The sequence below is a fragment of the Lacrimispora amygdalina genome (genome assembly GCF_900205965.1).
GTDB lineage: Bacteria > Bacillota > Clostridia > Lachnospirales > Lachnospiraceae > Lacrimispora > Lacrimispora amygdalina_A.
On record NZ_OAOF01000002.1, the window covers coordinates 1 to 57,671 of the forward strand.

Below are 57,671 nucleotides of genomic sequence, written 5' to 3' on the forward strand. Positions count from 1 at the left end.
GAAGCTGAATACTTTTGACATATAAACTAAGTCGTATTCTTCGATCAGGCCGTCAAACGGCTCATACCACTGAACCCGATCATCTTTCGACTTATGCCATGCACTTATTTTCATAAGTGATAGATTGGGGTAATTATGTCCATCTACATCAATAAGCCCTACTTTCAATTCACACCGCCTTTCTCATCAAAATACTAATTTTTTTGTATATTGTTTACTTCCTCTATCATAGGTGCTCTGGTTTTCTTTGTTATAGCTTCTTGCATTACCATTCTATTTAAATCTTCAGGAGTCAGTTCCATTATGTCTATCTCTTTACGAGGTGCATCAGATGGAAATAGCCATGTTTTTTTCTCCTCCCACACCACGCTCAGCTAATGCTTGTAGCCTTTTAATTCGCTGTAGTATCTTCTCATCCATTTAAACAGCCTCCTGTGAATTTCAGCTTATCGCGTCAAGCTTTATAATCTTCAAACCGTTTAACTGCCGCAAACGCAAAACGGGAATTAACCCATCTTTGCAACCTTTTTAATTCGCTGCCCTTTCGCAGCTTGTGTTTATCGTAAATCATCACATAGGGATTGTATCCCAGGTCACGTAGAGTATAAATCCTTTCAAGATCCTGCTTCAATGTGGTATCAAATCCGGTTAGCACATACACACTCATCTTCCGGTAATCCCACCCTGTAGTCTCCTTAAACCATTTAAACCGCTCCACAATCATTTTCCGATCTTTGTACTGGTCCCACGCAAAATGTACCTGCTTAACCTTTACACGTCGGATCATATCAGCCTTTTCTTGCGTCATTACTCGAATATCCAAACCCTGTGTAAAATCCACCCACGAACCAGAATCAATAAGTTGTTGCAGTAATTCTTTCCAGTCCTTAGTTGCTAAGAGGTTCGGATCAAGAAGTTTTATTTCCTTCTGGCCATTCCAAAACTCTTTCAGGTCCGCGACCTTCATGCTGCATTTCCCTTCTTTTTCTCCAACCACACAGAAGGTGCAACCACGGGGGCAGCCTCTTGTTAAGAACCCATAAGCCGTGTCTTTACACATGTCAGGGTAAAGGCTGTAATCTGGATAGATATGTTCTATCTCTTCCGGCAGTACTGCCCCACCGCCTGAATAATAATACCCTGTGCCGCCTCTTATAATCTCGTCTGCATTTATGATGTCCAGGCAATCCGGTGTGAAGGTAAAAACTTTACTCACATATACCCGGTCCATATGTCCTGAAAACATTTGGCTGTACCATTCCACGCTATCCCTTTGCTTCTTATGCCATGCTGAAAGTTTCATGAGAGGAAGGTTTGGGAAATTGTGACCATCAACATCGATTAATCCTATTTTCATTACTTTGTAAGAAAGCGATCGCTTTTGTCCGGCCGGAACTGTCCTCCCTTCTTACTCACTCAAATTCTAATTTTATAAAATAATAAGCCTACTAACTAAACATCAGCTAGTAGGCTTATTTCTCCAATTCTTAAATTTTCCGCTTTTTACTCGATTGTCCTGATGTGGCTCATCTTCATCGATAAACCAATCTCTTCCCATTTTTTCGGCAGTTTTATATGATCTTCTTCCCGCTCGTTGCCTTGCGGTTGCTGGATCAATATAATGTCTTTTTGCATATTCAGATAATGGAATTTTCATTATGCTTCAATCTCCAATGCCTCATAATCCCAATCTTCAAATCCCTGCTCTTGTGCCCACTCGTTCATGTTTACATATTCAAGCATATATTCAATGCTCATGGAGTAACTTGAGGATTTTCATAATATTTTTACTAGCTGATATTTAATTTTCAATGTACAATTAGTTAGCTAAATCTCAGTTTAAATCGTTAATAAGTAAGCTCCAACTCTATTAACTATGCTAGATTTCTCCTTAAGCCTCTTCTACAATTGCCTGAAACGTCTCTTTTTGGCTCTTTGCAAACATAGATATTAACTATCATATATTGGAATTAATTAGGGTTACCAGCTGTTTCAGTTCCTTTATATTGCCAAATGATATCATTACTGTCTCAATATCCTTTGTATCAGCCAAAACCTTATAGTTCTCCAGCGTTGTCAATGTTTTGCTGCATAGATTTTTTAAAAATGAGAGATTCATATCCAGTTCTGCACGGACACGATATAATTCTTCCATTTGCTCTGTACTTGTATCCTGACTCTCTAATTCCTGAATCCGCTTATTCGCTTCCAATAGTGCTCCTTGAGCTTTATCCAGACGGTTATTTGTATCTTTAATCATCCGGCTGGCACTTTCTTTTTCATCAGCAAGTTCTTGTTGTAAACTAATAATACGCTTCTCATTCTTGTCTTTCTCAGCTTTTGCTATTTCTTCACGGATTTGAAGTTCTCTCTCTTTTGATTCCTCTATGATTTTTTCAATATCATCATCCCGGTTCGCACGAAGTATTTCTAAATCTGATTCAATTTTATCTTTTTCCTCTCTTAGCTGCAGCTTCTCCTTTTCAGCCCTATCAGCACGTTCCATATATAATTTCACTTGTGCTGGATCAGCATTTTTCTCTCTTTGAAGAAAATCCAGAAACACCAATTGTTCCTCCTCAGACATTTTAGCAATTGTTGGAACTTTATTGATACTTAAATTTCCGTTTTCAAATTCCGCTTTTAAAGCTGGTATAAGATCCTCAACCTGCTCGTACTTCCGGATCTGTCTTTCCGTGATTCCTGTTGCCTCAGCAATCTGGATCTGTGTCACTTTAGGAGCATTGCTTCCATACAATAGCCGATTCTTTTCCTCCATTAGAGTACGTACTTTCTTAGTGTACTCGGCTCGTTGTTGAGGAGTAAAAGTACGAACATCAATATTTGCTGTATACTTTCTTAAATTGCTATCAATCTCATCTACTCTAGACATCTCCAGCTCGTCTTGATATTTAGCTTTTTTTACATTAACTGGAAAACCATTGATATAAAACTCCTTAATATGTTCAACATATAAAAGATATTCTTTATCATCTAAATCTTCATAATCTTTAAATCGTTCATGCGCTAGGTCAAATGCACGAAGTCGCCGCTCTCCCGATTCTAAGATGTATTTATCTGTCTCCTCGTCATAAAATGCAACAAGGTTATGCAGCAAACCATTTTCTAGAAGCTTATCTGATAAACTTTCAACTTCTTCCATATCAAAATCATTATTTTTATTAAATATGATTTTTTCTCGTGGAATAAATTTAAAATTGAAAGCTTTAATTGTTTGGTCTGGAGTATCTACAGCTTTTGCCAATTTAGACAGTGTAGTTATACTATCTTGACTAAATCTATCCACCCTTTCTTCACTCACCTCTGGCTTTTCACTGGTTACATCCTTCTGTGTATATTGAGGTTGTGGTGACCCACCAGACAAATTTAAATTTAAAAATTTACTACCCATAGTATCATTCCTCTCAGCTCTAAATATAAATTACGTTATTAATCAGCTCACACTTCTCATTAAAAGCTCCTGAGCCGACTCTGGTAAAATATCCATTTCCAGCAGTAGATTACAGTAATCAACTAATGCATTACTTTCTGTACTAAGTTCAAGCATTGGAATGTGTTTACTCTCCATCTGCTCGATCTTGGTGTCACGCCGTATGCATGTTGAAAAAAGTTTGTCACCAATTTCTGACTCATAGTCCTTTATCCTCTCCTTAAATGCATTGGTCCGTGATTCTGCCTGAGTAATAAATACCCCAAGAAAGTTGACCTGCTCTAAATCGTACTCATCCTTAATCTGATTAAGTTTATCTAATATTTGCTTTACCCCCTTTTTCGAATAGTCCTCTACCCGTACAGGAGTAATTATATAATTGCTTGCCACAATACTATTTAATGTAAAAAAATTCATCGCCGGAGAATTGTCGATAACAATAAAATCATAATCGTTACAGACTGCCTTAATCGCTCTGGAAAGAATAAATGGACTTCTATAACAATCCTCTAAATTCTTTTCAATATTCTCAAAGCGATTATTTGACGGAATAATTTCAATACCTTGTATATTTGTTGCTTTGACAACCTTCGATATATCCGCTGGCGTTTTTAATCTATCTACAAAAACCTCAAAGATATTTTCCTGTAGAGGTGCAGTTCTTCCCGTCACACCACTGATGGGTTCTTCCACATAAGCATGTAAGGTAACAGAGGCATTACTTTGTCCATCAAGATCAATTACCAGTACCCGGAATCCCAGATAAGCCAATAATTCAGATATTATAAGAGTTGTAGTCGTTTTACCTACCCCGCCTTTGTTATTTATAACGCTTAACACTTTACACATTTTAAAATTTCTCCTCTTCCTTTGACCAAATAATTTCGTTACCACAGCTACCACAGCAAGTTTTATTAAATCGTTCCATCAACTCATTTTTACAAAAGGGACAAACTCCCTGTCGCTCATCTCCCTCTAACATGACTCCAGTAACATGCCGTTCATCGGAGCCGCCCCTACTTAGAATTACCTCAGTCCCATTTACACGTATTCTACATGGAGTACCACTATCCATTTTCAGTCTGCGTCTAATTTCAATCGGGATTACAATTCTTCCTAAATTATCAATACTTCTTACCATTTATGCTCCTTTCATAACAGTTCAGCCAATAAATCAACCAAGGTCAGAAGCCAGATTTTCTTTGTCTTGAACCGTCGCTTCATTTGTGTTCTGTACTTCTTTTATAACCTCGTTATAAGGTTTACGTAGGATTTCATGTACTTTCGTAGTGTCGTAATCATATTTTTTCAGTAAGATTTCAACATAATCAGTTGGGTAAGGATAACCCACTGCAAACTTTTCAATCTGTTTATTTGTCATATCATTCACCTCATTAAATTCTAATTCGTTGTCTAACCACTCTGGATTCTCATATGTATTTCCTATTACTTTTGCATAATACTCTAATGGTCCGACCGGCATTTGAGGATAACCGACAGCCTCCACATAAAATCCAACGCCATCCATAAAGAATTGATCTACCGGGCAATAGGCTTGATATGTTCCAAATTTCACTAACATTAATACGTCCAAAATTTGTGTACCCTGGTGGCTCTCTATAAAATCTCCTGCGTACACTTCCTGCATACTTATATCACAGCGTCCCGTACTTCCCCCTACGCTTGCCGAATCTATATCATACCATTCTGCCAGTCCCTCAAATGTCTTACCTTCTTCCATTACCACATACACCCACTTATTTAAAGTTTTGTTGAATCCTCTGATTTTCATATAGGCACCTTCTTTCCAATGCAAGTTTCATTAAACCGAATAATCGACCTCTCGAAGAATAAGTCCTATTCCCTGGTCAGCTGCTCCGTTTATTAATAAATCCCTTGTAAAACTTACTATATTGTCCTTCATCTGCTCTTCATCTAACCCGGATTCTGCGACATCAATATCAACCGTTATTACCAATCTCATTACTTTCTTTCCCCCTATAAGATTTTAATTTACTTAATCCGATACTCGATTGTATGGAATTCCTACCCTATCATTTATAGTTTTTATATAAAAATCTCCTGTTTGGTTTTCTCTTATAAGAATAGTCCATACAACATTTAATACTGCCCCTTGTATATTTTCTGCTAATTGCGATTCAGTAATTCTGCTCGATGAAGATGAACCATATCCATTATACATGTAGAAAAATGTTTCACTTTTATCAACAGCTTCTACTTGAAATGGAATTGTATATGGCTCTGACTTTTGTATACTTATTCCACCTGTAGGCAAGGAAAAATATTCAACATTGATACTGTCTTGCCTAATGCCATTATATTTTGCATATTTAGACAGCAATGATATATCGCTATACACCTGAGATGTCATAACATCAATACCTTCTGGAACATAATCTATATAAAGAGACAATTTTATAGATGAAGATTGTGTAAACAACCAGTTTTTAGCCCTTGAAGTTTCAATTGAATATGTAGGTTTTAATTTCAAACTGATATCTTTAAATTCAATTGTATGGTTTGTTTCAAGATCAGTCATTTCTTCTTCCCGACTTTCAATCGTCATATCTTTTCCAATTGTTCCGATTGTTTCATTTTCCAACGTCACACCACTTTCTTCCAACGTACACCCTGTAATGGATAAAATGATTATCAAATTTAGTATTATTGTAATTGTTCTTTTCATTTTTAAATTTTCCTTTCAATTGAATCCTAACTCTCTGACTTATCCAAATAGGCCGCCTTAATTATCTTGTACCGATCAGAGATCTTCATTTTTTCCAATCATGCGTTCCATTTCATCATACCAAATTATAACCTTCTCTATTTCTTCTTCTAATGTGCCTAATTTTACATCTACAAATTTTAAGTAATCATTCCAATACTCATTAATTTGATCCTGGCAATCATTGATAATATCCTGCTCTTGCTCAATGTATTCTGATTCCTGTTTTTCCCATTGCTCCCGACTGGAATATGCCGGTTTGTTATCGCCGGTCATTAAATCCTCCCATGTATAAGTACCGTTCCTATCCTCCATAATGCCAGTGTCTATTGCTTTTTTTGTAATTGTAATATGTTCCTCACTATTTTTTATATCATCACATAGTTCCACAAAATCCTCAATATATCCTCTGTCTATCAGGAAGCACAACAAAGTCTTATCAGGAAACATACCAAAACCGCATCTGTCAAACCATTGATTAACTAAGTCACGTTCGTCCGATCCATTACTATATGTTCCGTCTACTAAATCACCTACGAAGTTTTTAAATAACTCAGAAACAGATAAACCTACACTACCTGCTTTTTCCCATATTCTCTGAACATCTGCGTCTGACAATTTAAGTATGATGTTCCTTTCCTTAATTGTATCAATTTCCTTTTGCTTGTCTTTTCCGTAACTCATAAAAATACCTCTCTTTCTATTCACATAATGTACATTGATTCTTTAAACTGCGTTCTCAGGCTAGGATTAGAGGCCTGTCCAATATTGGTTTACCGACTAAATATCTCTCATAGCAGAAATTTTTTCGTATAGCTTTACTTCTGGTTTCTCCATCTGTTCTTTAGTAGGATTAATTATAAAAACTTTGTAATAAGCCTCCATATAATTCATTAACTGTACTAGCTTCCTCGTTTTAAGTGGTTCTTTTAATTTAGCGATCTTATTTAATTCCTTTTCTATTTCTATTAAATTTTTCATGATCACCCCTTCCCTCGATTCACCGAATACCCCTCCTTATCGCATACCCTCATGTAAACAAGTAACAATATCTTCTATATTTTTTTGTGACTCTACCACATGTAAATGAGCATCTTCTAAATGATTTGTCTCCAATTCCTCATATAGTTCTCCCTGAAACAGCTTTTGCTTATCTTCCAGATCCTCCAACTCTTTCAGTAATCGAATTCTTTTCTTTTGATAAAGCTTGTTCATAATACTTCCCCTTCTTATGGAATAAATGAAATACCATATACATTTATGTATTCTTGCATTTTAGATAAAAACATGATATACTCTCAGCAATAGGGCGAATTACGTAATGTGACTATTGCCACAGCGATTAAATCATTGTAATTTTGTCCTCTAGGGAAGTCTCTTGGCGGGGGCTTCTTTTTTTGCTATTTTGAGTTTATCCATTTAATCACCTTTCCTGTTTTCAAATTTTGAAAACAAAAAAAGGACACTTCTTGTTAAAGAAATGTCCAAATAATAAAAGCACTTTTGCTATATTATATTGTGTAAACCAAATACTGATATTTCATACACAGACGTATAGATCTTTATCCCGGCTTATATCAAATTAACTATTTGATGTAAATTTGATGTAAATCTCCTATAATTCAAGTAAAAAACCTGCGTAGACCATTGATTTTATTAGGTTTTTACTTGTCAAGGGACTTCATCGTCGGGAACAACAAAACATCCCTAATCGCATAACTATCCGTAAGTAGCATTACAAACCGGTCAATACCAATTCCAATCCCGCCCGTAGGAGGCATACCGATCATCAGCGCATTGACGAAATCCTCATCCATCGAGTTAGCTTCATCATCCCCCGCTGCCAGAAGTGCTTCCTGAGCCTTAAATCTCTCAATCTGATCCAGCGGATCATTTAACTCGGAATAAGCATTTGCCATTTCACGCTTTGTAATAAACAGCTCGAAACGCTCTGTATATTCCGGATCACTCGGCTTTTTCTTTGTAAGAGGAGATATCTCAACCGGATGGTCAATAATAAACGTAGGCTGAATCAAATGCTCCTCTACAAACTCCTCAAACAGAAGGCTTAAGATATCGCCCTTTTTATGTCTTGCCTCGTAAGCCACATGATACTGATCTGCAAGCGCTTTCGCTTCTTCATCTGTATGAATGGTAGTAAAATCAATATCCTTATATTTCTTCAGAGCGTCAACCATGGAAATACGCTCGAATGGTTTAGACAAATCAATTTCCACTCCATCATAGGTCACAACTGCTGTACCCAGCACCTTCAGTGCAACCTCACGGAATAAATTCTCCACCAGATCCATCATACCGTGGTAATCGGTATATGCCTGATAGAGCTCCATCAATGTAAACTCAGGGTTATGTCTGGTATCCACGCCTTCGTTACGGAAAACACGTCCGATTTCGTAAACCCTCTCTAAACCGCCTACAATCAGTCTCTTTAAATAAAGCTCCAGAGAGATGCGCAGCTTCACGTCCTCATCAAGGGCGTTATAGTGGGTATCAAAAGGTCTTGCTGCTGCTCCGCCTGCATTGGCCACCAGCATAGGAGTTTCAACCTCCATAAAGCCCTGTGCATCCAGATGATTGCGGATCTCTTTTATAATCTGGGAACGCTTTACAAACGTATCGCGTACTTCCGGATTCATGATTAAATCAACATATCTCTGTCTGTATCGAAGGTCTGTATTTGTAAGACCATGGAACTTCTCCGGCAGAATCTGCAGACTCTTTGAAAGCAGCTCCACACTTTCCGCATGGATGGAAACCTCACCAGTCTTTGTGGTAAATGCGGTTCCCTTGATTCCAACGATATCACCGATATCAAGCTTTTTAAATTCTTTATAGGATTCTTCGCCAATGCTGTCTCTTGCTACATAGGACTGAATATTCCCCTTTAAATCCTGGACATTACAAAAAGAGGCCTTACCCATAACCCGCTTGGACATCAGACGTCCTGCGATGGAGACTTCCTTTCCTTCCCAGACTTCATAATTCTCTTTGATCTCACTGCTGTGTACGGTAACATCGTACTTCGTAACTTTAAACGGATCCTTTCCTGCTTCCTGAAGTTCAGCCAGCTTCTCCCGGCGAACCTTCAGTAAATGGTTTAAATCCTCTTCTCCAACCTGATTCTGGTTTTGGTTTTGATTTTGCTGTTCTGCCACTTATTTCCACTCCTTTGTGAACTATATTTAAGGAAGTTATCCTAAGACACTCTCTGAATCTCCAATACCTTATACTGGATTACTCCTGACTGGGTCTCTACTTCAACAACGTCTCCGACTTTTTTCCCAATCAGCGCCTGACCTACCGGAGATTCATTGGAAATCTTATTCTGAAGGCTGTTTGCTTCGGTGGAACCAACGATCTTGAATTCCATCTCTTCGTCTTCATCCACATCGTAGACCTTTACTTTACAACCAATATTAATCTTATCTAAGTCTATCTCATCTTCTACGACTACTTCTGCATTCTTAAGCAGCTTTTCCAGCTCTTCGATCCGCAGCTCGATGTCTCTTTGCTCGTCCTTGGCAGCATCGTATTCCGCATTCTCGGATAAATCGCCCTGTTCTCTTGCTTCCTTGATTTTCTGGGCAACTTCTTTTCTTTTCACTACTTTTAAGTTCTGAAGCTCATCTTCGTATCTCTTAAGACCTTCATAGGTTAAAATATTCTTCTTGTCTACCATGGTTTTTTACTTCCTCCTGGTTTCTTACTCGCTCATTCGCATTCCAGATATTATAGCCTAAACAACTGAAATTGTCAAGATTCGAGTCCCTTTTTCTGATTATAATAATCCAATTCTTTCAATCACAAATTTCTTTAATTCTTCCATCGTTTCTACCTTATTGATATCGTTTCTCAATTTGGCTGAATGAGGAAGTCCGGCAGTATACCAAGCCATATGTTTTCTCATCTCACGCATGGCTACCACCTCGCCTTTATGCTCCGCCTGCATGGTTCCATGACGGAGAATCATCTGGCTGATCTCTTTTGGAGACGGCGGCTCTGATAATTTCCCAGTCTCCAGATAACGCAGGGTCCTTGAGAATATCCAGGGATTCCCCTTTGCTCCGCGGGCGATCATGATGCCGTCACAGCCCGTCTGGTCTAAGAGCGCTTTGGCATCTTCCGGCTCAAAGACATCACCATTGCCGATGACCGGAATGGAAACCGCTTTCTTTACCTGCCTGATGATCTCCCAGTCAGCAGTTCCGGAATAGTACTGCTCCCTGGTTCTGCCGTGGACAGCCACTGCAGCTACGCCGCAGCTTTCCGCCATACGGGCGAATTCCACTGCATTGCAGGTTTCTTCTGTAAAACCTTTTCTGAACTTGACGGTGACCGGTTTCTTCACCGCCTTTACCATGGCAGTGAGAATCTTCTCTGCCAGCTTTATATCCTTCATCAGCGCGGAGCCTTCGCCGTTATTCACAATCTTCGGCACCGGACAGCCCATGTTCACATCAATCAGGGCAAATGGCCGGGATTCAATGGCTTTCGCCATATCTGCCATAATCTCCGGGTCGGAACCAAAGAGCTGGACGCTCACCGGTCCTTCCTGGTCTGATACGCTTAACAGCTCATTGGTATTCTTATTTTTATATAAAATAGCTTTGGCACTGACCATTTCAGTGACAGCCAGCCCGCAGCCCTGCTCCCTGCAAAGAATACGAAATGGCAGGTCTGTAACCCCTGCCATCGGCGCCAGTATCAGATTATTGTCAAAAGTTATGTTTCCTATTCTAAGTTTCAACTGTCTTTATCTCCGTCTTCTAATTCTTCTCCCAGATAAAAAACACGATAGTACATCTCAAGGGATTCCAAAAGCTCCCGTTTCTCCCGCTGGTACTGCTTAATCTTCAGCACACTTCCAATCTCATCAAAGAGATAATCCTCTTCAGGTGCAGTTACTTTAAATTCCAAAGTTCCGTCCTCGTCAAATTCCAGAACCAGAACTCCTCCTACATCTTCAGTGTAGAGGACACACATGATCTGAAGTTCCTGCCTGATGCTTTCCGGAAGACTTTTAAATTGTTCATTAAAATAGTATTTCTGTTCATAAGAATTGGCACCGCACAGCACTACCTTATCTTCCGTCTGCTCCATCTCTGTCACCGTTCTTTCTATTGCACCACGCATTCAAGCATGTTCCGTCCCATTGGGAAGAAGCATGCTTTCTGGTGTCTTTATATTTACCGGATTCTAATTGTACCATACAGCAGACAAAATGACAATAGCCTAAAAATCGGTTGTACAGCGTTTTACCAGCCTGCATGGAACCTTGCAGTCCCGGCTGATTTCAGAGTCCTTTTCATGAAGAATCTTCATCATATTGCTGATGGTAATATTACACAGTTCTTCCACCCTGTTATCCACCGAAGACAGCTCCGGATCACTGCAGATTGACAGGGCTGAATTATTAAAGCCTGTAATGCATAAATCTTCCGGTATTTTTAAAAGTTTGGAATTGGCATATTTAATCGCACCTACGGCCAGACCATCATCTGTGGCGATCACGCTGTCAAACCGTAAATCCCTGCGTTCCAGCAGTATATCACGTACGGTGTGAATCCGGTTTTTCACATACAGCTTTAAGTCCCCAAGCACCGGCAGTCCATGGCTTTTTAATGCCGATTCGTAACCAGCCAGCTTTCTTGTGGCGCTGTAGGAATGAGAATTGCATAAAAAAAGAATTCTGCTGCGGCCTGATTCAATCATCTGGCTGGTCACATCAAACGTTGCCTGAAAATCATCGCCATATGCACAGTATATATTCTCACCATCTAAATAACCATTAATCAGAAACACCGGAACCTGTCTGGCCGCATTCAGTACATACTGCACATGGCTTCTGTCTCCCTCTTCCCCTGCATAGGTAGAACCCACCATAATCAGCGCATCAATGCGTTTGGCCAGAAGAAGGCTTACATACTTCTCCTTTATCGTCTGCTCAAAACCGCTGCAGCACAGGATACAGTCATAACCGTGTTCATGCATGAGACTCTCTAAATGGGCAACTGCAGTTGCCATATATGCATCAGATACATCCGGGCAGAGAATTCCTATGGTCTTCATGGAATCAAGACCTAAGCCCCTGGCAAATACATTGGGAGTATAACCGTTCTGCTCCATAATTGCCCTGACTCTTTGTTTCGTTTTTTCACTTACGCGCGGACTGTCGTTCACCACCCTGGAAACGGTAGCTATGGAAACTCCTGCAAGCTCTGCTATATCATATATGTTCATCCTGGTGTCCCTCTTACGTCTTCATTTCCCATCATCTGACTGCAAAACCAGACCGATGGTTCCCTTTTTATTGTGTCTGCGTTACCTCCGCGTAATCGTAGCTTTCCCATGCCTTTTCTACATCCCGCGTAAGCGCTTACACTTATCTCGCTTCATTATACATAATATTTTACTATTGCGCAACTATTATTACCAGTGAATCTTGAAAAACGATGCATGCTTTTTCTTTATTGTCCCCATAATTAAAAGAAATACCTTTCTTTTATCTTTCCCTATTGACTAAGAGAAAAAAATGGTGTATGTTTTATGTAAGTACTTACATTGCAGCAAAATAAAGAAACCGGTACTAAGAAAGGAAAGGAAGCTTATGCAGGACTTTATCAAAATCAATTCCGAAGATAACGTGGCAGTCGCATTAAAGCCGCTTGCTTCCGGCAGTGCCTTAGAGGTAGACGGCACAGCGGTTACTCTTCTGGAAGATATCCCACAGGGTCATAAATTTGCCCTGACAGATATACCTGCCGGCTCATCCGTCATCAAATACGGCTGTGCCATCGGCATAGCAAAGGAGAATATTGGGACAGGGGCCTGGATTCACACACACAATTTAAAAACAGGTTTAGGGGATTTACTGACTTACAAGTATAACAAACAGGAAATCGAAGTTACTCCATCAGAAGAACGGTTTTTCAACGGATACCGCAGACCTGACGGACGTGTGGGCGTGCGCAACGAGATCTGGATCATTCCAACCGTTGGCTGCGTGAATAAAATCGCCACTGCCATTGAACGTGCAGCGTTAAAACATGTAAAAGGAAGCATCGATGCGGTTGCTGCTTTCCCTCACCCTTACGGATGTTCCCAGATGGGGGATGACCAGGAATATACCAGAACCATTCTGGCAGATTTAATCAATCATCCAAACGCAGGCGGCGTACTGGTGCTTGGACTGGGCTGTGAGAACAGCAATGTCACCGAATTAAAACGCTATATTGGAGACTACGATGAGCGCAGGGTTAAATTCTTAGTGGCTCAGGAATCAGAAGATGAAATATCCGATTCTCTTGAATTAATCGATCAGCTTGCAGAATATGCAGGATCATTTCACAGAGAGCCGATCAGCTGCAGCGAACTGGTGATCGGAATGAAATGCGGCGGTTCTGACGGATTATCCGGAATTACAGCCAACCCCACTGTTGGTGAATTTTCAGATATGCTGGTTTCAAAGGGCGGAACTACCATCTTAACTGAAGTTCCTGAGATGTTCGGTGCGGAAACACTTCTTATGAACCGGTGCCAGAACGAAGAAACCTTTGAAAAAACGGTTGATTTAATCAATGACTTTAAAAATTATTTTACCAGCCACAATCAGACCATTTACGAGAATCCTTCTCCAGGCAATAAAAAAGGCGGCATTTCCACTCTTGAGGACAAGTCCTTAGGATGCGTCCAGAAATCCGGCAGAATGCCTGTAGTCGATGTATTAAAATACGGAGAACCGGTACGCAATAAAGGACTGAACCTTTTAAGTGCTCCCGGTAACGATCTGGTAGCTTCCACAGCCCTTGCTGCATCAGGCGCCCATATCGTCTTATTTACAACAGGGCGGGGAACTCCTTTTGCATGTCCCGTACCCACCATGAAGATTTCCACCAATTCCGCTCTCAGCCAGAAGAAGAATAACTGGATTGATTTTAACTGCGGAGTTTTAGTGGAAGGAACCGATATGGAGACTCTTAAGAATCAGTTCTTTGACTTTGTAATTGAAGTTGCCTCCGGCAAGATGGTGAAATCAGAAGAAGCAGGATTCCACGATATGGCCATCTTCAAGCAGGGCGTGACATTATAAAATATTACCGACAACATATAAGGAGACAAACGGAATGGAAAAGTTAAGCTATCAAACACTGGAAAAGCTGGGTTATGACGGATATTTATTAAAAGAAGCACCGGAACGTGTTCTGCAGTTCGGCGAAGGGAACTTTTTAAGAGCTTTTGTTGATTATTTTATCGATGTTCTCAACGAAAAGACCGGATTTAATTCCAAGGTTGTTTTATGTCAGCCGATCGCTCCTGGTCTGGCAGATATGATTAATGAACAGGAAGGTCTTTATACACTCTTCCTCCGCGGATTTGAAAACGGACGTAAAGTAAATGACAAGCGCGTCATCTCCTGTGTAAGCAGATGTTTAAATCCATATAAGGATTATGAAACAGTTCTTGCCTGTGCAGAAAACCCGGATCTTCGTTATATTGCCTGCAATACCACTGAAGCAGGAATTACCTATGATCCTTCCTGTCAGTTTACAGACGTACCGGCTGACAGCTATCCCGGAAAGCTGACACAGTTCTTATACAGACGTTTTGAAAAGTTCGGCAGGGAGGCTTCGAAAGGTTTTGTCATTCTTTCCTGTGAGCTTATTGACAACAACGGAAAAGAGCTGGAAAAATGCGTATTAAGCTATGCCAGGCAGTGGAACTTAGGGGATGAATTTATTAACTGGATTAAGGCAGAGAATATCTTCTGCTCCACACTGGTTGACCGTATCGTAACAGGTTATCCGAGAAATGAAGCTGCTGCCATCTGCGAGGAATTAGGCTATCAGGATAACATCATCGATACCGGTGAAGTGTTCGGCTTCTGGGTTATTGAAGGTCCGGACAGCTTAAAGAAAGAGCTTCCATTTGAAGAAGCAGGTCTTCCTGTTATTATCTGCGGGGATCACAAACCATACAAACAGAGAAAAGTGCGTATCTTAAATGGTGCTCATACCTCTTTTGTATTAGGCGCTTATCTGGCCGGCCAGGACATTGTCCGCAACTGTATGGATGACGAAGTAATCTGCGGTTTCATGAACAAGACGATTTACGACGAGATCATTCCTACCTTAACTCTTCCGGAGGAAGAATTAAAGAGCTTTGCAGCTTCCGTAACAGAGCGTTTCAAAAACCCATTTATTGACCATGCGCTGTTAGCTATTTCCTTAAACTCCACCTCCAAGTGGAAAGCCCGTGTTATGCCGTCTTTAAAGGGATACGTAGAGAAGAATCATGCGCTTCCAAGCTGCATTACCGCTTCCTTTGCATTCTACATTGCATTCTATCACGGAACAACACTGACAGAGGACGGTCTGACCGCTGCACGCCCTGCAGGTGATACGTATACAGTGAAAGATGACAAGCAGATTCTCCAGTTCTTCTATGAACACAAAGATGAGGATGCTGCTGCTCTTACCCACTCTGTCTGCACAAATACAGAGTTCTGGGGTGAAGATTTAAGCGCAATTCCAGGCTTTGAAGAAGCTGTCTCCGGCTATTTGAAAGATATCGAAGAAAAAGGCGCTTACGCAGTCATGAAGGAATGTTTATAATCGGATTTTCCTGATTATAAAGACACAGACAAATAAAGGAAAGAGCTTTGATATGGTTTTACATAAAAAACCAGTCAAAGCTCTTTTTATAACAGGAATTTCTATTTATTTACAGCTGTAATTTTCAAGAAACTTTCTTGACCACTCTGCATTATCCGGAGTGCTGTCCTCAATTGTCATCTGGATATAAGGCTTTTCTTTTTTCGCAAAATTCAAAATAGTATCATATTTCATAACTCCGGTTCCAGGTGCTCCGGAAACCACCTTATCGCCTTCAATCACAAAATCCTTCATATGAAGAACATCAGTATACTCTCCCAGATCCCCAATGGCTTCTTTTATCACCTTATCATACTCGCTGCTGTTCTCCACAGACAGTAGATTAACCGGATCCAGAATGATTCTTAAATTGGGGGAGTTAATTGCTTTTAACACCTTAAGAGCCTGTTTGGAATCGTATACGATATGGCTCCATACCGGTTCGATGGCCATGATTACTCCGAACTTCTCTGCACACTCCACTACAGGACGGAAATTTGTAATAAATGTCTGAAGTGCTTCTTCTGTATGGGATGCAGGTTCATAACGGTATTCCGGATTAGGGTTGCCTGTCTCCGTTCCCACTACGCTGCAGCCTAAGATGGATGCAAAACGAAGATGAGCGAAATAACGTTCCTGGATCTTCTTAATCTCTTCCGGATCCGGATGTGCCAGATTTAAATAACAGCCTAATACAGCAATGTCCATATGATACTCCGCAAATTTGTTGCGCAGATAAGAAGCAAATCCCGGTGTTAAGGCGGAATTGTCCACCGAATGCTCCTGAATAGTCTTTGTCAGCGCCAGGTGTACACAGGAAAATCCCTGTTCACTGGCTATTTTTAAACGTTCCTCTATGGTACCTGGTGCCACATCGTGTAATCGAATTCCAATCTGCATAATACTCTTCTCCTTTAGATCGTTTCGTAATGATTGATATTGGTTAATTCAAATGCTTCTCCTTCCTGTCCGGAAATATGCACATTTTCACAGATCAGGGTGTCCACATTGCTGATACAAAAGCCTTTTTTACTGCACTCTCCCACTCCGTTTAACATGGCAGGAGCCCCTGTCTTCGCCTCTTTTGCAAAAGAGAGGTCTACATTCTTAAATTCAATGCGTTCAATCTTCTTTTCCGGAAGACCATAGAGAAAGGATGCTGCCACATGACAATTGACTGCCTTAATATTGGTAAAGCTGAATCTGCCGATCTCAGGTGTCCTGTCGTCAACCGGAAGGGGTTGACGGCACTGAACGTAGTCCGATTTTCCGTCCGGATCACAGAAGTAGAATCCATTGACTACAAATGGAGTCATAACATCATCCATATCAATGTGATCAAAGGAAATATCAGTAAGAACAGAGTCCTTTCCTCTTCCTCTTCTGGTTTTGATCCGCAGTCCTCTGTCTGTGTGACGGAACAGACAGCGCTCTACCCGGATGTTTTTCACACCTGCGCCCACTTCGCTTCCTATGGTAACAGCCCCATGACCGTTCTCCATCAGGCACTGACGAATGGTGATGTTCTCAGAAGGTGTCTTATATCTGCGTCCCATGTAAATCTTCCCTGATTTGATGGCAATACAGTCATCTCCAAGAGAAAAATGAAGTCCCAGTATCTCCACATCCTTGCAGGATTCCGGATCCAGCCCGTCTGTGTTGGGGGAATCTGCCGGATTGCTGATGCTTAAATTTAAAAACTTTAAGTCCTGGCTGAAATAAGGGTGAAGAACCCAGGTGGGACTGTTCTTTAACGAGAAGCCCTGAAGGGTAATCTGTCTGCATCTTTCTAAGAATACCATGCGGGGTCGGAAAGCTCCCTTCATCACTCTTACGTTATCCCACCAGTTATCAAAGGAGGCCTGACCGTTTAAGGTTCCTCTTCCGTAGATTACAACATCTTCCACATCAATGCCGGTAAGGATTCCTGCAAACATGGGCAGGGGGTTGCCCTCCCAGGTTCCCAGATTATAATCCTCATTCTCATCATAACTCTCGATCATGCCGGGAAACTTCGGATACTGATACCGGTCTGTCTCTGCAAGAAGCTCCGCACCCTCAGAAAGCTCAATCTTTATATGACTCTTTAAAAAGAGACTTGTGATCCTGTATGTTCCTGCAGGTATTAACACTCTCCCGTCTTTTGGACAAGCCATGATGGCAGCCTGAATGAATGCGGTATCATTGTAAATTCCATCTCCACGGGCTCCAACCTCTCTGACATTAATCGTGACAAATTCATAATCCGTATGAAAGCTGGTTTTAGCTCTCTCTCCATTTCTTTCCAGAGAAATATTATAATCCATATCCGGTTTTAAGTCAAACAAAGTAAATACCACCTGGTTTGTCTCTCCCCAGCTTTCTCCATTTACCAGAATCTTACCTGGAGTTTCAAATTCATAGATTGTTTCTGTGATTGTCTCAATGGTTACAGAACGCGCTGTCTGAAATACAACTCTTAATTCCATACTGTTAAACCTCACCTGTTTTTTCTATTGAAAAAGAGCGCAGCAATTGCATACCACGCCCTCTTTTTTTATTAACCTTTTACTCCGCCTGCAGCAATACCATCAATAAATGCATCCTGCGCACAGAAGAATACAATCAGAGAAGGAATAATAGAGATGAGTGACATCGCCAGAATTCTGTTCCACTGAAATCCAACATCACCGTCCATTGACATACGTAAGTATATGGAGTTTGTATATTTCGGCATGTCGGAAACATAAATAAGGGGTCCCATAAAGTCATTGGAGGTCCACATAAACTGGAACAGCGCAACGGACACCAGTGACGGCTTTAACATAGGGACAATTACATACCATAATGTTTTAAGAGAATTACAGCCATCAATCTTGGCTGCCTCTTCCAGCTCCTTTGGCACACCTCTTAAAAACTGAATCAGCATAAACAAGAAGTATGTGTCACCTGCAAATAAGGCAGGAATTACAAGAGGAAGATAGGAGTTGGTCCACCCCCAGTTATTAAACATGATGTACTGAGGTGCATTTAAAACTACCTGAGGAAGGAACAGAGTTGAAATCATGAGAGAAAAAAGGAGCCCTTTTCCCTTGAATTCAAACCGTCCGAAGCCGTAAGCGGTAATGGTAGCTGAAAATACGGTGAAGATAACTTTGGGAACTACGATCTTATAAGTATTTAAAATAGATTTAATCAGGTTGATCTTACCGCCGTAATCCACAAAGGCATTGGCATAACCGTCTGTTACCGGATTCTTCGGCCAGAACCATGCACTTGTAAATATTTCCGAGTTGGTTTTAAACGTTGCACCTACCATCCAGATCAGGGGATATACCATAATAAACCCAACAAAGACAAGAAGTGCGTAACGGATAAAAGTGTTGATTTTAGTTTTAGTCTCTTTCGTCATGTCATTTACCTCCCGTCTTCATCTGAATAATATACCCATTTCTTCTGGCTTACAAATGCCACTGCAGTAAATGTCATGACAATTAAAAACAGAATCCATGCCTGGGCACTTGCCATACCCATCTTATGACGAAGGAATGCATTATTGTAAATAAGAATGGAAATCAGTGTCGTAGCACCGTTTGGTCCTCCCTTTGTTACAAGGAATGGTCCGTTGAATTCCTGGAATGCCTGACATAACTGGGTGATCAGGTTATAGAAAATAACCGGTGTAATTAAAGGAACAGTAATCTTAAAGAACTGGGTCCATTTTCCTGCTCCGTCAATAGATGCAGCTTCATACAGATCTTCTGATACACCCTTTAAGGCTGCAAGGAAAATAACCATGGCTGAACCAAACTGCCAAACACGCAGCAGTATGATAACTGCCAAAGCTCCGTTCGCAGATGCCATCCAGTTGATTTGTTCTCCGCCGAACGCTCCGATTACAGCATTGATCAGACCCTCCGTATTAAATACGGCTCTCCACAAAATAGCGATGGCAATGGAACCTCCCAAAATAGAGGGAATGTAATAAGCGGTTCTGAAAAAGTTAACTCCCTTTAATTTGAAGTTCAGAATATAAGCGATAAACAATGCGAAGGTGAGCTTAATAGGAACGTCAAAAATCGCATATTTAAAAGTAACCAGAAACGCTCTGATAATATCAGAATCCGTGAAAATCTTATTATAGTTCAACATACCTGTCTTCGTAACACCATTGAACAAATCATAATTTGTAAAGCTATAGTACAATGAAGAAGCGAATGGATAAACCTTAAAAAGTATAAATCCAATCAGCCATGGCAGAACAAAAAAGAATCCCGCATTCTCAGCCAGGAACTTATGCATACCCTTTGACTTCATACTGCTCATACCTCCTGTTTATTAAAAATTATATGCTGCGCACAGATCATATCATTTAAACCTGTACCTGTTTTATTATCAATCCCCGCAATCGTTTTCCATACAAGTTCCCCGAAATTACCGTATTTCTCTTTCTGAAGCACTCCAATATTGCATGCTTTCAGAATGGAATAACCAATTTCAATCATTTCAGAAGAATGGGGGAGGTCTTTCATCTTCTCCTTGACTATAACCTTAAATAAATCCCTTAATTCCCTATAATATTCATAGATCTCTTCTGACATCTGAGCTATCGTATCAATCAGTAATACCATATCTTTACCAGTAAACTTCCCTTTTTTCCGAAACGTTACCACAATATCATTATAATGCTCTTTCCTTTTGTATCTCGTATCATACGCTGTTATAAACGGCATAAGCTCCAAAGTCCACTCCGGGGTTTTCATGACATCTTCAATCTTATGTCTGTATTCCTCATGACCTGTCTGATCCAAAGCGAAAAAATAAGCGGGATAATCCTGTTCCGGCAGACTTCCTGTCATCCCTTCTGCGGTCTTAAGTCTGCTTAGATGAGCCATTACATATTCTTTATACTCATCTTCTCCAGTTGCACCATACATTTGTACTGCTCCCATAAGCTGATATGGTTTTAATGTCTCATTTTTGCAATCCATGACGTTTTATCTGCCCTTTTCTTTATGGGAGCCGCCATAGGTCTATGGCGGCTCGTATGAAAATATCCTATCTTATTTGAAAGAAAATTAGTACTCAAGTGTATCAGTAACACCCTTGATCAGTTCTTTTGCTGCTGCTGCTGAATCCAGATCTTTTGAGCTTAATTTACCAAATACTTTGTAGTAAACACCATCTGGGTTAGCCTTTAAGTCATTGTGCTCAAATTTGCTGTCCAGAGTGAACTTGCTGTAGTTCATAACCTTTGTATTTGCTTCAATGGTAAGAGGATCGCCAAGCTTGTTATCCTGAAGGATCTTAAGCCCCGCTGCGGAACAAGGAATACCTCTTTCAGTAGAACCGATCTTAACGCCTTCTTCATCATTTAACAGGAAGTTGATCAGCATTGCTGCTTCCTTCGGATGCTGTGAGTTAGAAGCAACTGCATATGCCATGGAGATCTTTGTAAATCCACCGTTGTTGTCGCCCATCTTAATGAATTCGCCGACTACGAATTCCTGACCAGGTTTGTTAACGCTGCCTTCCAGAGCTTTTTTAAACTTGGATGCAGAAGAATCCCACTCAAAGATACCAGCATATTTGCCGTCAATCCATTTTGCATTCTTGTCAAGAGAGTCAGCCATATCACCGCTGATAGTAGCCAGAGTCGGAATTACATGTTTCTCTTCCAGTCCTGTAATAAAATCCATTCCGTCTTTTACTTCATCTTCGGAATAGTTAATTGCGCCGTTATCTACCCAGTTCTTGCCATACTTGGATTCCAGGTAGTAAACCATAAGGATCATACGGTCATATTCGCCCAGTGCCAGCGGATACATATCAGGATCTTTTGCCTTAAATGCTTCTCCTGCCTTGTATAAGGAATCAAGATCAGTAGGAAGTGCAACACCAACCTCATCAAAAGCGGTCTTGTTCCAGTAGAACAGACGGCCGGTTAAAGAAATCGGAACTGCCATTAATTTGTTATCTACCTTGCAAAGATCCAGGCTTTCTGGTGTAAACTGTGTTAAATCAAGAACGCTTGAGTAATCTTCCAGGTTTGCGAAAGCTTTTCCACCCTGGCTGTAGGACTCAATCCAGTTCCAGTTAACCTGCATAACATCAGCAGCGTTGCCGCCTAAAATATTTAAGGACTGTTTCTCCTCCCATCCGGTCCATGCACCGTATTCAGGAGTTACAGTAATATTTGGATATTTAGCCATGAAAGCTTTGATCGCTTCTTCTGTTGCCGCGTGTCTGGAATCGCCGCCCCACCAGGAAAATTTCAGTTCTACCGGTTCTCCGGAAGTCGTGTCACTTCCTGCTGCTGTTGTTTCTCCTGCTGCAGCGGTAGTTGTTTCTGCAGGTGCAGCAGTGGTTGACTCAGCAGTGTTCTTGCTTGACCCGCAGGCAGATAAAGACATTGCCATAACAGTCGCTAACCCCATTGCTGTCCACTGTTTGATTTTTTTCATCTTTTTCTCTCCTTTTTTTCTCCCTCATAAATGAGTTCTTTAAAGCTCCATGTAAATGTTTCCGCATTTTTATATAATATTATATGTTTTTGCGTAAGCGCTTACACTCCACTTTTTTATTATTATAACATCTATTTCTGTATAATTCATTTCAAATTAAGCACAAAACATTGCATATTTTGACATCCTGTGCTATTATTTTAGTACTAATAGCCAAGGAGAATGCAAATAATGAAAGTACTTACTTCATATTCGGACGGAATTGACCGCTGTTTTGACAGTCATTATTTTTCCATCGCCCATCTGCATAAGGAAAGCACAGTTTTAAGCATGCACAGCCATCACTGCTGCGAATTTTACTTTTCCATCAGCGGCGGACGGACTTTCCTGATTGAAGATAACAATTACCGCATAGAACCTGGCGATTTGTTCATGATTAACCCCCGGGAAAAGCACCAGATCCTTCAGATGGAGTCTTCCATCCCTCATGAACGGTATGCTGTTTTTATTGATTTGGATTACTTAAAATCAATTTCCACCGACCATACGGATTTAACCTACTGTTTTACTCACCGGCCGGATGATTTTTCCCACCGGATCCATTTAAGCCAGGGACAGCAGCGGCGGTTCACCTATTATTTTAACAAGCTGGCAGCAGAGGACGGCTTCGGTCATGATGTGGAAGAACGCTCAGCTTTTGCAGAATTTATGGTATTTTTAACGAAATGTGCGACAGAGGCGGCACTGGGCGAAAGATCTGAAGATCAGAGACAGTATTTTAACAGCAAGGTAGCAGATATCATCACTTATATCCATCACAACATTGATTCCTCCTTAAGTATCGGAGATATAGCCGCCCATTTTTATTTAAGCACCTCTTATCTTTGCAGGCTTTTTAAAAAGGGGACAGGAACTACCATTAATTCCTACATCACAACCAGGAGAATCGAGCTGGCACAGACGCTGCTGGCAGGCGGATACAGTGTAAACGAAGTCTACAGCATGTGCGGCTTTAATGATTACAGCAACTTTTTTAAAGCCTTTACTAAGAAGACGGGAATTTCACCTAAGAAATTTGCACAGAACAGTTTAAGTTAAAAAGGGAATGAGGCAAGCTAACCTCATTCCCTTTTTCTTACAGCTGGTACTGCCAGCCGCACCGCTTCATCTCTGTATAAGCAAGAAGGAACGGACCAACGCCCTTCGCATCGTCTTTTACCACAGGCTCAGACATATAATACTCAAAGGTTCCGTTTCTTCTGTCTTTTCCACCCAGTCCGGCTACCAGGCAGATTCCGCCTAAGCTCATATTGCCTTCTTCTATATGAAGATAAGTACGGCAGATTCCCTCAAACGCTTTTTTCCCGTATTCTGCGTAAGATTTTGGCAGGTAACCCAAACGGACTCCTTTTAAGATTGCATAGGAAAAGATTGCGCTTCCGCTGGTTTCCAGATAATTTTTATCCATGCCGCCTAAGTTGACCACCTGATACCACATACCGGTTGGATCCTGGTACTTTAACATGGAATCAATCAGTGACCGGAACGCGTCTTTCATCTGATGTAAGGAATCCGGTTCCTTATGATCATCTTTATCCATGGTATCTAAAAGCGCCATGGAATACCAGCCCAGTGCCCTCAGCCAGAAATTCTGGGAAAGTCCGGTCACTTTATCGCACCAGAACATCTCTCTGGAGGAATCATAGGCATGATAATAAAGTCCGGTTTCAGAATCCTTCATATCCTTTGCTACATTGGCAAACTGGCTGTAAATGTCTTTACAGTTTTTTCTGTCATTAAACCGTACCTCATATTCCATGTAGAATGGCTGGCACATATAAAGACCGTCAAGCCATACCTGATTGGGGTAAATGTTTTTGTGCCAGAAATTTCCTTCTTTTGTTCTGGGCATTTTCTCAATCTGGCTGTAAACCAGGTCAATCGCCTTTCGGTACTTCTCCTTACCGGTCAGGTCATACAGTTCAAACAGGGTTTTTCCTGCATTAACATTATCAATATTCAGCTCCTCAACGTCGTATCCGTCAATGGACCCGTCTTCCTTTACACGGTAATCAATAAACGTATCTGCAAATTCCAGATATCCGTGATCCTTCGTAATGGAATACATCTCTAAGACCGCCTTGATCATACATCCGTCGATGTAATTCCAGCCGGACTTCTCACCCTGGAGAATCTTCTCGATGTTCCAGACCGGACGGTCCGGTGTGCTTTTTTCCATCAGTTCTTTGATATACCTTTCAATTACATCCATGTTCGTTACCTCTCTTTATACATGTATCTTCTGTTTCCCAGATTCAATCTTTATACATCTGTGGAACTTGCTTCTTATCATAGCATGGTTTTTCTTTGTTGTCACCAATCAGATCATACCGGACGCGGTGTCCTGCTGTGCTGCATAATTAAAGTATTGAATATAAATGGCATCGGTGTTAAGATGGCAGAATAAGCCAATGAAGGGTAAAAACTCTGTTTAACAGGATTACATTGGTTCTTAATAACCAGATGCCAAAAAGGAGTGCAGATCTATGAATCATTTTACGGAACAAATCAACATTACAGAAAAACAGACAGGAAAAAAGAAGTTAACCCCCAATGCATGTTTAGACGCGTACCTCTTAGACCCAATATCCGTCTCTCCCAGCCGCAGACGTCCGGCAGTTATCATCTGTCCGGGCGGCGGCTACGGACACTTATCTGACAGGGAAGCAGAACCGGTTGCGACGCAGTTTTTAGCCATGGGCTGCCATGCATTCGTTCTTCACTACAGCATTGCTCCAGATGTATTTCCTTATCCCCAGATGGAGCTGGCTTATGCTGTTTCTCTGGTCCGTTCCCATGCAGAGGAATGGCTTGTTGATCCGGAAAAGATCATTGTCTGCGGTTTTTCAGCAGGAGGTCATCTTGCCTGCAGTTTAGGAGCATTCTGGAATCAGGAATTTTTATATAAACCGTTGGAACTCACTCCAGATGAAATCAAACCGGGCGGCATGATTCTGGCATATCCGGTGATTTCCTCCGGTCCCTGCTGCCACGAGGGTTCTTTCCTTAATTTATTGGGAGCAGCTGCAGAAGATGAATCCCTGCGCCGCCTGGTTTCACTGGAACATCAGGTGGGAGCCCACACACCGCCGGTATTTTTATGGCACACCTCTACCGATGATGCGGTGCCGGTAAAAAACAGCTATTTACTGGCAGATGCTCTGACGGAGCACGGTGTCAGTGTGGAGATGCACATCTATCCTGCCGGCTGCCACGGACTGTCTTTAGCAAACAGTGAAGTATCCGGCGATGATGGCCGGTGTATCGTGCCCCGGTGCCAGAACTGGATCTTACTGGCCAAAACCTGGCTGGAATATCTATAAACAACAAAACAGGCGGGACAGCCGGAGTCTGACTCCTTCGGCTGTCCCGCCCTTTTCCTGCATCTTTGTCTTTATTATCGAACCAGCATCTTGCTGATCTGAAACTGATCTTCCGGAATATCCTTGGTCATAGCCAATGCTTCCTGAATGTCGAAATCAACAAATTCACCGTGCTTATAACCAACGACACGGTTACTCTTGCCATCACACAGCAGTTCCACTGCTCTGGCTCCCATAATAGAAGCATAAACACGATCCTTACAGGTAGGTGCTCCGCCTCTCTGCATGTGGCCCAGAATGGTAGCTCTCGTCTCAATACCGGTAGCTGCTTCAATTCTCTTTGCCATGGAAGAGGAATGACCGATCCCCTCTGCATTGATGATGATATGATGCTTCTTTCCCCGCTTTCTGTTCTCGATGATGCGGTTAATTAATGCCTGCTCGTCTCCGTCATACCGCTCCGGCAGTAGGATATCCTCTGCTCCATTGGCAAAGCCGCACCACAGGGCAATATATCCGGCATTTCTTCCCATTACCTCAATAATGCTGCAGCGTTCGTGGGAGGTAGAAGTATCACGGACCTTATCAATGGCTTCCATGGCAGTGTTCACTGCTGTATCAAAACCAATGGTATAATCCGTACATGCAATATCCAAATCAATGGTTCCAGGAAGTCCGATGGTGTTGATTCCAAGTGCAGAAAGCTTACCGGCGCCGCGGAATGATCCGTCTCCGCCGATGACTACGATACCGTCAATGTTATGTTTTTTACAGATCTCAGCACCTTTTTGCTGACCCGCTGCTGTAGTAAATTCCTGACATCTTGCTGTATAAAGAATGGTTCCGCCCCGATGGATGATCTCCGATACACTGGTACTGTTCATATCGACAATCTCTTCCTGCAGAAGGCCCGCGTATCCCCTCATAATCCCCTTTACTACCAATCCCTTATGGATCGCAGTTCTGACAACAGCACGGATCGCAGCATTCATACCTGGTGCGTCGCCGCCGCTGGTTAATACGCCGATGGTTTTCACTTGTTTTGCCATAGTAACTTCCTCCTGATTCACGGATCTCTGTTTTGTAAGTTTTACATTTCGTACATGTTGTATTCTAATTCATTTTCCCAATCTTTTCAAGTTTTTTTTCCACAAGTCTGACATTTTTTTCACCAAGTTTTTTGGTTAATATATCCACAAGGCCGTCTGAGGCATCCACATTCCAGTTGGATGGGAGCACCTTTTTCGCACGCTCACTCTCCAGATAGATGATTACGGAATCATTGCCTTCTGATTCCCGCAGCTGTTCAAGAATCTCCCGCTCCCCGGCAGCATACGTCTCTTTATCAGGGAATTTCAGCCACAGCTCTTTGGGGATTGCAGAAAACGGGATCACCCGCTCACAGATCAGCTTGCCCACGGGATCATCACCGATGGAGGCTCTTCCCTGAATAAACACTTTGGAGTCTTCTGTAAACAGCTCTCGCTTACTCTCATAGTCCTTTGGAAATACAATCACTTCTACGGAACCAACAAGATCTTCCAGCGTGATAAACGCCATCATCTTGTTGTTTCTGGTAGTTTTTACGGTTTTGGCAGTAATCATACCACCAACTGTTACATGAGCTCCATCCTGCACATTGGTTTTCTGGGTTTCCTCATCTACAATGAAATCAACGGTAACAGCCGTAATGTGGTTTTTCCATGTTGCCTCATACGCCTCCAGCGGATGGCCGCTTACATAGATTCCAAGCGTCTCTTTTTCAAAGGCAAGCAAGTCCTCCTTCTGAAACTCTCCAACATCAGGAAAAGTGATCTGATAGTTGCTTTTTTCTTCCTCACCGGCAAGATCAAACAGGGTGATCTGCCCTTCCATCGTATTCTTGCGTTCCTTACTCCTCTGGTCAAGAAGCTCCGGTGCTATGAAAAGTTTCTGCTTTCTTGTACCAGGAAGCGTATCCAGCGCTCCTGACTTAATGAAGTTCTCCAGTGTCCGCTTGTTCACCTCTTTATTGCTCATGCGGTCAATAAAGTCTTCCATATCATGATAGAGTCCATTGCGTTCCCGCTCTGCCACAATCATCTCTACAACGGATTTGCCAACGCTTTTAATTGCGGACAGTCCGTACCGTATGGACTTGCCTGAAACTGAGAATCCGCTTTCTCCCTCATTAATATCCGGAGGAAGTATGGGAATTCCCATCTGCCTGCAGCTTAAAATATATTCCGAAACCTTAGACACATTGTCCATAACAGAAGTAAGTAACGCAGCCATATATTCCTGAGGGTAATAGTATTTTAAAAATGCGGTCTGATAGGATACCACCGCATAAGCAGCAGCATGGGATTTATTAAAGGCATATTTGGCGAAATCAATCATCTCATCGTAGATCTGATTGGCAGTCTTTTCGTCAATTCCATTTGAGATACACCCGGTTACGCCTTCTTCCGGATTCCCGTATACAAAATTCTGGCGTTCCTTCTCCATAACGTAGGTTTTCTTCTTTGACATGGCACGGCGCACCAGGTCGCTTCGTCCCATGGTGTACCCGGCCAGATCGCGGACGATCTGCATAACCTGTTCCTGATATACGATGCATCCGTGAGTAGGACCCAATATGTGCTCCAGCTGAGGACAGTCATAGGTGATGGAATTCCGGTCATTCTTGCCTTTTAAGTATTTGGGAATAAAGTCCATGGGACCTGGTCGGTAGAGAGAAATACCGGCTATAATATCCTCCAGATTCTCCGGTTTTAATTCCTTCATGAAACTCTTCATACCGGAACTCTCCAGCTGGAATACCCCGTCATCCTTTCCGGTTCCGATGGAATCCAGCACTGCCTTATCATTGTAATCAATGTGGTCCATATCAAGAATGATATCCCGGTTCTTCTCCACTGCCAGAACCGCGTTCTGGATCACGGTGAGGGTCCTAAGACCCAGGAAATCCATCTTTAAAAGCCCCAGTTCCTCTAATGTAGTCATGGTGAACTGCGTAGTGATGGTTCCGTCTGCTGCTCTTGACAGGGGAACGTATTCATCCACAGAATTCCGGCTGATTACAACTCCGGCCGCATGCATGGAAGTATGCCTCGGCAGCCCCTCCAGACGCATGGACATATCAATTAAGTATTTTACCTCGGGATCCTCGTTATAGGCATTGCGCAGGTCCGGGCTTTGTTTTAACGCCTTTTCCAGTGTCATGCCAAGATCACCCGGAATCATCTTTGCAATGGCATCGCAGCGGGCGTAAGGCATGTCCAGTACTCTTCCTACGTCCCGAACCACACCCTTCGCAGCCAGGGTACCAAAGGTAACAATCTGAACCACCTGATCCTTCCCGTACTTTTCCACCACATAGTCAATGACTTCCTGGCGCCGTTCAAAGCAGAAGTCCACGTCTATATCGGGCATGGAAACTCGTTCCGGATTCAGGAAACGTTCAAAGAGAAGGTTATACCGTATGGGATCAATGTCCGTAATCCCAAGACAGTAGGAAACAATACTTCCGGCCGCAGAGCCTCTGCCCGGCCCTACCATGATATCTTTGGATCTGGCATAATGAATGAAATCCCACACAATCAGGAAGTAATCCACATACCCCATAGTATGAATGACTTCAAGCTCATAAGAAAGACGCTCCTGTAAAGTTCCGTCATCCTCCGGATAGTGGTGTTCAAAGCCCTCTCTACATAATTTATTCAGATAGCTCCACGAATCATAGCCTTCCGGAACATCGTACTTAGGCAGTTTGGTGACTCCGAACTCAATCTCCACATTACACCGCTCTGCGATCTTATGGGTATTCTCTACCGCCTGGACTGCATAGGAGAAAAGCGTCTTCATCTCCTCTTCTGACTTGCAGTAATACTGACCGCCCTCATAGCGCATACGGTTCTCATCTGCCACTTTCTTACCGGTCTGTATACACAAAAGAATGTCGTGGGGCGTGGCATCTTCTGCATAGGTATAGTGGATATCATTGGTCGCCACCAGCTCAATTCCCGTCTCCGCGCTCATCCGGACCAGGCCCTGATTCACAGTTTTCTGCATGGGGATACCATGGTCCTGAAGCTCAAGGAAGAAATTACCCTCTCCGAATATCTCCTGATACTTAAGAGCGGTTTCCTTCCCCTGTTCATACTGGCCCCTGCCGATATAGCGCTGCACTTCTCCTGCCAGACAGGCGCTCAGAGCGATCACACCCTCATGATATTCCCGTAACACCTCATAATCCACTCTGGGTTTATAATAAAATCCATCGACAAAACCTTTGGAAACAATCTTCATCAAATTCTGATAGCCCTGATTATTCTCAGCCAGAAGAACCAGATGGTAATACCGGTCTTCGCCGCCTGCAAGCTCTCTGTCAAATCTGGAACCGGATGTCACGTACACCTCACAGCCAATTATGGGTTTGATGCCAGCTTCCTTCGCGGCTCTGTAAAAATCAATCACACCATACATGACGCCATGGTCTGTAATTGCCATACTATCCATCCCAAGTTCCTTCGCTCTGGCTGTCAGCTCCTTAATCTTGCAGGACCCATCAAGCAGGCTGTACTCTGTATGGACATGCAAATGTGTAAATGCCATCTGTCTTATCTCCTTCTATCCTCATTTCTCTTATTATAACATAAAAAGGCAGCCTCTGAAAATATTTTATTCTCCTGCTTACCTCTGCACAGTATTTATCTCCTCTATTTCCTCTTATACTTGGTATCTGGGGCATAGATTACTTCTTTTTCCTCCCTCTACCCCGTATCTCCTTTATTCCGACCTTCTCTATCACTATTTGGTATATATCGGCAGTCTGCTCTTTATTTATGCCCCGCCGTTCTTAGCTTGCGGGGCATAGGTTAAATCTTTTTCCTGCATATGCCCTATCTCTTCAATTTCTTAAACCCTTTTATGCCATCTGGGGCATAGAAATAGATAATCCTCTGTCTATGCCTCCAGATAAGGTTTATAATGTACCCAATAAAGCGGACACGAAAAAATTGTTTTTATGTCCAACTTTTTGAGCAGACCCATTCCGTAGACACGATTTTTTTATGTCTCATACCCAAAATTTCTGGTTGGTCCCATGCCAGCACAGACAGTTTGCCCAAAGTCGTTTTAGGATCACTTAAATTCACTATTTCAAGTCAGTAATTAAAAATGGAGATATAAGAGGCGGAGCTTCCATTGTCAGACAATGGCAGTCTCCGCCTCAAAACACGTGATTATCCAAGATATTATTCCTGATTGCTTAAGTATTTCTCAATCTCGCCGACTGCAACTTCTTCATCGGCTCCGTCTGCAGTAATTGTGATCTGCTCTCCAGCTGCAAGACCGAGAGTCATCATTCCCATAATACTTTTGGCATTCACCCTTTTTGATTCAATTTCAACATAAATGTTGCTTTCATACTGGCTGGCAACCTGAACCAGCATAGCAACTGGTCTCGCTTCCAAGCCTGATGCAAGTTCCACGGTGACTGTTTTTCTTACCATAATTATCCTCCTCATTCCTCTGAACGGATCTGTTCCGTTCCGCTGCCCACGCCTGTCCCGCGCAGCCGCCCTGCTAAATCACAAAGCTTTCTAAGTCGGTGGTTCACTCCTGATTTACCAACAGGAGGGTCCAGAGCTTCTCCAAGCTCTTTTAATGTTGCGTCCGGTCTTTCCAGTCTCTCTCTGGCAATCTCCCTTAAGTTGTCCGGAAGATCCTTAAGTCCGATTGTATCTCTGATATATTTTATATCTTCTATCTGCTTTACGGCAGCTGATACCGTTTTATTAATATTAGCAGTTTCACAGTTAACCTGCCTGTTTACGCTGTTGCGCATGTCCTTTAATATCCTGATATTTTCAAGCTCCATTAAAGTAACCGGAGCCTCCATAACATTTAAGATATCGACAATCTGGCTTCCCTCCTTGATATAGACTACGAAATACCGCTTTCTCTTTACGATCTTTGCGTCAAGATCAAAGGTTGCAATAATAGACTTTAACTGCTCTGCTTTTTCTTCTGTGGCACATACGATTTCATAATGGTAGAACTTCTCCGGATCACTGATGGATCCTGATGAAAGGAATGCCCCGCGTATAAACGCTCTCCTGCAGCAGGACTGCTGGATCACCACGTTCTTCACTATATTTAGATTTTCTCCTACTTCCCCATTCTCGTCAAGGAGTTTTGTTGCATGAAGCACCCGAATGGCATCCTCGTGTTCCCGGATGGTCACTGTGAACGTACGGCTTCTGTTCAAGTAGGCATTTCTTCTAATAGAGACATCAGTACTAATATTAAATGTTTTTTTCAATAATGTAAAGTACTTTCTTGCAACTGCCACATTTTCTGTATGAATTTTAATTCTATAGCGGTCTTCTTCCGATATGATTATCTTACCGCAAAGGCTGATGATCGCAGCCATTTCCGCGATCTGACAATGCCTTGCCGGGCTGATCTGCCTGGAAAGCTCTTCTTTTAGTTTAGAAGAAAACGACATACCTAGACCACCCTTTTTCCTGTATTATCCTTATCAATATCCCGATGTTCGATTTTAATACCAAATTCTGCTCTTGATTTAAATTTTTCATAAACCGCTTTTGCAACGGTTACGGAACGATGCTTACCACCTGTGCACCCAATGGCAATCACCAGCTGGTTCTTTCCCTCCAGAACGTAGTTGGGAAGAAGAAATTCCAGCATATCATAAAGCTTGTTCAAAAACAGATCAGCGGTTCCATGCTGCATCACATAGTCCCGCACTATTTTTTCTTCCCCTGTCCGGTTTCTCAGCTCCTCCACATAGTAGGGATTAGGCAGAAATCTCACATCAAACACCAGATCAGCATCGGATGGAATTCCATATTTAAAGCCGAAAGAAAGAATGGTAATGAATAGATTCCGGTAAGATTTGTGCTTCATAAATATCTTTTCCAGTTCCTGCCTCAGTTCTTTCGTGAGAAGCTTGCTGGTATCGATGATATAATCCGCCTCTTCCTTTAAGAAAGCAAGCTTCCCACGTTCTTTTATTATTCCGCTGTCAATTCTTCCGCCTGCTGCGAGGGGATGGGCTCTTCTGGTTTCCTTATACCGCTTTATCAGTATTTCATCTCCGGCATCCAGGAAAAGAATCTCAAAAGGCACACGGTTTCTGGACCATTCATCAAAGATCCGGTCTAAAACCGATAAATCTTCCCCGCTTCTGATATCAATCCCCAGGGCGGCGTTCTTAATTCCCTGCGGATTTTTAAGGGTCAGCTCTGCAAATGTCTCGATAAGCGGTATAGGAAGATTATCCACACAATAAAATCCCATATCCTCCAACATCTTGAGCGCCTGTGTTTTCCCCGCACCTGACATGCCTGTCACAATTACAAGCCTCACTGTATACTCCTTTGCTAGTTAAAACTTCCCCAGTGTCTTCACTTCCATCTCAAGCATCACTCCGGAATTTTTGTATACCCTGTTTTTTACCTCTTCGCACAAGGCTATAATATCCGCAGCTGTCGCCTGATCTTTATTGATCACAAATCCGCAGTGCTTTTCTGAAACCTGGGCACCTCCTACGGAAAATCCCCGAAGCCCGGCATCTTCAATCAGCTTCCCGGCATAATGTCCTTCCGGGCGCTTAAAGGTACTTCCTGCACTGGGAAATTCCAGAGGCTGCTTTTCTTTTCTTCTGCGTGCCAGTTCATCCATACGGTTTTTAATAGAAACCGGATCGCCTTCTTTTAAGCGTATGACTGCTTCTGTCACCACATACTGGTTTGGTATAATGCAGCTGGTCCGGTACCCCAGAGAAAGCTCGCAGGCAGGGACTTCTTTGATCTGTCCATCCCCGGTCACAACTCTTACACTGCGCAGAACCTCTTTCATCTCCGAACCATATGCACCGGCATTCATGACTACGGCTCCCCCCAGTGTTCCCGGAATTCCGGCAGCAAACTCAAAGCCTGTCAGTGATGCCTTATATGCTTCCTGTGCAATTCTCGCCAGCAAAAGACCTGCTCCGGCTTTTATCATCCCTGTCTCCTGATTGACATCACAGACATGAAAGCTGTCCATAGAGATAACCACCCCGTCAAAACCCTGATCTCCCACCAGAAGATTACTTCCGTTGCCTAATATGAAATATGGCACTTTTTCCTGCCTGCAGATCTTAATGACTGCAGCAAGCTCGTGTTCATCTCCAGGAGTTACAAAGCAGTCTGCCGGTCCCCCAACCCGGAAAGAGGTATGCCTGCGCATCTCTTCTCCTGCTTTAATATGGTTTTTATCGGCCGCACTAAGAAGTTTTTCATAAATTCCAGTCATCAGACACCTCAATCATCCTGTTTTCTAGATAGGTTTGCCTGTACGCGGTTGTATAATTCCTGTGCCGCGTTGTACCCCATCTTCTTCTGTCTGTAATTGACGGCAGCTGATTCCACAATAATAGCCAGATTACGGCCCGGACGTACAGGAATGGAATGGCATACAACCTGATTGCCTAAAAACTCCGTGTAATTGTCCTCGATTCCCAGTCTGTCGTACTCTTTATCCTTATCCCAGTCTTCCAGCTTAATCACCATATCGATGGACTGGGTGTCCTTTACGCTCTCCACACCGAACAATGTCTTCACATCAATAATTCCGATTCCGCGTAATTCAATAAAATGCCTTGTGATTTCCGGTGCACTTCCAATTAAGGTATCATCACTCACCTTGCGGATCTCAACAACATCATCCGTTACAAGACGGTGTCCTCTTTTAATTAACTCCAGAGCCGCTTCGCTTTTACCGATGCCGCTCTCACCCATAATCAGCACGCCTTCACCGAATACGTCAACTAAAACGCCGTGAATGCTGATGCAGGGAGCCAGCTTCACCTTCAGCCAGCGGATGACCTCTGCCATTAAATCAGAGGTGGTCTTATCTGAAACAAGGCATGGGATTCCATAATGGTTGCAGAGTGCCAGCATATCCTCATCCGGACTCTGACTGCGGCTGTATACCAGGCACGGAATCTGATAGGAGAGCAGCTTGTCGTACATCTCCATCTTTCTTTCATGATTCATCTGGCTGATATATTCCTGCTCTACATATCCGATGATCTGAACCCGTTCATTATCAAAGTGATCAAAAAAACCGGCCAGCTGAAGAGCCGGACGGTTTACATCCGGGTGGCTGAGCACAATTTTCTCCGCATCGATCTCCGGCGTCATATTCCGGAGATTCATTTTTTCAATCAGATCTGTGATTGCTACTCCATGCATGGTGAAATGCTCCTTTTCATCTGTTTTTTTCATACTAACACAGATTTTATGTTTTGAAAAGCTATGGGACTAATTATGAAAGAATTCATACACACTTTTTGCAGAGCGGGAATTCATGCCTTCTGTAGCTTCCAGTTCCTCAAGCGTGGCCTCTCTCACTGCTTCCAGGCCCTTAAATCTGCGCATTAAAGCCTTTCTTCTGCCAGGTCCGATATTAGGAATATCATCGAGTATGGATTTTACCTGCCCTTTGCTTCTTAAACTTCTGTGATATTCTATGGCAAAGCGGTGGGCTTCATCCTGAATCCGTGTGATCAGTTTAAACCCTTCCGAATGCCGGTCAATGGGAATTTCCACATTGTTATAGTAAAGCCCCCTGGTCCGGTGATTGTCATCTTTTACCATACCGCATACGGGAATGGCAAGCCCCAGCTGAGTTAGTGCCTCTAAGGCGATGTTCACCTGCCCTTTTCCTCCATCCATCATGATTAAGTCTGGGAATCGGGTGAAGCTTCCTAATTCTTCTTCCACGCCCTTTTCCCTTAAGCTTTCTGCTTCCTGTAAACCGTGGGAAAACCTTCTGGTCAGGACCTCATTCATGGAAGCGTAATCGTTGGCTCCCTTTACCCACTTAATCTTGAATTTCCTGTAATCATTGCGTTTGGGTCTGCCGTTTTCATACACGATCATGGACCCTACCGACTCAAAACCGCTTATATTGGAAATATCAAATGCCTCAATCCGTTTTACATCAGAAAGCCCCAGCAGACTTCCCACTTCATTCATGGCTCCTACCGTACGAAGTTCCTCCCGCTTGATCTTTTCCTTATCCTGGGAGAGAACCAGAGCCGCATTCTTTTCCGCCAGCTCCATAAGGCGTTCTTTCTGCCCTTTCTTAGGCACCGTAAGTTTTACCTTCTGTCCCCGTTTGGCAGACAGCCATTCCCCGATCACGCCATCTTCCTCAAGCTGGGTCTGCATCCATATCTCTCTTGGTACAAAGGGTGTTCCTGAATAGAACTGTTTCACAAAGCTGGTTAAAATCTGACCATTGTCTTCTGCCGTGGCTACATTTACATGAAAATGTTCTCTTCCGATCAGTTTCCCCTCACGCACAAAAAAGACCTGGACCACAGCATCTTTTTCATCTTTTGCCATGGCGATAATATCCCGGTCTTCCATACCGCTGTCCGTGATCTTCTGTTTTTGGGCGATCTGTTTTACACTGGTTAACAAATCTCTGTATTCAATGGCTTTTTCATAATCCATCTCATCCGATGCAGCCTGCATCTTTTCTTCCAGCATGGTAATGACCGGCGCGTATTTCCCTCCAAGAAAATCAATCACCTGACTGATCGATCTTCCATAATCTTCCTGACTGATATATCCCTGGCAGGGTGCCTGACACTGCTTGATATGATAGTTTAAGCAGGGTCTTTCTTTCCCGATATCTCTGGGCAGATTGCGGCTGCAGGTTCTGATCTGGTACAGCTTGTGGATCAGATCAATGGTATCTTTCACCGCTCCCGCGCTGGTATAGGGACCAAAGTACCTGCTTTTATCCTTCTTCATATCTCTGGAAAACAGAACCCTGGGAAATTCCTCGTACACGGTAACCTTAATGTAAGGATAAGTCTTATCATCCTTTAACATGGTATTATAACGGGGCCGGTGCTCCTTGATTAAATTGCATTCCAGCACAAGCGCTTCCAGTTCTGAGTCTGTTATAATGTATTCAAAACGGGCGATTCTCGACACCATCTGTTCGATCTTTGCCGTCTTATTTCTGCTGCTTTGAAAATACTGCCTGACCCTGTTTTTTAAGCTGATCGCTTTTCCCACATAGATAATTTCGTCCCGCTTATCGTGCATGATATACACTCCAGGCTGGGACGGCAGTTTTTTCAACTCTTCTTCTATATTAAATTCGATGTGGTCCACCTGGTTCGAATCACCTCAATCTTGTTCCGTCGTATTTGATCTGCAGTTCCAGATAACGCTCCACTGCATAATACTTCTCTTCCGGCTCAGAATCCGCTCTTCCGATATCCATAATCTCACAGATCGCAAGAAGCTCTTCCGCCGTAAATTTGTCTTTTAAGGTCTTTAACACCTCTAACTTATCATAATACGTCTCTGCGTCAAGAAATGCAAGCAGATTTTTATTGGGTCCGTCATGTTCTTCTTTCGTTGTCTCTTCTTTCTGCTCTCCATCCGGCTGGTTTACATCACTGGCTGCCGTTAAGTCAACCCGTTCAAACCGGTATTTTTGAACAACATCCGGGTATTTTTCATGATCCACCTCGCTGGTGAACATGGAGAGAGGACGTACATAAACATCAAAGGTTCCGTACAGAGCCTGATATACCACCATCTTTTCTCTGGTTTCGGAATGAGTGGCAACCGCTGTCACCTGATACATCTTATCCTTAAAATGTCTGTAGAATTCTCCTGGTTTTGGTATTCTCTCCATCGCTTTCCTCACTTTTCATTTCAGGAACCGCCTGTAGTCACGATCACGACTGGAGGCTTACTCCTTTTTTTGCTTTTCTCCAAAGCTTCCCCGGTCCGGGATTCCTGTGTAGCTGTCTCTTCTGCCGCAACCGATCCTTCCAGACTCTTCTCTGCCTGACTCTCAGCTTTGTCCGGAACCGGTTTTGTCTCAACCGCTGGTTTTGTCTCTGCCGCCGCTTTTGTCTCAACCGCGGTTTTTGCCTCAGCTGCTGCTTCAGCTTCTGCCGCCGCTTTTGATTCTTCTTTAGATGCTCTCAACTGGGCTATTTTCTCCGCTTCCTCTTTCGCATCTTCCTCTGACAGCAGGGCATCCCAGGTGTACCGGTTGGAAGCACTCCAAAGAATCCACTCGTCATAACCAGCATCGTAAACAGCCTTTATCTGGTCTCTTATTTCCTTCTTCCCGTATGATATGTGATGCTTCAGATAAGAGGCCGTGAAGTCCTGAAGCCACGGCCGGACAATCGCCTGGCCTTCGCCTTCCCTGCGGGTCTTATCCAGATCAGCCTTAGAAAGATTCAGCGCTGCCAGGATGGTATCATATGGTTTCATATCCGGATGGTCAATACCGAAATTGCCGTCACCATAATGGGATGGATAAATCATGGGGCAGATATAATCAAGATGGTCTGTCATATCACTGTAAACCTGTCCTACCGCCTGGGCATCCACATTACTTCCGATGATGGTTCCGAACACATCGGCAGAAACCGTGATATTCCGGGCAGAGAGTTTCTCATAGGCATATTGAATAAACTCTGTAATAATATCTGTTTTTGAACGTCCCTTTGTCACTTTTTCGTCAAAGGCCACCTGCTTCATGGAGCTGTCTGTGGAAAACCGGATATAGTCAAACTGAACTTCATCAAAGCCGGCCTCAGATGCGGCTTCTCCCACCTCAACCAGGTAATCCCAGACCTCAGGGCAGTAGGGGTTAACCCAGGCAAGACCCTGATTATCTCTGTGCAGGCTTCCATCCTTATTCTTCAGACTCCACTCCGGCTTCTGTTCCGCCAGGTAGGGATCCCGGAACGCAACCACCCTGGCAATGGTATAGATTCCTCTTTCTTTTAACCGGGCCATCATAGCCGGCATGTCACGGATATACTTTTTCTCCGCACCGATTTCCTTCACTGTGGGAGCCTCGTCCATTGCAAATGTAATTCTGCCGTCATCGTTCTTTACGTCTATCACGACAGCGTTGATTTCCGTGCCCTTAATCTTGTCAAGGATGTCCTGAAAGCCCTCCGATCCCGCCATATATCCTGAGATATAGATTCCTTTTACTTTAACCGGCTTTTTCTGTGGGAGCACTGATGTCTCCATCGTCTCTGCCTGTATCTCTGGCTGGGTGCTATCACTGGAATCTTCCGCCACCCCATCACTGGACTGACCGGTTTCTATTGTCTCGGGTATTTCTTTGTATCTGCCGCATCCGGCTGCTACTAATGAGCATACAATTACTGCTAAAAGCCATCGTTTCATCATTTATCTTTCTCTTTCTCTATGGTTTTCAGTGTCTCATTGTAATAATTATTTAATATTTTACCACATTTTGTAAAATATTCCAAATAAAAATTTAATATCCCGGATGCAGCAGTATGTTTTATCTTTTAATAACCAGTTATTTCATAGACCGGATATTCCCGGTCCCGATGATATCCAAGCTTTTCGGCAAGTGCCGCAGAACCCGGATTGTGGGCGTCCCAGCTGGGGTAAAGTCCTCTGTCTAAACATTCCAGTATAAGCTTAGCTCCACAGGAATATGCCAGCCCCTTCCGCCTGTATTCTTTCTTTGTATCAATCTCAATCTCGATTCCACCATGATAAACCGTATAGGAGGATGCACCGGCAACTACCTCTCCATTTAAAAGAACGGCGGCTCCGATTCCCCTTTTTCTGTAATCTTCATAGTCTGCAAACTGGGAACATAAATCTCTGGACCAGGCATTATCCATCACCTGTCTGTAAATTCCCTCGTCAAACATGCGAAGGATAAATGGAGGTGATAGGCTCTCTGCTGCCCTGTTTAACAGCTCTCTGTCAAAAACAGCCGGTTCTTTCTTTATCGCATAACGGCTCCTTCGGCTGGCGGAGGACTTCCAGACCTTCTCAATGGCTTGTGCCCATGCTTCATTTTCAGGAACCATAATGATAAAATCAGATTTTCTTCCTGATGGTTTATTTGTTATTAATTCTGGATCCGGCACTCCTGAAAAAAAGCAGAAATCTCCAATTACCAGCTGAGCGGAGCGTGGATTCTTCTGCCGGTCGGCGAAGGCCCTTCCCATGACATTTTGCAGACAGGACCAGATGAGAGTTTCTTCCCAGCCAGCAAATAATGGCTGTAAAATGGATTTATCTTCAATTTCAATTATTCCCATGTTCTCTCCTGTTCCTTATGACTTCTGCCTGCAGATACATGCCAGCTCGTGGTCATTGACCACTCCCACAGCCTGAAGATAGGAATAGATGGTTACAGATCCCACAAATGACATGCCTCTTTTTTTCATATCCTTTGATATCCGGTCAGACAGTTCTGTTTTTACAGAAAAATTATCATCCTGGTTCACAATGATTTTCCCGTCTGTAAATCCCCATAAATAGTTTGAAAATGATCCGAATTCCTTTTGTATTTCCATAAAGATACGGGTATTTTTTACGGCAGCCTCGACTTTTCTTCTGTTTCTGATAATGCCTGGGTTCTCCATCAGTTCATTTAACTTCTCTTCTTTGTATGCAGAAACCTTTTCCGGATTAAATCCGTCAAAGGCCTCCCGGAATGCTTCCCGCTTTTTTAACACGGTAATCCAGGAAAGCCCTGCCTGAAAGGTTTCTAACAGAAACATCTCATACAGTTTCTGATCGTCGTAAACAGGGACTCCCCATTCCTCATCATGATATTTCACGTAGACGGGTGATGATTCATCCACCCAAAAGCAGCGTTTCTTTTCCATTATCTGGCAAGCACCTCCGGCCCTTCCTCTGTAATTAAAACGGTATACTCCCACTGTGCCGACAAACTTCCATCCTTTGTATAGATGGTCCATCCATCGGTGTCATCCTGCACAACATCGGCCTTTCCTGCGTTAACCATAGGCTCAATGGTAAAAATCATTCCAGGAACTAAAAGCATATCCGTACCTCTTGTTCCGATATGGCTGACCCATGGCTCCTCATGAAATTCCACTCCTACCCCATGACCGCCGATCTCTCTCACCACCGTAAAGCCATTGGCATAGATATATTCGGAAATCACCGCTCCGATATCTCCCAAATGTCCCCATGCTCTGGCTTCTTTTAATGCCAGATCCACGCTTTCTTTTGTAACGCGGACCAGTTTTTCGGCTTCCGGAGATACATTTCCCATACAGTACATTCTGGAGGCATCTGCATAATAGCCGTCTAAAATGGTGGTTACGTCCACGTTAATAATGTCGCCTTCTTTTAAAATCCGTTTTGGATCAGGGATTCCATGGCAGACCACCTCATTAATGGAGGTACAGACGCTTTTGGGATATCCTTCAAAGTTAAGGGGCGCTGGAATTCCGCCCAGACGTATGGTAGATTCGTGGACCAGGGTATTTAAATCCTCGGTACTGATTCCGGGACCAATCTTCTCTCCTACCAGATCAAGAATCTGATTGTTAACCACACCTGCACGGCGTATTCCTTCAATCTGGGCCGGTGTCTTAATCATAGAGTGATTTGGCACCTCCTCCCCCATGATTTCGTAGTTCTCAAGTTTTCTGTCAAACTCCAGATGACAGGCTTTATATTTCTTTCCGCTGCCGCACCAGCACGGGTCGTTTCTTCCTATTTTAAACATGATTCTCCTCCTTCTTACTACAACGTTTTAACACGTTTAAAGCGTGTTGTAAAGACTTTCCAGCAAATATGGACAGATAAAAGCCATGGCATTTTCCAGGGTTCTATGTTACAATCGATAGTATTGTGAATATGAACATGCCACGGAGGGACAAATGAAACCAGGATTTGATAACAACAAATATTTAACCATGCAGTCAGAGCATATCAAGGAGCGGATCAGCCAGTTCGGGGACAAGCTCTATCTGGAATTCGGGGGTAAACTCTTTGACGATTACCACGCTTCCAGAGTGCTTCCGGGTTTTGAGCCGGACAGCAAGCTTCGCATGCTGATGCAGCTTGCTGATCAGGCTGAGATCGTAATTGCCATCAGCGCAGCTGACATTGAAAAGAATAAGATCCGCCATGATCTCGGGATCACATATGATGTGGATGTATTCCGTCTCATACAGTCCTTTACCGATAAGGGACTATATGTGGGAAGTGTTGTTATTACTCAGTATTCCGGTCAGAAAGCAGCCGACGTTTTCAAAGGAAAGCTGGAATCCCTGGGAATTAAAGTATACCGTCATTTTATTATTGACGGATATCCCGCTAACATTCCCTTCATCGTCAGTGATGAGGGTTATGGAAGAAATGATTATATAGAAACTTCCAGACCGCTGGTAATCATCACCGCGCCGGGACCTGGCAGCGGAAAGATGGCAACCTGCTTATCACAGCTTTATCACGAGAACAAGCGGGGAATCAAAGCCGGGTATGCCAAATTTGAGACCTTCCCCATCTGGAATATTCCACTAAAGCATCCGGTGAATCTGGCATACGAAGCTGCTACTGCCGATTTAAATGATGTGAATATGATCGACCCCTTCCATTTGGAAGCTTATGGAGAAACTACGGTAAATTATAACCGGGATGTGGAAATTTTCCCGGTATTAAGCGCTATCTTTGAAGGAATCTACGGAGAATGCCCATACAAATCACCTACTGATATGGGTGTGAATATGGCAGGCCACTGTATCGTGGACGACGAGATCTGCAGGGAAGCCTCCCGTCAGGAAATCATCAGACGGTATTATCAGGCTTTGTCCCGTCTGGCGAAAGACATGGGATCTAAAGATGAGGTATATAAAATCGAGCTTTTGATGAAGCAGGCCAAAATTAACACGGAAAAGAGAAAACCCGTAGGTGCCGCCAATGAACTTGCGAAGAATAACGGATCGCCTGCCGCTGCACTTTTACTGGATGACGGTACCATTGTGACAGGAAAAACCACCCATTTACTGGGAGCCTCTGCAGCACTTTTGTTAAATGCTGTAAAGATGCTGGGTAATATTCCTCACGATGTTCATTTGATTTCTCCATCTGCCATTGAACCGATTCAAAAACTAAAGGTAATGTATTTAGGAAGCAGAAACCCAAGGCTTCACACAGATGAGGTCCTGATTGCGCTGTCCGCTTCTGCAGCGACTGATGTCAATGCACAGACCGCACTGGAGCAGCTTCCTAAATTAAAAGGAACCGATGCCCACACATCTGTCCTGCTTTCTGATGTGGATGTGAAAACCTTTAAAAATTTAGGAATCCATCTGACTAGCGAACCAATCTATGAGCAGAAGAAAATTTATCATTAATGCATAATAATGGAGCTGCTGTTTCAGTAGAATATACTTTTACAGCAGCTCCGTTTTACTACTTTGCTCTTCGACTCTTATCTCTCTTCTCTGCGCTTATGACTGATTGCCAGATAAGCCGCCAATAAGATTCCAGATAGAATTGCTGCAATGCCCTGTATAGGCGCCCTGTCACCAGTCTTTGGGAGCCCGGCTAATGGGATGTTACCGTCATCGATGAGTACCAGGTTTGTTTTTTCCGGCAGGTTTGCTAACGGAACTGGTGCTGGCTCGATGATAACGGTTGTGTCACCAGGTCCTCCGGGTACGCGGGTGCCTGTTGCTCTTGGCCCCCCGCCGGAACTGCTTCCGCTGCTTCCGCTGCTTCCACTGCTTCCACCACTTCCGTTGTATCTCCACAACGCGGAATAAACTACGTTTTCTGTTACTGTCTTGTCAATTTCTTTATTCCATCCAATAAAACTGTAGTTTCCGGTTGCTGTGGTCTGCCCGGCAAATGCAGGAACCGCATCACCATAACTGAGTCCTGTATTTGTCTGTGCTTTAAATGAACCATGCTGGCCAGGATTATAGGTAACCATAAACTGCTGCTTAAAGTAAACCCTGAGTACCATACCGCCATCACCAGCTACTTTCGCCTCAAACACATTGGCCGCATTTGAATCAAGAATATATCCGCTAGAAGCTGTCTTATCAGAATCTGTTACAGCTGCTAAGGCATCTGTTGTTCCTGCTCTCAATGAAGAGCTATTGGGTTGTGCCGGATAGTTTCCTTTACTTTCGTAATAGAATTCCACCGTATATTTGGTGCTGTTTGAAGAAATCCATTGTGCTACATAAGTGATGTCTGCTGTGACAGCAGGTTCAGGTTTTGGACTCCAGCCTGCAAATTCATATCCCGGTTTTCCTGTAGGCGTCCCGTCAAACCGGGGAGTCTCTGTGTTATAATCCAGGCCTTTTACTTTCTGAATCTTAAAGGTTCCCTGGGTTCCAGGATCATAAGTTACTGCGAACTGCTGTTTAAAGTAAGCCTTAAGCACCAGGCTTCCGTCTCCGGCTACCGTTCCACTCAATATATTATCTTTTGCTGCTTCATCAAATACATATCCTGGTTTCTTTATTTCTCTGTCTTTTGCTGTCACTTCAGATACAGAATCCGTGTAACCAATTCTGGTATACGAATATGCCGGCTCCTCAGTATATTCACCATTTACCTGATAATACAAGTTTACAATATAGTTAACCTGCACCGGTTCATAATAAACATTTATTACATTGTATTTACTGGTGATAGCTGTCGGTAATTCTGGATTGTATGGTGTATCTGACAATTTATAGCCGGTCTTTGCTTTTAATGGTACTTCACTTACAGTCGGCTCAGCAACCAATACCTTTAAATTTTCCTCTGCCAAACTGTCCTCAATATTATTATAGAAATATTTAATTGTGTAATTAAGTGTCTGATCCTCATCTATTTCGTAATAAACCACCTGCTCATTCGGACTATCAGACGTGATTATCATGCTGGTCGGCTGTGCCGCCATCACCTTATAGCCGGTTTCTGTCTTATCCGCATTACTCCAGGTGACTTCTCCCACCGGGGCACTTCCTGTCAGCGGACTGAGACCTGGTACCGCAGTTGTGGTATCTTTGATATAGTAGTTCACCGTGTAGTCGAATTTCTGCGTTTCATCTATCTCATAATATACCGCCTGCACGTTCGGACCAGCTGACGTGATTATCATGCTGGTCGGCTGTGCCGCCATCACCATATAGCCGGTTTCTGTCTTATCTGCATTGCTCCAGGTGACTTCTCCCACCGGGGCGCTTCCTGTCAGCGGACTAAGACCTGGTACCGCAGTTGTGGTATCTTTGATATAGTAGTTCACCGTGTAGTCAAACTTCTGTGTTTCATCAATCTCATAATATACCGTCTGCTTGTTTGGTCCAGCTGCCGTGATTGTCATGCTTGTCGGCTGTGCTGCCAACACCTTATAGCCAGTTTCTGTCTTATCCGCATTGCTCCAGGTGACTTCTCCTACCGGGGCACTTCCTGTCAGCGGACTAAGACCTGGTACCGCAGTTGTGGTATCTTTGATATAGAAGTTCACCGTGTAGTCAAACTTCTGTGTTTCATCAATCTCATAATATACCGTCTGCTTGTTTGGTCCAGCTGCCGTGATTGTCATGCTTGTCGGCTGTGCTGCCAACACCTTATAGCCGGTTTCTGTCTTATCTGCATTGCTCCAGGTGACTTCTCCTACCGGGGCACTTCCTGTCAGCGGACTAAGACCTGGTACCGCAGTTGTGGTATCTTTGATATAGTAGTTCACCGTGTAGTCGAACTTCTGCGTTTCATCTATCTCATAATATACCACCTGCTCGTTCGGACCAGCTGCCGTGATTGTCATGCTTGTCGGCTGTGCCGCCATTAGCTTGTAACCAGTTGCGGTCTTTGGCTCATTCATCCAGGTGAAGGTTCCGACCGGTGCACTTCCTGTTAACGGCGTAAGACCTGGTACTGCAGTCTTGGTCCCTTTGATATAGTAATTTACCGTATAGTCAAACTTCTGCGTTTCATCAATTTCATAATACACTATCTTAGTATTAGGACCTGCAGCTGTGATAATCATACTTGTCGGCTGTCCGGTCATCAGTTTATAGCCAGTTTTGGTCTTCTGGACATTATTCCAGGTAAATTCCCCTACCGGTTCACTTCCTGCCAGAGCTTTAAGACCTGGTACTGGAGCTGTGGTTCCCATAATATAATAATTCACGGTATAATTAAACTTCTGCTTTTTATCAATCTCATAGAATACCGTCTTCTCGTTGGAACCGTCCGCTGTGATTATCATGCTGGTCGGCTGTGCCGCCATCAATTTGTATCCGGTTCTTGTCTTTGGCTCATTCTTCCAGGTAAATTCCCCTACCGGTTCACTTCCTGCCAGAGCCTTAAGACCTGGTACCGCAGTTGTGGTCCCCTTGATATAATAATTTACTTTATAGTCAAACTTTTGTGTATCATCAATTTCATAATACACTATTTTTGTATTGGGGCCTGCAGCTGTGATTGTCATACTCGTCGGCTGTGCCGCCATCAATTTGTAGCCGGTTGTTGTCTTTGGCTCATTCATCCAGGTAAATGTTCCAACCGGTGCACTTCCTGTCAGTTTCTCAAGGCCTGGTACCACAGTTGTGGTCCCCTTGATATAATAATTTACCTGATAGTTAAACTTCTGCGATTCATCAATCTCATAATATACTGCCTGCACGTTCGGGCCTGATGCTGTAATTGTCATGCTCTCCGGCTGTGAGTCCATCAGTTTGTAGCCGGTTGTTGTCTTTGACTTATTCTTCCAGGTGACTTCACCTATTGGTGCACTTCCTGTCAGAGCCTCAAGACCTGGTACCGCAGCTGTGGTTCCTTTAATATAGAAATTTACTGTATAGTTAAACTTCTGCGTTTTATCAATCTCATAGTATACAGTCTTCATATTGGGACCGTCTGCTGTGATTGTCATACTCTCCGGTTGCGCCGTCATCAGCTTATAGCCGGTTTTAGTCTTTGGCTCATTTTTCCAGGTGAATTCTCCTATTGGTGCACTTCCTGTCAGAGCCTCAAGACCTGGTACTGCGGTTGTGGTCCCTTTGATATAGTAATTCACCGTATATCCAAATTTTTGAGCATTATCCACTACAAACCCGGCATAGAACGTAGTACCATTTACCCAGCCGGAAGCCGGACGTTCCGGTGTAAACTTATTGGTATCAGCTACTGTAACAGTACATGCTGCATCGCTATACCAACCGCTAAGCTTATACCCCGCGTTTGCAGTTGCTTCAGCCCCTTTAGAAACTCCAATATCCGGATTTAAATATTCATTCGAAGGAGATACAGTTCCGCCTCCTACTGCCTGGTACTTAATCTGAACACTGTTTTTTAATCTCCATTGTGCATATAAAGTTACTGTGTTTGCCGATCCGGAATGATTTGCAGCAATAAATTCCTTTGTCAGCCGGAATGAATCTTTAACATGAAACGCTGCTCCTGTTCCATCAGACCGGGTATTCCAACCTTCAAATACATATCCATCTTTCTTTAATGGAAGCCAGGTCCCGCCTTCATACCCTCCTGCATCTGCTACAGTCACATTGCCATTTAAACTATACCCCTGACCATCCGGAGTTAAGCCCCCTGTATTACCATTTCCATCATAGTCAACATAATAGCTCTGTTTATTTCTAATGATGCCATCCACATGCCAGCCTTCCGTTCCGCAAGCTTCTGACTCATATTTTATAACATACCATTCAATATACTCGTTATCTTTTAGATTTTTTGTAATCCAGTCAGCAGTAACTTTATTGAACTTACTTTTTAAATTTGCCTGAACATTTTCTTTTCCAGTCACTGTTATTAAGGGGTTGATATAATTTAATAGATTATCATCACGTCCTATGGTTTTGTACGACTTCCTATTATCTTTATATATAAATTCATAACTGCGATTCGTCTGGTTTCTCGGCTCTGCCGGTAAATCACCGCCATCATTTAATACCGCTACCCATAATCGTCCAGTCGCCCTGCCTCCTGTTTGTGCCCAAACCGCATATAACGTTTTAGTATTAGCAGTCTCGCCTTCATTTATGGAGAACGTATCTGTATAAACTTTATTATACCCTGCATTCCCTTTAGCAGTGATTTTACCTCCGTCCGGAGATTCACTCCAGCCAATAAATTGATAATCAGCTCTCGTTAAGGTGGTGCCGTCTGGTAATTTGATTGAATCGCCTGGTTTTACATTTTGTGAAGATACGGTACCCTGACCACCGTTGGCATCAAACCGCACTGTTACGCCAGCCTCCAGATACCATAAATAGATATCGTTGTCGTCCACATCTATAAAGCCAGATGATGAAGTTCTATATTGTAAAGTATTCCACCATAAATTTGTTACATTTTTGAGTTCTTGAATCACATCACCACTCACGTAATTATTTCCGATTGTAGCTTTTTCAAATGTGTATCCATTTACCTCTGGTGCAATATCTTTTATAGATACAGGATTATTACTTTTAAAAGTTGTATATCGGTTGGCATCTGTCCCAATAGGCTTTGCAGCTCCATTATCGTATTTTACAATATTTAATGGAACAACTTTATCTCCCCAAAAATTATAAAAAACAATAGTATAAGTTGAAAAATGTTCCGCCTCAAATGAAATCTCATTAATGCTTTTACTTTCTTCTACGTTCAATTCTTCTGAAACGGGCTCCACATAAGTCACATCCGCAGCTGTCACTTCTGCCTGTGGTTCTTCCTCCTTAGTCGTGGCGACATATACCACCTCAACCGTATTAGCTTCCTTACTGTGCTCTTCCATTGGAGTACCGGAAAATGTTACCTGTACAGCACCATTCCAGATTTGATCATCCAGTTTGTTGCCGCTGCGGTCAAGAAGATCTATGTTGTAAGATAAGGAACCAATTACTTTTTTCGTCTCACCATCAGCAGCTGCTTTGGCCTCAACCTTTTCTTTCACCACATCCCCAATACCGTTAACAACGACTGCTGACGCTTTCACCCCTCGGGGCAGCACCCCTTCAGGTGCATACAAACGAATAACCGTACCATCATCCATAGTGAGCTCGGAAGAAAACTCCGGATGGTCTCCAGTCTCCGTCATATAGACTTCAACCTCCTGATCATCATAAACTTCTGGAACAGAATACCAAATGGTCTGGGAACTATCGGAATTATCTGTAAAAGAATCGGGCTCAAGTGTTTGTCCATTAGCTGTTACACTTTCAATTGCATATCCAATCTGATTCTTAACGCCAAAGGTCAACTCCTGACCTTCCTCAACACCCCTTGGTCCTTCGATGATCCGGGCACTTGCTTCAGGATTGATTGTATATGAAATCTTATATCCTTCATAATCATCTAACGCTTTTAATTGATTGATTGTTGCCGTATAAACCTTGGCTGCAGAGCAATATCCCATTCCAACCAAATCGGCTGTTCCTGCTGGAGAAGCCTTTGTTTCTGTTTTGGAGGTCTCAGGCACTGGCTTACTCTCTGATGGGGAAGCTGGTTCAGAAACTGTTTCAACTGTACCCCCTGACGTATTCTTACCTGCAGACGCAGACTCACTCTTAGCAGCGGCCTGTGTGGTTTCTGCCTGCGTAGTATCTTCCTGTACCGTTTCCGCCTGTGCCGTTTCAACCTGCGTTTCCGCTTCCGTTACTGTTTCTTTTAAAGTCTCTTTCTCTTTGGGTTTTTCCTCATTCATAGGATCAACAGCAGCCGTCTCTTCAATAATTTCTGCTGTCTGCGTTACCTCACCATTCTCATTGGCAGCAACTACCGGTGTATTGTGACGGATAATGGAAGCCACTGGCTGGGAAGTTTCATTCTCAGGAACCGCAAGTTCTTCCGACTCGACTGCCTCCTCAGCTGTTTCCTCTGCAGGAACCTGTGTCTGGCTTTCTTCCGGAACGACTGTAGTCTCATCGGACATTTCTTCCGGGGTCTCCTCCGGTGCCGCTGCGGTTTCCTCCGGTGCTGCTGTGGTTTCCTCCCGTGCTGCTGTAGTTTCCTCCTCAGTCACTGTTTCAACTGGTTTCTCAGCCTCTGCAGGAGTCGCTGTTTCCGGTACCTTTGTTTCTTCGGTTACAGTTGTTTGATCTGGCTTCGTAACAACATTTACATCATCTTTACCAAATGCTGATTCATAACTCCTAACCGTAATCCGTTTAGTCCTTTTAACCTTTTCTGCACCATCATCCAGCCTGGTAATTTCAGTAGCACAGCTAATGGTATCTTCTCCGTTATTTACGTATAAAAAAATAATCTCTTCATCGCCGGTTACCATATACATATCATCAGCATTTTCCGGCATGCGGACAAACACACGCAATTGCGCATCCATACTTTCGCCCTGGGTTTCAGGAAACGCTTCGTATATTTTACCGGACCCAAAGAAGAGTTTCTTAAATTCATCAATTTTTCCATTGGTAAAATCCAGATCCTCTGCTGTTACCTCATCTCCATTGGCAATCGCATCTTCAACGGCACTGATAAGCTGCGATCCGCTCAGTGAGAAAGTAACGGACTCCGACGAACTGGCTGCGAACACTTGATTTGTGTCTGCACCTACATTGGCCAGTACCATGGCCGCAGCAAGCAGAATCGCCAGAACTCGTTTTTGAGCACAGTAAAATGTCCGCGGCAGTATCTTAGCTCCTTTTCTTTTTTTCATACATACACATTTCTCCTCTCATGATTTCCCCCTTAATAAGAATGTAATGTTGTTTACCGGAATAAAACAGCATTTTCTTAATCTGGTATGTTCTAAAAAATATAATTTGTAATATTATATGATAGGAATGTCAAAAATAACCCAACAATGTGCATTGTCCGCTAAATAACTGCCTAATCTTCAAAATAATGTATTCCCAGAGGTGGAAGGCTGGTATTACTACCCCCCCTTATAAACTGTACGAATTCAAACCATTGTAATCATAAGCGGAATAAATAAAAAGTACCCTGATAGTGAAGCACAAACTTTAATTTGTGCCTTTCTATCAAGGTACTTACCTCTTTAATACCGGGGGCCGACTTCTTTAATTTACATTTTCCGAATAGACACGGCTTATGACCATATCCTTAATTCCTTCTTTATCCACTTCCAGCGCTGCTGCCAGTTCCCCATACAACAGATCCTCTGCCTTATTAAAATAGAAATCATCCTTGGCAGTGTTCTTCTTTCCCTCTGCAAGTCTCTTTCTCTTTTTCAAGTACAATGTCTTTACAATCTGCATCCATCCGGTGCATTCACATTTGAGCATGATATCCTTAAAAATCCCTTCCCGCTCTCTTTCATCCAATGCCCAGATTGTCTCAATACTGGGTATATGATCGATGAGATCCATTGCTTCCTCCCTGGTAGCAGCGGCTCTGATGGTTGTTTTTCGGTTATCCACAGGCGTGTAAACGGCACTTTGGTGATCTTCATACAGAGGCTTTAAGGTATAATAGGTTCTCTCATTATCTGCCGCATACATGTATAGATTCCCAATCTCCATTACCTCACAGATTCCGTGGCTGCCAAATACAACTAAATCATTTACCTGAAACATCATTCATTCCTCCTGTCAGAATACCAACACACTGTTACATAAAATAGTATAAGTCTATACTAATAGTGTAACACTTTTAGGGGTGTTTTGTCAGTGTTTTTTGATATTTTACATATTTTCGTGAAAAATACCCAAGGAAACGCGTAACATTATTAGTACATTTTATCTATTTATCAGAAAATAAAACCCCTAAACAAGCTGCAGCTCCATACTGTCAGACAGTTTAGGGGTAGTCCTTCCATGCATTATATTAATTATTCTGTGCCGCCAGCTTGACCGCCGCACTTGCTCCCACGCGGTCGCATCCCGCCTCAATAAAAGCCCTTAGATCTTCCAGTGTCCGTACTCCTCCGGCTGCCTTGATTTTTACATCTGGTCCGATATGCTTTTTAAATAGTTCAATATCCTCAAGAGTCGCACCACCAGTTCCAAATCCGGTGGATGTCTTGATATAATCTGCTCCAGCTGCGGTAACAGCCTTGCACATGGCGATCTTCTCTTCCTCAGTTAAATAGCAGGCTTCTATAATCACCTTTAAAACCTTATCTCCGACAGCTTTTTTAAGCTCTGCAATCTCATCTTCTACTTTTTTGTAATCCCTGTTTTTTACATCACTGATATTGATTACCATATCAACTTCCTGCGCTCCGTCTTCAATGGCTTTTTTCGTCTCCAGTACCTTAGACTCAGTCACAGAATAACCAAGAGGGAAGCCTACGACGGTACAGATTGCAAGGGTTGGAAACTCCTTGTGTACGCGGCTGATATAGCAGGGGGGAATGCATACCGTGGCAGTATTATATTCCACAGCCTCCTTGCACAGTTCTTTTATATCCTCCCATGTGGCAAATGCCTTTAACTGGGTATGGTCTACATATTTTAACATCTCTAAATCGGTCATTGTCTTATCCTTTCTATCCTATGAGGTTCTTCACGCCTTCTCTGGTCACTCTTGCATAAATAAGAGGTTCCGGCTCCGGTCTTGTACCGGCAATGGTAACTGCCTTCACAAATTCCTCTTCTGCGGCGTCAAACAGCTCCTGTCTGGAGGTATAGAGTATGGCAATGGTTTCACCTTCCTCCACTTCCTGCCCCACCTTCTTCTTCAGAGCAATGCCTGCTGTATAATCAATCTGGCTTTCTTTGGTGATTCTTCCTGCCCCCAGCATAGAAGAGGCAATTCCGCACTGTTCGGTGTTCATATGTGCCAGATATCCTTTTCTGACTGCCTTTACTTCCCGTTCAAACGGTGCTTTCGCAAAAAGAGCAGGGTCTAAGATCACAGAGGAATCTCCTCCCTGGGCTTTCACCATGGCTGCCAGACGGTTTAAGGCGCTGCCGTCTGCAATCGCCTTCCTGGCCATAGCCATACATTCCTCCTCCGTTCCCTTACCTGCCAGCCAGAGCATACCGGAGGCCAGATTCAGGCAGACTTCTGTTAAATCTTCCGGTCCGCTGCCCTTTAAGGTCTCTACAGCTTCTATGACCTCCAGGCTGTTGCCGATTAGATTGCCAAGGGGAATGTCCATATTGGTAATGAGAGCCATGGTCTTCTTCCCTGCATGTTCTCCGATTGCCACCATCTTTTCAGCCAGAGTGACAGAGTCTTTAAGGGTCTTCATAAATGCACCGCTTCCGGTTTTCACATCCAAAAGAATACAGTCACTTCCTGCTGCCAGTTTCTTGCTCATAATAGAAGCCGCAATAAGGGGGATACTCTCCACGGTTGCGGTAACATCTCTGAGCGCATACAGCTTTTTATCACCAGGTGCCAGATTACCGGACTGTCCGATCACTGACAATCCGGTGGTATTGACTACCTCAAAGAATTCTTCCTCCGTCAGCGTTGTTCTCATGCCCGGAATGGATTCCAGCTTATCCACTGTTCCGCCTGTATGACCAAGTCCCCTTCCGGACATCTTCGCCACCTTAACACCGCAGGCTGCCACAATGGGAGCCACAACAAGCGTCGTTTTGTCTCCGACTCCTCCGGTGGAATGTTTATCCACCTTAATGCCTTCAATGGGAGTTAAATCCACCATGTCGCCGGAATGGGCCACTGCATCTGTAAGGACTGCAGTTTCTGTATCGCTCATTCCTTTAAAATAAATTGCCATCAGCATGGCAGACATCTGATAATCCGGGATTTCTCCCCTGACATAGCCGTCAATCATGGAACGGATTTCTCCCTCTGTCAGGGTCTCTCCGTTTCGTTTTTTAGCAATTAAATCATACATCCTCATATTTCATTAAACCTCCCTCATGTTCCGTCGGATTCCAGATCTTTCTTTGTAAATCCCAGGGGAAGCAGTTCTTTTAATGTGTAAACTGCAGTCTTATCTTCTGATGCCAGGATTACCTGGAAATTATCCGGGTCACAGAATTCTGCCATCACCTGTCGGCAGACACCGCAAGGAGGGCAGATATCTCCCTTTTCCCCTCTTTTATTTCCCACAATGGCAATGGCATCAAACTCCGTCACACCCTCAGACACAGCCTTGAAAAACGCCGTGCGTTCTGCACAGTTGGTGGGTGAAAAAGATGCATTCTCGATGTTGCAGCCCTGGTAAACAGTCCCGTTCTTTGCAAGAAGTGCAGCGCCCACCATAAAACCGGAGTAAGGAACATACGCCTTTTTCTGTGCCTGGTAAGCTTCCTCTGTCAGCATCCGGACCATCGTCTCGTCAAGCTTCAATGGAACACCTCCTGTTATTTTGCCACTTCACCTAAAAAGCTGGTTCCGGCAATCTCTCCCTTTAATCCAAATAAATCAAGCACCGTTGCTGCGATATCCGCAAAGGTATCTCTTGTTCCGATGGAAACTCCCGCTTTAATGCCCTGTCCATAGATCAGCATGGGGGTGTATTCCCTGGAATGATCTGTGCTGGGAGTACCCGGGTCGCAGCCGTGGTCTGCTGTAATGATCAAAACATCTTCCGGTCTCATAGCTTCCATAAACTGTCCAAGCTGAACGTCAAATTCAGTGGCTGCTCTGGCATAGCCCTTTACATCGTTGCGATGACCGTAAACCATATCAAAATCCACCAGATTAACGAAACAAAGCCCGTGGAAATCATCCTGCTGTGCTTTCAATGTCTGTACCATCCCATCGGTATTGTTCACGATGGATGTTGTTTTCTGAATGCTCTTTCCTGCAAAAATATCGTAGATTTTTCCTACTCCGATGGTATCAAGACCGGCTTTATCCAGACAGTCAAGCATGGTGGTCTTAGGCGGAATGAGGGAAAAATCGTGGCGGTGGGGCGTCCTTTTATAATCAGGATATACGCCGATAAAAGGTCTGGCGATTACTCTGCCCACACCGTGTTCTCCTTTTAAGATCTCTCTGGCAATCTTACAGTAACGGTACAGTTCTTCCAGCGGCACCACTTCCTCATGGGCAGCGATCTGAAAAACGCTGTCTGCAGAAGTATAGACTATTAAATCCCCGGTCTCCACGTGCTGCTTACCAAAATCCCGGATAACATCTGTGCCGGAATAAGGCTTATTGCATAGAACACCTCTTCCTGTCTGCTTCTTAAACTCATCAAGGACTTCATCCGGAAACCCCTGTGGATAAGTAGGAAGAGGCTCCTCTGAAATAATCCCAGCGATCTCCCAGTGACCGATGGTAGTATCCTTTCCCTGGGACCGCTCGGTCATTCTTCCAAAGGATCCTGCCGGTTCCTTCTCTTTTTCACCGGATGTTACACCGTCAATATTAAACATACCCAGTTTTTTCAGATTCGGCGTATAATATTCTTCTGCTTTTGCGATGGTTCCAAGGGTGTTGCTCCCCTCGTCATGGAACTTCGCCGCATCCGGAGCTTCACCGATTCCAAAACTGTCCAGTACAATTATAAATACTCGTTTGGTCTCTGACATATAAATTCCTCCTGTTACGAAAAGGGATTGCTGTGCAATCCCTTTGTCATATCATTAAATTTTCTCAAAACGTTCTACATCTGTAACAAATATAGTGGCACCGCCCAGCTCTACTGTCATGGGCATCATCATATATCCCGCTGATACAGAGGCGATATTAGGTGCAGGAACGTTGCATGTGATTTTCTGGCGTTTACCGCAAGTATCCTTGATCAGCGTGATGACTTCTTCTACCTGTCCGTCATCGGTACCGATCATTAATGTTGAGTTGCCTTTCTTTAAGAAACCGCCTGTTGTAGCAAGTTTTGTGACACTGAACTGGTGTTCATTCAGAACGTCGGTCACACGGTTTCCATCATCGGAACTGACGATTGCATAAACAATTTTCATATCTAACACCTCGCTGTCTTATCTGGCAAAACTTCATCCATTGATATCCTTATTATAAATCATAATCAATCAAATGGAAACAGCATTTCCATCTTTTTTATCAACTTTTTATAGATGCGTTCCTTCATCCACGGTTCATTGACTGCTTCCAGGCAATGATCCAGCGAAAACCAGCCGACTTTGCTGTTTTCGTCCTCCTTGCTTCTGATGTTCTCCCTGTCATCCCCCTTTAATAAATAGGTCACATTCAGATGCAGATGGGAAGAAACGTAGACTCCGTTCTTTTCGTGTCCATCCACTGTTAAAACCTCCAGGGAGAAGATTTTCTCCATCACCGGGGTAACAGTCCGGATTCCGGTCTCCTCCTTTGCTTCCCGTATGGCTACGGATAACAGATCTTTTTCTCCGTCTGCATGACCTCCGGTCCATGCCCAGGAATGGTAGATGTTATGATATGCCATCAGCAACTGATCCATAGTCTGATTCACCACCCAGCCGGAAGCAGAGATATGTGCTGCCGCATTTTCCCGGAAAAAGATGGAATCGCCTTCTGATAAAAGTTTCAAAAACAGCCTTTTATCCGATTCCTCCTGTTGGTTAGAGGGGACAAACTCCTCCAGTGCTTTTCGGAATGATCGTTCGTCATTCATCGAATCACCGCCTTTCTTTTCTTATGATTATTTCAGTCATACTCCCTTCGTCTGCTGATATATTTTAATAGAACAACTCTATGGGAGGTATTAAATGGATCTTTCTACTCTTGTTTTTGCCGACAAATCCCCCTGGCCCGCTGTTGAGATTGTGACGGTCAATGAACTTTATGGCAAAGCCATGCTCTCCAACATCGGAGATTGTAATTCGGAAATGTCCGCAATCAGCCTATATGTATATAACAGCATGATTACGAAACGGTATTTTTACGATATTGCAGAATGTTTTCACAGAATCAGCATTGAGGAGATGCATCATCTCAATGTCTTCGGCGAGCTTTGTATCATGCTGGGAACGGATCCCCGGCTATGGAGCTGGCAGAACGGGCGCATGAGATACTGGAGTCCTTCCTGTAATCATTATCCCACCAATATCGGGGCTTTGGTATCCAATGCCTTAAACGGAGAGCTGGAAGCAATCAAAAAATACCAGTGGCAATGTCAGTGGATTCATGACTGCCGCATTAAAGCCATCTTAAACCGGATTATAGCAGATGAACTGTGCCATGTACAGATTTTCCGGTTAATACTGGCTGAGTTAAACGACGATCCGTTTGAGCTGCCTTACGATTACAGGATTTGTGAAGAGGACCGCAAAAAAGACTGCGATCCTCCAAAAACATGCTGATCTATTTTGGGAGGGTCTCATCCCTGGCACTGCGGATCTCCAGACCTTCCTGATATCCCTTTTCCATTTTGTGTCTGGCTTTTCTGTTTTCCACAGTATCAAACAGAATGGAAAAATCATAATCTTCCGGATAAAGTTCTTTTGCTGCTACTAACAGCTTAATCCGCTTGTGGTTAATCCAGATCTTCTTATCCGGCATCTGAACCCGGACCACTCCCTTATCATTGGCAGGTGTGCAGACAATTCCGACTTTTTTGTCAGGTAAAACAAGCACACTGTCACCAATGGTAAATTTCGTCTGCATGGCGATCTGATTATCTGATATCTTCTTTATATTTTCAATTCTGGGACCGCCGGATCTTTTATGGGCTTCCCGTTTTCTTTCCGGCTCCGGTTCCGTCTTTTGTATCCCATAGGCATACCGCTCCGCACGTTTTATCATGTGCTCCGGCATTCCCAGCCTTCCGGCTATATATAATGCGCAGCTCTCTCCTGCCTCTCCGATCTCCAGTCTGTATAAAGGTCTTAAGGATTCCCGGTCAAACGCCATACGTGCATTGGTGATTCCCTCCGCTTCTTTTGCGTAGGTTTTTACTTCGGGATAGTGGGTGGTTGCAAGGAATAAGCAGCCGCACCTTCTTAACTCTTCCAGTATGGCAATCGCAATTCCCATGCCTTCTGCCGGATCGGTTCCGGATCCCAGTTCATCCAGTATTACAAGGCTTTCCCTGTCCGCCTTTTCAAGAATATCCAGCACATTTACAATGTGGGAGGAAAATGTGGATAAGTTTTCCGTTATATTCTGACCATCTCCGATGTCGCAGAGAACCTGGTTAAACAGGCTTAATTCTCCTTCTTTGCATGGTATATGAAGTCCGCACTGGGCCATGATGGAAAACAGTCCCACCGTCTTTATGGAAACGGTCTTACCTCCTGTGTTGGGACCTGTTATGACAATTCCTCTTCCATTTTTCCCCAATTCAAAGTTTAAAGGGACC

Annotated in this window: 50 protein-coding genes and 1 pseudogene (1 of these 51 running past the window's edge); 6 read left to right on the forward strand and 45 right to left on the reverse strand. The window is 43.3% G+C overall.

The features are described 5' to 3' along the window. Positions 1 to 454: 454 nt before the first annotated feature. From CRO04_RS02840 to CRO04_RS02910, 16 genes and pseudogenes are all read right to left on the reverse strand, one after another. Positions 455 to 1,264: a hypothetical protein gene (locus CRO04_RS02840; RefSeq protein ID WP_330400762.1), complete on the reverse strand. Its 810-nt coding sequence runs from the start codon at positions 1,262 to 1,264 to the stop codon at positions 455 to 457. Positions 1,265 to 1,459: 195 nt separating this feature from the next. Continuing rightward, positions 1,460 to 1,657: a hypothetical protein gene (locus CRO04_RS02845; RefSeq protein ID WP_097002726.1), complete on the reverse strand. Its 198-nt coding sequence runs from the start codon at positions 1,655 to 1,657 to the stop codon at positions 1,460 to 1,462. A 300-nt stretch (positions 1,658 to 1,957) separates the two neighbouring features. Then, positions 1,958 to 3,412, reverse strand: coding sequence for a ParB N-terminal domain-containing protein (locus CRO04_RS02850; RefSeq protein ID WP_097002727.1), 1,455 nt, complete (start codon positions 3,410 to 3,412; stop codon positions 1,958 to 1,960). Between the two features lie 42 nt (positions 3,413 to 3,454). Continuing rightward, entirely contained in the window at positions 3,455 to 4,300 is an 846-nt protein-coding gene (locus CRO04_RS02855; RefSeq protein ID WP_097002728.1) for a ParA family protein, read from the reverse strand. Between the two features lies 1 nt (position 4,301). After that, positions 4,302 to 4,592: an AbrB/MazE/SpoVT family DNA-binding domain-containing protein gene (locus CRO04_RS27380; RefSeq protein WP_097002729.1), complete on the reverse strand. Its 291-nt coding sequence runs from the start codon at positions 4,590 to 4,592 to the stop codon at positions 4,302 to 4,304. A gap of 33 nt (positions 4,593 to 4,625) precedes the next feature. Further along, positions 4,626 to 5,243: a hypothetical protein gene (locus CRO04_RS02865; RefSeq protein ID WP_097002730.1), complete on the reverse strand. Its 618-nt coding sequence runs from the start codon at positions 5,241 to 5,243 to the stop codon at positions 4,626 to 4,628. A gap of 30 nt (positions 5,244 to 5,273) precedes the next feature. Continuing rightward, entirely contained in the window at positions 5,274 to 5,435 is a 162-nt protein-coding gene (locus tag CRO04_RS26070) for a hypothetical protein (RefSeq protein WP_166432455.1), read from the reverse strand. Positions 5,436 to 5,468: 33 nt separating this feature from the next. After that, positions 5,469 to 6,158, reverse strand: a complete 690-nt coding sequence (locus CRO04_RS02870) for a hypothetical protein (RefSeq protein WP_097002731.1) — start codon at positions 6,156 to 6,158, stop codon at positions 5,469 to 5,471. Positions 6,159 to 6,233: 75 nt separating this feature from the next. Further along, positions 6,234 to 6,881 carry a hypothetical protein gene (locus tag CRO04_RS02875; RefSeq protein ID WP_097002732.1) on the reverse strand — a complete coding sequence of 216 codons (648 nt, stop codon included), beginning with the start codon at positions 6,879 to 6,881 and terminating at the stop codon, positions 6,234 to 6,236. Positions 6,882 to 6,977: 96 nt separating this feature from the next. Beyond that, positions 6,978 to 7,178 carry a hypothetical protein gene (locus CRO04_RS02880; protein ID WP_097002733.1) on the reverse strand — a complete coding sequence of 67 codons (201 nt, stop codon included), beginning with the start codon at positions 7,176 to 7,178 and terminating at the stop codon, positions 6,978 to 6,980. Positions 7,179 to 7,214: 36 nt separating this feature from the next. Further along, on the reverse strand, positions 7,215 to 7,412 hold the full coding sequence (locus CRO04_RS02885; protein WP_097002734.1) for a hypothetical protein: 198 nt from the start codon (positions 7,410 to 7,412) through the stop codon (positions 7,215 to 7,217). A 458-nt stretch (positions 7,413 to 7,870) separates the two neighbouring features. Then, positions 7,871 to 9,373 (reverse strand): annotated as a pseudogene (gene lysS, locus CRO04_RS02890) (lysine--tRNA ligase); the annotation flags it as partial. A gap of 41 nt (positions 9,374 to 9,414) precedes the next feature. Further along, on the reverse strand, positions 9,415 to 9,897 hold the full coding sequence (greA, locus tag CRO04_RS02895; RefSeq protein WP_097002736.1) for a transcription elongation factor GreA: 483 nt from the start codon (positions 9,895 to 9,897) through the stop codon (positions 9,415 to 9,417). A gap of 99 nt (positions 9,898 to 9,996) precedes the next feature. After that, positions 9,997 to 10,965 (reverse strand): tRNA dihydrouridine synthase DusB, encoded by a 969-nt coding sequence (dusB, locus tag CRO04_RS02900; protein ID WP_097002737.1) that lies wholly within the window; start codon positions 10,963 to 10,965, stop codon positions 9,997 to 9,999. After that, the gene (locus CRO04_RS02905) at positions 10,962 to 11,318 is read right to left on the reverse strand and encodes a DUF6145 family protein (protein ID WP_097003081.1); all 357 of its coding nucleotides are present in this window, start codon (positions 11,316 to 11,318) and stop codon (positions 10,962 to 10,964) included. Before CRO04_RS02905 ends, dusB begins: the two co-directional genes overlap by 4 nt. A 132-nt stretch (positions 11,319 to 11,450) precedes the next feature. Beyond that, positions 11,451 to 12,458: a LacI family DNA-binding transcriptional regulator gene (locus CRO04_RS02910; RefSeq protein WP_097002738.1), complete on the reverse strand. Its 1,008-nt coding sequence runs from the start codon at positions 12,456 to 12,458 to the stop codon at positions 11,451 to 11,453. A gap of 367 nt (positions 12,459 to 12,825) precedes the next feature. Here CRO04_RS02910 and CRO04_RS02915 point away from each other — a divergent pair, with 367 nt between their 5' ends. Then, positions 12,826 to 14,307: a UxaA family hydrolase gene (locus CRO04_RS02915; protein ID WP_097003082.1), complete on the forward strand. Its 1,482-nt coding sequence runs from the start codon at positions 12,826 to 12,828 to the stop codon at positions 14,305 to 14,307. Positions 14,308 to 14,341: 34 nt separating this feature from the next. Beyond that, positions 14,342 to 15,829 carry a tagaturonate reductase gene (locus CRO04_RS02920; protein ID WP_097002739.1) on the forward strand — a complete coding sequence of 496 codons (1,488 nt, stop codon included), beginning with the start codon at positions 14,342 to 14,344 and terminating at the stop codon, positions 15,827 to 15,829. A gap of 105 nt (positions 15,830 to 15,934) precedes the next feature. Here CRO04_RS02920 and CRO04_RS02925 read toward each other — a convergent pair whose 3' ends face one another. The 6 genes from CRO04_RS02925 to CRO04_RS02950 all read right to left on the reverse strand — a co-directional run bounded on the left by CRO04_RS02925 (position 15,935) and on the right by CRO04_RS02950 (position 22,311). Beyond that, positions 15,935 to 16,768, reverse strand: coding sequence for a sugar phosphate isomerase/epimerase family protein (locus CRO04_RS02925; RefSeq protein WP_097002740.1), 834 nt, complete (start codon positions 16,766 to 16,768; stop codon positions 15,935 to 15,937). Positions 16,769 to 16,782: 14 nt separating this feature from the next. After that, positions 16,783 to 18,336, reverse strand: a complete 1,554-nt coding sequence (locus tag CRO04_RS02930) for a glycoside hydrolase family 28 protein (RefSeq protein ID WP_097002741.1) — start codon at positions 18,334 to 18,336, stop codon at positions 16,783 to 16,785. A gap of 71 nt (positions 18,337 to 18,407) precedes the next feature. Continuing rightward, positions 18,408 to 19,259 carry a carbohydrate ABC transporter permease gene (locus CRO04_RS02935; protein WP_097002742.1) on the reverse strand — a complete coding sequence of 284 codons (852 nt, stop codon included), beginning with the start codon at positions 19,257 to 19,259 and terminating at the stop codon, positions 18,408 to 18,410. A 5-nt stretch (positions 19,260 to 19,264) separates the two neighbouring features. Continuing rightward, positions 19,265 to 20,164: a carbohydrate ABC transporter permease gene (locus CRO04_RS02940; protein WP_207654386.1), complete on the reverse strand. Its 900-nt coding sequence runs from the start codon at positions 20,162 to 20,164 to the stop codon at positions 19,265 to 19,267. A gap of 5 nt (positions 20,165 to 20,169) precedes the next feature. Then, positions 20,170 to 20,838 (reverse strand): hypothetical protein, encoded by a 669-nt coding sequence (locus tag CRO04_RS02945; protein WP_097002743.1) that lies wholly within the window; start codon positions 20,836 to 20,838, stop codon positions 20,170 to 20,172. 87 nt (positions 20,839 to 20,925) lie between these two features. After that, positions 20,926 to 22,311 (reverse strand): ABC transporter substrate-binding protein, encoded by a 1,386-nt coding sequence (locus CRO04_RS02950; RefSeq protein WP_097002744.1) that lies wholly within the window; start codon positions 22,309 to 22,311, stop codon positions 20,926 to 20,928. 231 nt (positions 22,312 to 22,542) lie between these two features. Here CRO04_RS02950 and CRO04_RS02955 point away from each other — a divergent pair, with 231 nt between their 5' ends. Continuing rightward, on the forward strand, positions 22,543 to 23,409 hold the full coding sequence (locus CRO04_RS02955; RefSeq protein ID WP_097002745.1) for a helix-turn-helix domain-containing protein: 867 nt from the start codon (positions 22,543 to 22,545) through the stop codon (positions 23,407 to 23,409). Positions 23,410 to 23,446: 37 nt separating this feature from the next. Here CRO04_RS02955 and CRO04_RS02960 read toward each other — a convergent pair whose 3' ends face one another. Further along, positions 23,447 to 24,583 (reverse strand): glycoside hydrolase family 88/105 protein, encoded by a 1,137-nt coding sequence (locus tag CRO04_RS02960; RefSeq protein ID WP_097002746.1) that lies wholly within the window; start codon positions 24,581 to 24,583, stop codon positions 23,447 to 23,449. Positions 24,584 to 24,857: 274 nt separating this feature from the next. Between CRO04_RS02960 and CRO04_RS02965 the strand changes: the two genes are divergently transcribed. Then, the gene (locus tag CRO04_RS02965; protein ID WP_097002747.1) at positions 24,858 to 25,694 is read left to right on the forward strand and encodes an alpha/beta hydrolase; all 837 of its coding nucleotides are present in this window, start codon (positions 24,858 to 24,860) and stop codon (positions 25,692 to 25,694) included. Between the two features lie 74 nt (positions 25,695 to 25,768). Here CRO04_RS02965 and pfkA read toward each other — a convergent pair whose 3' ends face one another. The 13 genes from pfkA to CRO04_RS03030 form a co-directional block, all read right to left on the reverse strand. Next, on the reverse strand, positions 25,769 to 26,743 hold the full coding sequence (gene pfkA, locus CRO04_RS02970; protein ID WP_097002748.1) for a 6-phosphofructokinase: 975 nt from the start codon (positions 26,741 to 26,743) through the stop codon (positions 25,769 to 25,771). 64 nt (positions 26,744 to 26,807) lie between these two features. Further along, positions 26,808 to 30,290 carry a DNA polymerase III subunit alpha gene (locus tag CRO04_RS02975; protein WP_097002749.1) on the reverse strand — a complete coding sequence of 1,161 codons (3,483 nt, stop codon included), beginning with the start codon at positions 30,288 to 30,290 and terminating at the stop codon, positions 26,808 to 26,810. A 641-nt stretch (positions 30,291 to 30,931) separates the two neighbouring features. After that, entirely contained in the window at positions 30,932 to 31,189 is a 258-nt protein-coding gene (locus tag CRO04_RS02980; RefSeq protein WP_097002750.1) for an HPr family phosphocarrier protein, read from the reverse strand. An 11-nt stretch (positions 31,190 to 31,200) separates the two neighbouring features. After that, positions 31,201 to 32,187, reverse strand: a complete 987-nt coding sequence (whiA, locus tag CRO04_RS02985) for a DNA-binding protein WhiA (protein WP_097002751.1) — start codon at positions 32,185 to 32,187, stop codon at positions 31,201 to 31,203. A gap of 2 nt (positions 32,188 to 32,189) precedes the next feature. After that, positions 32,190 to 33,071 (reverse strand): RNase adapter RapZ, encoded by an 882-nt coding sequence (gene rapZ / locus CRO04_RS02990; protein ID WP_097002752.1) that lies wholly within the window; start codon positions 33,069 to 33,071, stop codon positions 32,190 to 32,192. An 18-nt stretch (positions 33,072 to 33,089) separates the two neighbouring features. After that, on the reverse strand, positions 33,090 to 34,001 hold the full coding sequence (gene murB, locus CRO04_RS02995) for a UDP-N-acetylmuramate dehydrogenase (protein ID WP_097002753.1): 912 nt from the start codon (positions 33,999 to 34,001) through the stop codon (positions 33,090 to 33,092). A gap of 8 nt (positions 34,002 to 34,009) precedes the next feature. Further along, positions 34,010 to 34,942 (reverse strand): HPr(Ser) kinase/phosphatase, encoded by a 933-nt coding sequence (gene hprK, locus CRO04_RS03000; RefSeq protein WP_097002754.1) that lies wholly within the window; start codon positions 34,940 to 34,942, stop codon positions 34,010 to 34,012. A gap of 69 nt (positions 34,943 to 35,011) precedes the next feature. Next, positions 35,012 to 36,883 (reverse strand): excinuclease ABC subunit UvrC, encoded by a 1,872-nt coding sequence (gene uvrC / locus CRO04_RS03005; RefSeq protein ID WP_097002755.1) that lies wholly within the window; start codon positions 36,881 to 36,883, stop codon positions 35,012 to 35,014. A gap of 10 nt (positions 36,884 to 36,893) precedes the next feature. After that, positions 36,894 to 37,415 (reverse strand): DUF1653 domain-containing protein, encoded by a 522-nt coding sequence (locus tag CRO04_RS03010; RefSeq protein WP_097002756.1) that lies wholly within the window; start codon positions 37,413 to 37,415, stop codon positions 36,894 to 36,896. Positions 37,416 to 37,435: 20 nt separating this feature from the next. Further along, complete coding sequence (locus CRO04_RS03015; protein WP_097003084.1) at positions 37,436 to 38,941, reverse strand: putative glycoside hydrolase; 1,506 nt, start codon at positions 38,939 to 38,941, stop codon at positions 37,436 to 37,438. Between the two features lie 128 nt (positions 38,942 to 39,069). Beyond that, positions 39,070 to 39,840, reverse strand: a complete 771-nt coding sequence (locus CRO04_RS03020; RefSeq protein ID WP_097002757.1) for a GNAT family N-acetyltransferase — start codon at positions 39,838 to 39,840, stop codon at positions 39,070 to 39,072. A gap of 15 nt (positions 39,841 to 39,855) precedes the next feature. Beyond that, positions 39,856 to 40,413 carry a DNA-3-methyladenine glycosylase I gene (locus CRO04_RS03025; protein WP_097002758.1) on the reverse strand — a complete coding sequence of 186 codons (558 nt, stop codon included), beginning with the start codon at positions 40,411 to 40,413 and terminating at the stop codon, positions 39,856 to 39,858. Continuing rightward, positions 40,413 to 41,285: a methionyl aminopeptidase gene (locus CRO04_RS03030; protein WP_097002759.1), complete on the reverse strand. Its 873-nt coding sequence runs from the start codon at positions 41,283 to 41,285 to the stop codon at positions 40,413 to 40,415. The genes CRO04_RS03025 and CRO04_RS03030 overlap by 1 nt, the downstream gene beginning before the upstream one ends. Before the next feature lie 154 nt (positions 41,286 to 41,439). Here CRO04_RS03030 and CRO04_RS03035 point away from each other — a divergent pair, with 154 nt between their 5' ends. Then, positions 41,440 to 42,918, forward strand: coding sequence for a DUF1846 domain-containing protein (locus CRO04_RS03035; protein WP_097002760.1), 1,479 nt, complete (start codon positions 41,440 to 41,442; stop codon positions 42,916 to 42,918). Positions 42,919 to 42,995: 77 nt separating this feature from the next. Here the strand turns inward: CRO04_RS03035 and CRO04_RS03040 are convergent, their stop codons facing one another. From CRO04_RS03040 to CRO04_RS03075, 8 genes are all read right to left on the reverse strand, one after another. Further along, a complete protein-coding gene (locus CRO04_RS03040; RefSeq protein ID WP_097002761.1) occupies positions 42,996 to 50,180 on the reverse strand; it encodes a doubled motif LPXTG anchor domain-containing protein in 7,185 nt (2,394 codons plus the stop codon). Between the two features lie 364 nt (positions 50,181 to 50,544). Beyond that, the gene (locus CRO04_RS03045; protein ID WP_242974324.1) at positions 50,545 to 51,063 is read right to left on the reverse strand and encodes a CarD family transcriptional regulator; all 519 of its coding nucleotides are present in this window, start codon (positions 51,061 to 51,063) and stop codon (positions 50,545 to 50,547) included. 247 nt (positions 51,064 to 51,310) lie between these two features. Beyond that, positions 51,311 to 51,961 (reverse strand): deoxyribose-phosphate aldolase, encoded by a 651-nt coding sequence (gene deoC / locus CRO04_RS03050; protein ID WP_097002763.1) that lies wholly within the window; start codon positions 51,959 to 51,961, stop codon positions 51,311 to 51,313. A gap of 13 nt (positions 51,962 to 51,974) precedes the next feature. Then, positions 51,975 to 53,303, reverse strand: coding sequence for a pyrimidine-nucleoside phosphorylase (locus CRO04_RS03055; RefSeq protein WP_097002764.1), 1,329 nt, complete (start codon positions 53,301 to 53,303; stop codon positions 51,975 to 51,977). Positions 53,304 to 53,320: 17 nt separating this feature from the next. After that, on the reverse strand, positions 53,321 to 53,737 hold the full coding sequence (locus CRO04_RS03060; protein ID WP_097003085.1) for a cytidine deaminase: 417 nt from the start codon (positions 53,735 to 53,737) through the stop codon (positions 53,321 to 53,323). A gap of 32 nt (positions 53,738 to 53,769) precedes the next feature. Further along, the gene (locus tag CRO04_RS03065) at positions 53,770 to 54,945 is read right to left on the reverse strand and encodes a phosphopentomutase (protein ID WP_097002765.1); all 1,176 of its coding nucleotides are present in this window, start codon (positions 54,943 to 54,945) and stop codon (positions 53,770 to 53,772) included. 54 nt (positions 54,946 to 54,999) lie between these two features. Continuing rightward, positions 55,000 to 55,335, reverse strand: coding sequence for a cyclic-di-AMP receptor (locus CRO04_RS03070; RefSeq protein ID WP_097002766.1), 336 nt, complete (start codon positions 55,333 to 55,335; stop codon positions 55,000 to 55,002). A gap of 65 nt (positions 55,336 to 55,400) precedes the next feature. Beyond that, complete coding sequence (locus tag CRO04_RS03075) at positions 55,401 to 55,985, reverse strand: NUDIX hydrolase (RefSeq protein WP_097002767.1); 585 nt, start codon at positions 55,983 to 55,985, stop codon at positions 55,401 to 55,403. Between the two features lie 94 nt (positions 55,986 to 56,079). On the opposite strand from CRO04_RS03075, the gene CRO04_RS03080 reads away from it, so the two are divergent. Continuing rightward, the gene (locus CRO04_RS03080) at positions 56,080 to 56,673 is read left to right on the forward strand and encodes a ferritin-like domain-containing protein (RefSeq protein ID WP_097002768.1); all 594 of its coding nucleotides are present in this window, start codon (positions 56,080 to 56,082) and stop codon (positions 56,671 to 56,673) included. A 1-nt stretch (position 56,674) separates the two neighbouring features. Here CRO04_RS03080 and CRO04_RS03085 read toward each other — a convergent pair whose 3' ends face one another. Beyond that, on the reverse strand, positions 56,675 to 57,671 hold the 3' portion of the coding sequence (locus CRO04_RS03085; RefSeq protein WP_097002769.1) for an endonuclease MutS2. The gene runs 929 nt beyond the window's last position; the window shows 997 of its 1,926 coding nt (coding positions 930-1,926); the start codon falls outside the window, past its right edge — the gene reads right to left on this strand; its stop codon occupies positions 56,675 to 56,677.

Coding starts and splice junctions, on each gene's coding strand:
- CRO04_RS02845 (WP_097002726.1), bottom strand. CDS start 1,657: ATGAAAATTCCATTATCTGAATATGCAAAAAGACATTATATTGATCCA.
- CRO04_RS02850 (WP_097002727.1), bottom strand. CDS start 3,412: ATGGGTAGTAAATTTTTAAATTTAAATTTGTCTGGTGGGTCACCACAA.
- CRO04_RS02855 (WP_097002728.1), bottom strand. CDS start 4,300: ATGTGTAAAGTGTTAAGCGTTATAAATAACAAAGGCGGGGTAGGTAAA.
- CRO04_RS27380 (WP_097002729.1), bottom strand. CDS start 4,592: ATGGTAAGAAGTATTGATAATTTAGGAAGAATTGTAATCCCGATTGAA.
- CRO04_RS02865 (WP_097002730.1), bottom strand. CDS start 5,243: ATGAAAATCAGAGGATTCAACAAAACTTTAAATAAGTGGGTGTATGTG.
- CRO04_RS26070 (WP_166432455.1), bottom strand. CDS start 5,435: ATGAGATTGGTAATAACGGTTGATATTGATGTCGCAGAATCCGGGTTA.
- CRO04_RS02870 (WP_097002731.1), bottom strand. CDS start 6,158: ATGAAAAGAACAATTACAATAATACTAAATTTGATAATCATTTTATCC.
- CRO04_RS02875 (WP_097002732.1), bottom strand. CDS start 6,881: ATGAGTTACGGAAAAGACAAGCAAAAGGAAATTGATACAATTAAGGAA.
- CRO04_RS02880 (WP_097002733.1), bottom strand. CDS start 7,178: ATGAAAAATTTAATAGAAATAGAAAAGGAATTAAATAAGATCGCTAAA.
- CRO04_RS02885 (WP_097002734.1), bottom strand. CDS start 7,412: ATGAACAAGCTTTATCAAAAGAAAAGAATTCGATTACTGAAAGAGTTG.
- greA (WP_097002736.1), bottom strand. CDS start 9,897: ATGGTAGACAAGAAGAATATTTTAACCTATGAAGGTCTTAAGAGATAC.
- CRO04_RS02905 (WP_097003081.1), bottom strand. CDS start 11,318: ATGGAGCAGACGGAAGATAAGGTAGTGCTGTGCGGTGCCAATTCTTAT.
- CRO04_RS02910 (WP_097002738.1), bottom strand. CDS start 12,458: ATGAACATATATGATATAGCAGAGCTTGCAGGAGTTTCCATAGCTACC.
- CRO04_RS02915 (WP_097003082.1), top strand. CDS start 12,826: ATGCAGGACTTTATCAAAATCAATTCCGAAGATAACGTGGCAGTCGCA.
- CRO04_RS02920 (WP_097002739.1), top strand. CDS start 14,342: ATGGAAAAGTTAAGCTATCAAACACTGGAAAAGCTGGGTTATGACGGA.
- CRO04_RS02925 (WP_097002740.1), bottom strand. CDS start 16,768: ATGCAGATTGGAATTCGATTACACGATGTGGCACCAGGTACCATAGAG.
- CRO04_RS02930 (WP_097002741.1), bottom strand. CDS start 18,336: ATGGAATTAAGAGTTGTATTTCAGACAGCGCGTTCTGTAACCATTGAG.
- CRO04_RS02935 (WP_097002742.1), bottom strand. CDS start 19,259: ATGACGAAAGAGACTAAAACTAAAATCAACACTTTTATCCGTTACGCA.
- CRO04_RS02940 (WP_207654386.1), bottom strand. CDS start 20,164: ATGAAGTCAAAGGGTATGCATAAGTTCCTGGCTGAGAATGCGGGATTC.
- CRO04_RS02945 (WP_097002743.1), bottom strand. CDS start 20,838: ATGGATTGCAAAAATGAGACATTAAAACCATATCAGCTTATGGGAGCA.
- CRO04_RS02950 (WP_097002744.1), bottom strand. CDS start 22,311: ATGAAAAAAATCAAACAGTGGACAGCAATGGGGTTAGCGACTGTTATG.
- CRO04_RS02955 (WP_097002745.1), top strand. CDS start 22,543: ATGAAAGTACTTACTTCATATTCGGACGGAATTGACCGCTGTTTTGAC.
- CRO04_RS02960 (WP_097002746.1), bottom strand. CDS start 24,583: ATGGATGTAATTGAAAGGTATATCAAAGAACTGATGGAAAAAAGCACA.
- CRO04_RS02965 (WP_097002747.1), top strand. CDS start 24,858: ATGAATCATTTTACGGAACAAATCAACATTACAGAAAAACAGACAGGA.
- pfkA (WP_097002748.1), bottom strand. CDS start 26,743: ATGGCAAAACAAGTGAAAACCATCGGCGTATTAACCAGCGGCGGCGAC.
- CRO04_RS02975 (WP_097002749.1), bottom strand. CDS start 30,290: ATGGCATTTACACATTTGCATGTCCATACAGAGTACAGCCTGCTTGAT.
- CRO04_RS02980 (WP_097002750.1), bottom strand. CDS start 31,189: ATGGTAAGAAAAACAGTCACCGTGGAACTTGCATCAGGCTTGGAAGCG.
- whiA (WP_097002751.1), bottom strand. CDS start 32,187: ATGTCGTTTTCTTCTAAACTAAAAGAAGAGCTTTCCAGGCAGATCAGC.
- murB (WP_097002753.1), bottom strand. CDS start 34,001: ATGACTGGAATTTATGAAAAACTTCTTAGTGCGGCCGATAAAAACCAT.
- hprK (WP_097002754.1), bottom strand. CDS start 34,942: ATGCATGGAGTAGCAATCACAGATCTGATTGAAAAAATGAATCTCCGG.
- CRO04_RS03010 (WP_097002756.1), bottom strand. CDS start 37,415: ATGGAGAGAATACCAAAACCAGGAGAATTCTACAGACATTTTAAGGAT.
- CRO04_RS03015 (WP_097003084.1), bottom strand. CDS start 38,941: ATGAAACGATGGCTTTTAGCAGTAATTGTATGCTCATTAGTAGCAGCC.
- CRO04_RS03020 (WP_097002757.1), bottom strand. CDS start 39,840: ATGGGAATAATTGAAATTGAAGATAAATCCATTTTACAGCCATTATTT.
- CRO04_RS03025 (WP_097002758.1), bottom strand. CDS start 40,413: ATGGAAAAGAAACGCTGCTTTTGGGTGGATGAATCATCACCCGTCTAC.
- CRO04_RS03030 (WP_097002759.1), bottom strand. CDS start 41,285: ATGTTTAAAATAGGAAGAAACGACCCGTGCTGGTGCGGCAGCGGAAAG.
- CRO04_RS03035 (WP_097002760.1), top strand. CDS start 41,440: ATGAAACCAGGATTTGATAACAACAAATATTTAACCATGCAGTCAGAG.
- CRO04_RS03040 (WP_097002761.1), bottom strand. CDS start 50,180: ATGAAAAAAAGAAAAGGAGCTAAGATACTGCCGCGGACATTTTACTGT.
- CRO04_RS03045 (WP_242974324.1), bottom strand. CDS start 51,063: ATGATGTTTCAGGTAAATGATTTAGTTGTATTTGGCAGCCACGGAATC.
- deoC (WP_097002763.1), bottom strand. CDS start 51,961: ATGACCGATTTAGAGATGTTAAAATATGTAGACCATACCCAGTTAAAG.
- CRO04_RS03055 (WP_097002764.1), bottom strand. CDS start 53,303: ATGAGGATGTATGATTTAATTGCTAAAAAACGAAACGGAGAGACCCTG.
- CRO04_RS03060 (WP_097003085.1), bottom strand. CDS start 53,737: ATGGTCCGGATGCTGACAGAGGAAGCTTACCAGGCACAGAAAAAGGCG.
- CRO04_RS03065 (WP_097002765.1), bottom strand. CDS start 54,945: ATGTCAGAGACCAAACGAGTATTTATAATTGTACTGGACAGTTTTGGA.
- CRO04_RS03070 (WP_097002766.1), bottom strand. CDS start 55,335: ATGAAAATTGTTTATGCAATCGTCAGTTCCGATGATGGAAACCGTGTG.
- CRO04_RS03075 (WP_097002767.1), bottom strand. CDS start 55,985: ATGAATGACGAACGATCATTCCGAAAAGCACTGGAGGAGTTTGTCCCC.
- CRO04_RS03080 (WP_097002768.1), top strand. CDS start 56,080: ATGGATCTTTCTACTCTTGTTTTTGCCGACAAATCCCCCTGGCCCGCT.